General features: G+C 39.6%; 60 protein-coding genes (1 of these 60 running past the window's edge). 11 read left to right on the forward strand and 49 right to left on the reverse strand.

From position 1 onward, the window contains the following. Positions 1 to 280 precede the first annotated feature (280 nt). A complete protein-coding gene (locus IPF86_00865) occupies positions 281 to 1,180 on the reverse strand; it encodes a hypothetical protein (GenBank protein QQR50458.1) in 900 nt (299 codons plus the stop codon). Between the two features lie 150 nt (positions 1,181 to 1,330). Here IPF86_00865 and IPF86_00870 point away from each other — a divergent pair, with 150 nt between their 5' ends. The 5 genes from IPF86_00870 to IPF86_00890 all read left to right on the forward strand — a co-directional run bounded on the left by IPF86_00870 (position 1,331) and on the right by IPF86_00890 (position 6,437). Beyond that, complete coding sequence (locus tag IPF86_00870) at positions 1,331 to 3,487, forward strand: DNA translocase FtsK 4TM domain-containing protein (GenBank protein ID QQR50459.1); 2,157 nt, start codon at positions 1,331 to 1,333, stop codon at positions 3,485 to 3,487. Positions 3,488 to 3,495: 8 nt separating this feature from the next. After that, the gene (locus IPF86_00875; GenBank protein QQR50460.1) at positions 3,496 to 3,855 is read left to right on the forward strand and encodes a hypothetical protein; all 360 of its coding nucleotides are present in this window, start codon (positions 3,496 to 3,498) and stop codon (positions 3,853 to 3,855) included. 12 nt (positions 3,856 to 3,867) lie between these two features. Then, on the forward strand, positions 3,868 to 4,923 hold the full coding sequence (recA, locus tag IPF86_00880; protein QQR50461.1) for a recombinase RecA: 1,056 nt from the start codon (positions 3,868 to 3,870) through the stop codon (positions 4,921 to 4,923). 18 nt (positions 4,924 to 4,941) lie between these two features. Next, the gene (locus IPF86_00885) at positions 4,942 to 5,640 is read left to right on the forward strand and encodes a hypothetical protein (protein ID QQR50462.1); all 699 of its coding nucleotides are present in this window, start codon (positions 4,942 to 4,944) and stop codon (positions 5,638 to 5,640) included. Between the two features lie 218 nt (positions 5,641 to 5,858). Further along, entirely contained in the window at positions 5,859 to 6,437 is a 579-nt protein-coding gene (locus IPF86_00890; GenBank protein ID QQR50463.1) for a hypothetical protein, read from the forward strand. A gap of 50 nt (positions 6,438 to 6,487) precedes the next feature. Here the strand turns inward: IPF86_00890 and IPF86_00895 are convergent, their stop codons facing one another. The 7 genes from IPF86_00895 to IPF86_00925 all read right to left on the reverse strand — a co-directional run bounded on the left by IPF86_00895 (position 6,488) and on the right by IPF86_00925 (position 12,339). Then, positions 6,488 to 8,245 carry an ABC transporter ATP-binding protein gene (locus IPF86_00895; GenBank protein QQR50464.1) on the reverse strand — a complete coding sequence of 586 codons (1,758 nt, stop codon included), beginning with the start codon at positions 8,243 to 8,245 and terminating at the stop codon, positions 6,488 to 6,490. A 435-nt stretch (positions 8,246 to 8,680) separates the two neighbouring features. Continuing rightward, positions 8,681 to 8,881: a 30S ribosomal protein S18 gene (locus IPF86_00900; protein QQR50465.1), complete on the reverse strand. Its 201-nt coding sequence runs from the start codon at positions 8,879 to 8,881 to the stop codon at positions 8,681 to 8,683. 30 nt (positions 8,882 to 8,911) lie between these two features. Next, entirely contained in the window at positions 8,912 to 9,358 is a 447-nt protein-coding gene (locus IPF86_00905; protein QQR50466.1) for a single-stranded DNA-binding protein, read from the reverse strand. Between the two features lie 168 nt (positions 9,359 to 9,526). After that, complete coding sequence (locus IPF86_00910; protein ID QQR50467.1) at positions 9,527 to 10,012, reverse strand: 30S ribosomal protein S6; 486 nt, start codon at positions 10,010 to 10,012, stop codon at positions 9,527 to 9,529. A 111-nt stretch (positions 10,013 to 10,123) separates the two neighbouring features. Continuing rightward, positions 10,124 to 10,933: a TatD family hydrolase gene (locus IPF86_00915; protein QQR50468.1), complete on the reverse strand. Its 810-nt coding sequence runs from the start codon at positions 10,931 to 10,933 to the stop codon at positions 10,124 to 10,126. A 59-nt stretch (positions 10,934 to 10,992) separates the two neighbouring features. Beyond that, positions 10,993 to 11,934, reverse strand: coding sequence for a hypothetical protein (locus tag IPF86_00920; protein QQR50469.1), 942 nt, complete (start codon positions 11,932 to 11,934; stop codon positions 10,993 to 10,995). Between the two features lie 81 nt (positions 11,935 to 12,015). Next, complete coding sequence (locus IPF86_00925; GenBank protein QQR50470.1) at positions 12,016 to 12,339, reverse strand: hypothetical protein; 324 nt, start codon at positions 12,337 to 12,339, stop codon at positions 12,016 to 12,018. Positions 12,340 to 12,447: 108 nt separating this feature from the next. Here IPF86_00925 and IPF86_00930 point away from each other — a divergent pair, with 108 nt between their 5' ends. Continuing rightward, positions 12,448 to 12,918 (forward strand): hypothetical protein, encoded by a 471-nt coding sequence (locus IPF86_00930; GenBank protein QQR50471.1) that lies wholly within the window; start codon positions 12,448 to 12,450, stop codon positions 12,916 to 12,918. Between the two features lie 47 nt (positions 12,919 to 12,965). On the opposite strand, the gene IPF86_00935 is transcribed toward IPF86_00930, so the two are convergent. The 8 genes from IPF86_00935 to IPF86_00970 all read right to left on the reverse strand — a co-directional run bounded on the left by IPF86_00935 (position 12,966) and on the right by IPF86_00970 (position 21,818). Further along, positions 12,966 to 14,402, reverse strand: coding sequence for a methionine--tRNA ligase (locus tag IPF86_00935; protein ID QQR50472.1), 1,437 nt, complete (start codon positions 14,400 to 14,402; stop codon positions 12,966 to 12,968). Between the two features lie 125 nt (positions 14,403 to 14,527). Further along, positions 14,528 to 15,592, reverse strand: a complete 1,065-nt coding sequence (locus IPF86_00940) for an AI-2E family transporter (GenBank protein QQR50473.1) — start codon at positions 15,590 to 15,592, stop codon at positions 14,528 to 14,530. A gap of 36 nt (positions 15,593 to 15,628) precedes the next feature. Further along, positions 15,629 to 16,897, reverse strand: coding sequence for an insulinase family protein (locus IPF86_00945; GenBank protein QQR50474.1), 1,269 nt, complete (start codon positions 16,895 to 16,897; stop codon positions 15,629 to 15,631). A gap of 11 nt (positions 16,898 to 16,908) precedes the next feature. Beyond that, a complete protein-coding gene (locus tag IPF86_00950; protein ID QQR50475.1) occupies positions 16,909 to 17,223 on the reverse strand; it encodes a hypothetical protein in 315 nt (104 codons plus the stop codon). After that, positions 17,224 to 18,525 (reverse strand): glycine--tRNA ligase, encoded by a 1,302-nt coding sequence (locus tag IPF86_00955; protein QQR50476.1) that lies wholly within the window; start codon positions 18,523 to 18,525, stop codon positions 17,224 to 17,226. A 42-nt stretch (positions 18,526 to 18,567) separates the two neighbouring features. After that, entirely contained in the window at positions 18,568 to 20,493 is a 1,926-nt protein-coding gene (locus IPF86_00960; GenBank protein QQR50477.1) for a hypothetical protein, read from the reverse strand. Positions 20,494 to 20,516: 23 nt separating this feature from the next. Then, positions 20,517 to 21,095 (reverse strand): DNA repair protein RecO, encoded by a 579-nt coding sequence (recO, locus tag IPF86_00965; GenBank protein ID QQR50478.1) that lies wholly within the window; start codon positions 21,093 to 21,095, stop codon positions 20,517 to 20,519. Positions 21,096 to 21,101: 6 nt separating this feature from the next. Further along, entirely contained in the window at positions 21,102 to 21,818 is a 717-nt protein-coding gene (locus tag IPF86_00970; GenBank protein QQR50479.1) for an alpha/beta fold hydrolase, read from the reverse strand. A gap of 109 nt (positions 21,819 to 21,927) precedes the next feature. Here IPF86_00970 and IPF86_00975 point away from each other — a divergent pair, with 109 nt between their 5' ends. After that, positions 21,928 to 22,302: a hypothetical protein gene (locus tag IPF86_00975; GenBank protein QQR50480.1), complete on the forward strand. Its 375-nt coding sequence runs from the start codon at positions 21,928 to 21,930 to the stop codon at positions 22,300 to 22,302. A 40-nt stretch (positions 22,303 to 22,342) separates the two neighbouring features. On the opposite strand, the gene IPF86_00980 is transcribed toward IPF86_00975, so the two are convergent. From IPF86_00980 to IPF86_00995, 4 genes are all read right to left on the reverse strand, one after another. Further along, positions 22,343 to 22,660 carry an ASCH domain-containing protein gene (locus IPF86_00980; GenBank protein ID QQR50481.1) on the reverse strand — a complete coding sequence of 106 codons (318 nt, stop codon included), beginning with the start codon at positions 22,658 to 22,660 and terminating at the stop codon, positions 22,343 to 22,345. Between the two features lie 54 nt (positions 22,661 to 22,714). Next, on the reverse strand, positions 22,715 to 23,473 hold the full coding sequence (locus IPF86_00985; GenBank protein QQR50482.1) for an endonuclease/exonuclease/phosphatase family protein: 759 nt from the start codon (positions 23,471 to 23,473) through the stop codon (positions 22,715 to 22,717). After that, positions 23,473 to 26,955: a class I tRNA ligase family protein gene (locus IPF86_00990; GenBank protein ID QQR50483.1), complete on the reverse strand. Its 3,483-nt coding sequence runs from the start codon at positions 26,953 to 26,955 to the stop codon at positions 23,473 to 23,475. The genes IPF86_00985 and IPF86_00990 overlap by 1 nt, the downstream gene beginning before the upstream one ends. A 510-nt stretch (positions 26,956 to 27,465) precedes the next feature. After that, on the reverse strand, positions 27,466 to 27,984 hold the full coding sequence (locus IPF86_00995; protein QQR50484.1) for a hypothetical protein: 519 nt from the start codon (positions 27,982 to 27,984) through the stop codon (positions 27,466 to 27,468). 330 nt (positions 27,985 to 28,314) lie between these two features. Here IPF86_00995 and IPF86_01000 point away from each other — a divergent pair, with 330 nt between their 5' ends. Continuing rightward, complete coding sequence (locus IPF86_01000; protein ID QQR50485.1) at positions 28,315 to 28,845, forward strand: PH domain-containing protein; 531 nt, start codon at positions 28,315 to 28,317, stop codon at positions 28,843 to 28,845. Here the strand turns inward: IPF86_01000 and IPF86_01005 are convergent, their stop codons facing one another. The 6 genes from IPF86_01005 to dut form a co-directional block, all read right to left on the reverse strand. Continuing rightward, positions 28,846 to 29,265, reverse strand: coding sequence for a hypothetical protein (locus IPF86_01005; GenBank protein QQR50486.1), 420 nt, complete (start codon positions 29,263 to 29,265; stop codon positions 28,846 to 28,848). It lies immediately after the preceding gene. A gap of 56 nt (positions 29,266 to 29,321) precedes the next feature. Beyond that, the gene (locus tag IPF86_01010) at positions 29,322 to 29,846 is read right to left on the reverse strand and encodes a hypothetical protein (GenBank protein QQR50487.1); all 525 of its coding nucleotides are present in this window, start codon (positions 29,844 to 29,846) and stop codon (positions 29,322 to 29,324) included. Positions 29,847 to 29,920: 74 nt separating this feature from the next. Continuing rightward, on the reverse strand, positions 29,921 to 30,232 hold the full coding sequence (locus IPF86_01015) for a hypothetical protein (protein QQR50488.1): 312 nt from the start codon (positions 30,230 to 30,232) through the stop codon (positions 29,921 to 29,923). Between the two features lie 54 nt (positions 30,233 to 30,286). Beyond that, entirely contained in the window at positions 30,287 to 31,999 is a 1,713-nt protein-coding gene (gene argS, locus IPF86_01020) for an arginine--tRNA ligase (GenBank protein QQR50489.1), read from the reverse strand. Between the two features lie 59 nt (positions 32,000 to 32,058). Further along, positions 32,059 to 33,234, reverse strand: coding sequence for a serine hydroxymethyltransferase (locus IPF86_01025; GenBank protein QQR50490.1), 1,176 nt, complete (start codon positions 33,232 to 33,234; stop codon positions 32,059 to 32,061). Then, positions 33,235 to 33,654 (reverse strand): dUTP diphosphatase, encoded by a 420-nt coding sequence (dut, locus tag IPF86_01030; protein QQR50491.1) that lies wholly within the window; start codon positions 33,652 to 33,654, stop codon positions 33,235 to 33,237. An 83-nt stretch (positions 33,655 to 33,737) separates the two neighbouring features. Between dut and IPF86_01035 the strand changes: the two genes are divergently transcribed. Then, the gene (locus tag IPF86_01035; protein ID QQR50492.1) at positions 33,738 to 35,180 is read left to right on the forward strand and encodes an FAD-dependent thymidylate synthase; all 1,443 of its coding nucleotides are present in this window, start codon (positions 33,738 to 33,740) and stop codon (positions 35,178 to 35,180) included. Between the two features lie 46 nt (positions 35,181 to 35,226). Here IPF86_01035 and IPF86_01040 read toward each other — a convergent pair whose 3' ends face one another. From IPF86_01040 to IPF86_01120, 17 genes are all read right to left on the reverse strand, one after another. Further along, positions 35,227 to 35,778, reverse strand: a complete 552-nt coding sequence (locus IPF86_01040) for a DUF1599 domain-containing protein (protein ID QQR50493.1) — start codon at positions 35,776 to 35,778, stop codon at positions 35,227 to 35,229. A gap of 82 nt (positions 35,779 to 35,860) precedes the next feature. Continuing rightward, positions 35,861 to 36,991 carry a 2'-deoxycytidine 5'-triphosphate deaminase gene (locus IPF86_01045; protein QQR50494.1) on the reverse strand — a complete coding sequence of 377 codons (1,131 nt, stop codon included), beginning with the start codon at positions 36,989 to 36,991 and terminating at the stop codon, positions 35,861 to 35,863. Between the two features lie 86 nt (positions 36,992 to 37,077). Then, positions 37,078 to 37,524: a hypothetical protein gene (locus IPF86_01050; GenBank protein ID QQR50495.1), complete on the reverse strand. Its 447-nt coding sequence runs from the start codon at positions 37,522 to 37,524 to the stop codon at positions 37,078 to 37,080. A gap of 110 nt (positions 37,525 to 37,634) precedes the next feature. Continuing rightward, positions 37,635 to 38,582 carry a hypothetical protein gene (locus IPF86_01055; protein ID QQR50496.1) on the reverse strand — a complete coding sequence of 316 codons (948 nt, stop codon included), beginning with the start codon at positions 38,580 to 38,582 and terminating at the stop codon, positions 37,635 to 37,637. A gap of 193 nt (positions 38,583 to 38,775) precedes the next feature. Continuing rightward, a complete protein-coding gene (gene rplK / locus IPF86_01060) occupies positions 38,776 to 39,201 on the reverse strand; it encodes a 50S ribosomal protein L11 (protein ID QQR50497.1) in 426 nt (141 codons plus the stop codon). Positions 39,202 to 39,247: 46 nt separating this feature from the next. Beyond that, positions 39,248 to 39,796 (reverse strand): transcription termination/antitermination protein NusG, encoded by a 549-nt coding sequence (nusG, locus tag IPF86_01065; GenBank protein ID QQR50498.1) that lies wholly within the window; start codon positions 39,794 to 39,796, stop codon positions 39,248 to 39,250. 4 nt (positions 39,797 to 39,800) lie between these two features. After that, positions 39,801 to 39,983, reverse strand: a complete 183-nt coding sequence (secE, locus tag IPF86_01070) for a preprotein translocase subunit SecE (GenBank protein ID QQR50499.1) — start codon at positions 39,981 to 39,983, stop codon at positions 39,801 to 39,803. A 113-nt stretch (positions 39,984 to 40,096) separates the two neighbouring features. Continuing rightward, positions 40,097 to 40,885, reverse strand: coding sequence for an SIMPL domain-containing protein (locus IPF86_01075; protein QQR50500.1), 789 nt, complete (start codon positions 40,883 to 40,885; stop codon positions 40,097 to 40,099). Positions 40,886 to 40,939: 54 nt separating this feature from the next. Beyond that, positions 40,940 to 41,350: a two pore domain potassium channel family protein gene (locus IPF86_01080; protein ID QQR50694.1), complete on the reverse strand. Its 411-nt coding sequence runs from the start codon at positions 41,348 to 41,350 to the stop codon at positions 40,940 to 40,942. A gap of 28 nt (positions 41,351 to 41,378) precedes the next feature. After that, positions 41,379 to 41,834 carry an FKBP-type peptidyl-prolyl cis-trans isomerase gene (locus tag IPF86_01085; GenBank protein QQR50695.1) on the reverse strand — a complete coding sequence of 152 codons (456 nt, stop codon included), beginning with the start codon at positions 41,832 to 41,834 and terminating at the stop codon, positions 41,379 to 41,381. Positions 41,835 to 42,059: 225 nt separating this feature from the next. Beyond that, positions 42,060 to 42,326: a hypothetical protein gene (locus tag IPF86_01090; protein QQR50501.1), complete on the reverse strand. Its 267-nt coding sequence runs from the start codon at positions 42,324 to 42,326 to the stop codon at positions 42,060 to 42,062. 8 nt (positions 42,327 to 42,334) lie between these two features. Continuing rightward, positions 42,335 to 43,147: a hypothetical protein gene (locus IPF86_01095; GenBank protein QQR50502.1), complete on the reverse strand. Its 813-nt coding sequence runs from the start codon at positions 43,145 to 43,147 to the stop codon at positions 42,335 to 42,337. A gap of 78 nt (positions 43,148 to 43,225) precedes the next feature. Beyond that, positions 43,226 to 43,996 carry a M23 family metallopeptidase gene (locus tag IPF86_01100; GenBank protein ID QQR50503.1) on the reverse strand — a complete coding sequence of 257 codons (771 nt, stop codon included), beginning with the start codon at positions 43,994 to 43,996 and terminating at the stop codon, positions 43,226 to 43,228. Positions 43,997 to 44,063: 67 nt separating this feature from the next. Then, complete coding sequence (locus IPF86_01105) at positions 44,064 to 44,741, reverse strand: ABC transporter ATP-binding protein (GenBank protein QQR50504.1); 678 nt, start codon at positions 44,739 to 44,741, stop codon at positions 44,064 to 44,066. Positions 44,742 to 44,745: 4 nt separating this feature from the next. Then, positions 44,746 to 46,026: an ABC transporter permease gene (locus IPF86_01110; protein QQR50505.1), complete on the reverse strand. Its 1,281-nt coding sequence runs from the start codon at positions 46,024 to 46,026 to the stop codon at positions 44,746 to 44,748. Between the two features lie 84 nt (positions 46,027 to 46,110). Beyond that, entirely contained in the window at positions 46,111 to 48,747 is a 2,637-nt protein-coding gene (locus IPF86_01115; GenBank protein QQR50506.1) for an HAD-IC family P-type ATPase, read from the reverse strand. A 104-nt stretch (positions 48,748 to 48,851) separates the two neighbouring features. Next, positions 48,852 to 50,579, reverse strand: coding sequence for a hypothetical protein (locus tag IPF86_01120; protein QQR50507.1), 1,728 nt, complete (start codon positions 50,577 to 50,579; stop codon positions 48,852 to 48,854). Between the two features lie 150 nt (positions 50,580 to 50,729). Here IPF86_01120 and IPF86_01125 point away from each other — a divergent pair, with 150 nt between their 5' ends. After that, a complete protein-coding gene (locus tag IPF86_01125) occupies positions 50,730 to 52,292 on the forward strand; it encodes a T9SS type A sorting domain-containing protein (protein QQR50508.1) in 1,563 nt (520 codons plus the stop codon). Positions 52,293 to 52,370: 78 nt separating this feature from the next. On the opposite strand, the gene IPF86_01130 is transcribed toward IPF86_01125, so the two are convergent. Beyond that, a complete protein-coding gene (locus tag IPF86_01130; GenBank protein ID QQR50509.1) occupies positions 52,371 to 53,408 on the reverse strand; it encodes a hypothetical protein in 1,038 nt (345 codons plus the stop codon). A 143-nt stretch (positions 53,409 to 53,551) separates the two neighbouring features. On the opposite strand from IPF86_01130, the gene IPF86_01135 reads away from it, so the two are divergent. Further along, positions 53,552 to 53,743, forward strand: a complete 192-nt coding sequence (locus IPF86_01135) for a DUF1328 domain-containing protein (protein ID QQR50510.1) — start codon at positions 53,552 to 53,554, stop codon at positions 53,741 to 53,743. A gap of 50 nt (positions 53,744 to 53,793) precedes the next feature. Here IPF86_01135 and IPF86_01140 read toward each other — a convergent pair whose 3' ends face one another. The 5 genes from IPF86_01140 to IPF86_01160 all read right to left on the reverse strand — a co-directional run. After that, positions 53,794 to 55,536, reverse strand: a complete 1,743-nt coding sequence (locus IPF86_01140) for an ABC transporter ATP-binding protein (GenBank protein QQR50511.1) — start codon at positions 55,534 to 55,536, stop codon at positions 53,794 to 53,796. Next, complete coding sequence (locus IPF86_01145) at positions 55,533 to 56,033, reverse strand: hypothetical protein (GenBank protein QQR50512.1); 501 nt, start codon at positions 56,031 to 56,033, stop codon at positions 55,533 to 55,535. The genes IPF86_01140 and IPF86_01145 overlap by 4 nt, the downstream gene beginning before the upstream one ends. A gap of 158 nt (positions 56,034 to 56,191) precedes the next feature. After that, positions 56,192 to 56,968: a hypothetical protein gene (locus tag IPF86_01150; GenBank protein QQR50513.1), complete on the reverse strand. Its 777-nt coding sequence runs from the start codon at positions 56,966 to 56,968 to the stop codon at positions 56,192 to 56,194. Between the two features lie 38 nt (positions 56,969 to 57,006). Then, a complete protein-coding gene (locus tag IPF86_01155; GenBank protein ID QQR50514.1) occupies positions 57,007 to 57,252 on the reverse strand; it encodes a PspC domain-containing protein in 246 nt (81 codons plus the stop codon). 70 nt (positions 57,253 to 57,322) lie between these two features. Further along, on the reverse strand, positions 57,323 to 57,671 hold the 3' portion of the coding sequence (locus IPF86_01160; GenBank protein QQR50515.1) for a fibronectin type III domain-containing protein. It continues 2,129 nt past the right edge of the window; only the last 349 of its 2,478 coding nucleotides appear in the window; its start codon lies off the right edge, out of view; the stop codon is at positions 57,323 to 57,325.

Consider the following 57,671-nt stretch of genomic DNA (forward strand, 5'->3'; position numbering starts at 1 on the left):
TTATTTTCAAAGATCGTCCCATCTAGATTAAGCGCATATATCGTAGCCTATCCGCTCTAATAAATGCGCTTGTGCAGTATAGCATAATTAAAAAAATATGCTATGTGCATGCACGTATTATATGGCTTGCAATAACTATCGCAAATTATAATGTGGATAACCTCTCTACTAAGCATTTATGCTTAGTTTTATGAAAAAGAATATCCTCGTGCAGTAATTGCAATACAAAGCAATTACACAATATATGACGATATATAAACAATATTCTTACAATGTAACTTTACTTCAAAGAGTATTTTGACCAACGTTTTTCACCTATTTTCTTAAGGACACCTTCTTTAACAAGAGACATCAATTCACGTTGCAATGTCTTTTCGCTACAATTTTTTATAACTTGTGCAATGTCCTTTATCATAATTTCTGGCTTGTCTTTTAGAAGAGCAAAAATATTGTTACGCCTATCATTTTTCAAAGCTAATTCGATTTTTTTTGATTGGCCTTTTAATTGCTCTTTTTCAATAAGACCTTGTGATTTTTGCTGAGGGTTTATTTGATGTCCTTTATTAAAGGACAGATACTTTTTCAATAACTCTTCATGTCCTTTATCATTTTGTAGACTTACTGTAGGTGAAGAAGCATTAGATTTTTGGTCTTGCAAGCTATCGGAATGCATAGCATCCCATTGCAACATATCAGCCGGAACTGTAAATTTTTCAAGCGACTGGGAACGAAACAGTGTTGTTGTGTATTTTCCTTCCCTATTTTCTCTAGTTAAAGCATCAAAAGAAGTTGATAATAACGTAAGCTCTTTCATTAAAATACTGCCATTCATTTCCCCAATACTACCAACGGTATGGCCTAATTCTATTAACCCAAGTAGGTGGCAAAGATCATTTTCAATTTCTTCAAGGACTATGCTTGTTTTTACGCCCGTTAACATGTCAATGCTTGATACTTTTTTTAATAGATTTAGACACTCTGTCCTTAATGAATGCTTTAAGTAATCAGTGTCATTTATGCACTCAGTAACCATATATAGTGCCGTAGATATTTTTAATGTCCTTTTAAACAAAGAATTACTCGTAGATTTATTGTGAAATAAACCAATTTTCATATTAGAATTTTCTTGGTGTCCATTAAAGACTTTACCATCAGTTGTACTCTCTTTTTTGTGTTCCATGTCTTTTATAAGATTAACTGTCCATTACTATGAAAAATCAAGATTTCGTATGTCCATTATATCAAAGACATTGGTCTTGTAAAGCTACAGTAATTAACCGTATATTAACAAGGGGTAAAAATCTATACCGTATGGTAAAATAATGCTTACATGGCAAAAAAAAATACTAAGAAAGAGACAAGCACAAAGAAAACCAAAGATGACACAAGAGGTACTACTTCTACTGCACTCAAGCAAGAAACAAGATATGGTGTCTATGCGATTATTGCTTTTGCGGGAGCTGTTTTCTTTTTACTATCACTTTTCCACATAGCTGGCGTAGCAGGAAATTTTATCTATACAATACTATTTTTACTTTTAGGAGTCGGGTACTACCTATTGCCTATTGTGTGTGCAATCTTAGGATTTTCTTTTTTGCAAACTAACAGACCTAATATTGCACTTACCCATACGATTGGTGTTACACTTTTTTTTATTTCACTGCTTGGAATGATCCACGTGTTAAGCAGTAACCCAGAAGCTGGTGGCTATATTGGTAACATAGTCTCCTGGCCTTTTCTAAAACTTTTTGATACGTATGTAAGCATCCTGTTTTTGAGTGCAGTTTTAATTATTTCACTATTTGTACTTTTTGATACTCGCCCAAATATTGCACACCTAAGAGACAAATTTCGATCATTTCGAAATACTGACGAAGATGAGGAAAATATTGTTAGCTACGGCACAGAGGCACCAGTCGCTATAGTTCCAGAAGTAATCAAACCAGAAGAAATCACTGGAAGTGCCCCAGAAGTCATACCCCAACGAGAAGAAGAATTAAATCTAGGAGAAAAACTAACGAAACCAAGGACTGACCTTACCTATGTACCACCACCGCTTTCATTACTTGAGAAAGATCAGGGCAAACCAAATGTTGGCGACATTAAAGCAAATGCAAATATTATTCAAAGAACACTGGCGAACTTTGGCATCATTGTTGAAATGGATGAAATTACGATAGGACCAACAGTTACTCGCTACGCGCTCAAACCAGCCCAAGGTGTTAAACTTTCACGAATTGCTGGATTACAAAACGATTTAGCGCTGGCACTAGCAGCTCATCCGATCCGTATGGAACTCCCTATTCCTGGTAAGTCACTCGTCGGTATTGAGATTCCAAATAAAACAAAAGCAACTATTAGTCTTGGCTCATTGCTCGGAGATACACAATTCACCAATGCACAAAAGCCTCTCTTTATTGCACTTGGACGAAATGTTGCTGGACGTGCTATGTATATCAATCTTGCCAAAGCACCACATGCACTTATCGCCGGCACAACAGGCTCAGGTAAATCTGTTACTATTCATGCACTCATCAACTCACTGCTCTATCGCAACAGCCCTGAAGATTTAAAATTTATCATGGTTGACCCAAAACGTGTTGAGCTCACTCTGTACAATAAAATTCCCCATCTCTTGACGCCAGTCATCACCGAAGCCAAGAAATGCATCCTTGCGCTTAAGTGGGCCGCAAAAGAAATGGATAGGCGCTATGACATATTACAAAGCCACTCTGTACGCGATATTGAGTCATACCATGCCAATATTTATAGTAAAAAAAGCGCCGGAGGTACTGAAGATCGTATGCCATATATTGTTGTCATAATCGATGAGCTGGCAGATATTATGCAGTCATACCCCCGAGAGCTCGAGGCTGCGATCGTCCGTCTCGCACAGATGTCACGCGCTGTCGGTATCCACTTAGTTCTCTCGACCCAGCGTCCTGAAGTCAATATTATTACGGGACTTATCAAGGCTAACGTACCGACACGTATCGCTCTTCGAGTGCCTACACAAATCGATTCGCGCACGATATTAGATAGCGGTGGCGCAGAAAAACTCTTAGGTGCTGGTGACATGCTCTTCTCCGGCGGTGAAGGACAGCCGGAACGTCTACAATCAGCATTTATTTCAGAAAACGAAGTGAAAAAAATCGTAAAGTATTTAAGCGACGCATACAAAGATGAAGTCACCGAAGATATTGCACTTTCTGGACCTATCGCTGAAAGCAATAGTATATTCTCAGCAACATTAGATGACGAAGCTAACGAAGAAGATGAACTCTATGAGGAAGCACGACAGATTGTTATTGAATCAGGCAAAGCATCAACATCGTATCTTCAACGGAAATTAGGCGTCGGCTATTCGCGAGCAGCCAAACTGATCGACATGCTTGAGGAGCACAGTGTTGTCGGAGCTGCAAATGGTGCTAAACCGCGAGAAGTATTAGAGAAAAATGTAACGGTGGAGAAACAAGAATACGTATGAGAATGAATATGAAGCAAAAAATTAGTTGGGGCGCTGGAGCGCTTTTTGGCATTATCATTCTCTCATATGCTGTATGGCAATTTCACGACATTATCTTTGGTATCCATCTTAAGATACATGGGGTTACAGATGGAGCAGTATATGACGGCAATAGACTTACCATAAGTGGAACTGCGACAAAAGCAAGAGAAGTTACGTTAAATGGTAGAGGACTCGGTATTAGTAAAGATGGCTCATTTGCAGATGAATTGCTGCTTACCTCTGGGTATTCTATAATTACTATTAAGGTAACTGACCGGTTCAAAAAAGAAGAAGTACGATCCTACCGTGTATTTTATAAACCTCAACCTGTCTCGTTTACTAGCTAATAAATAAATTATATGGCATTTAAAAAAACAGCTCCAAAAGCGTTAAAAGAAATAGGCGCAGAAATCGACGACACAATAAAATCAATCCAAACAAAATTTGGTGAAGGTGCCATTATGAAACTTGGTGATGCACCTAAGGTGGACATCAGCGTAATCCCAACAGGTTCGATCGGACTCGATATGGCACTCGGTATCGGCGGTGTCCCCCGTGGCCGAATCATAGAAATATTTGGACCTGAATCTTCCGGCAAGACAACCCTTGCTCTTCATATTGTTGCAGAAGCCCAAAAGAAAGGCGGTGTCTGCGCGTATATCGACGCAGAACATGCCATGGATCCAAGCTATGCTAAAAATCTTGGCGTTAATATTAATGATCTCCTTATCTCACAACCAGACACGGGTGAACAAGGATTAGAAATCACAGAATCTCTCGTGAGATCAGGAAAAATTGATGTCATTGTTATCGACTCAGTGGCAGCTCTCACGCCAAAAGATGAAATCGAAGGCGATATGGGTCAACAGCATGTGGGAAAACAAGCACGACTAATGTCACAAGCACTTCGAAAACTTACTGCTATTGTTGCCAGGTCAAAAACACTCGTTATTTTTATCAATCAAATCCGTATGCAAATCGGTGTGATGTTCGGCAATCCTGAAACAACTCCAGGCGGCAAAGCCCTCAAATTCTATACCTCAGTTCGTCTCGACATTCGCCGTATTGCACAAATCAAGAAAGGCGAAGAGGTCGTCGGTGGCCGTACACGAGTCAAAGTCGTTAAGAACAAAGTCGCTGCCCCATTTAAACAAACTGAGTTCGATATCATTTACGGAGAAGGTATTTCTCGCGAAGGCGAAATTATGGCTCTCGGAGAGAAGCTCGGCATCATAACCAAGTCTTCTGGTGGCTCATATGAATATAAACCAAAGGAAGGCGAAAATGTTAAACTCGGCCGCGGCTACGATGCAACAAGAACATTTCTCAAGGAAAACAGTAAACTTACGAATGAAATCTTGAAGCAAGTGAAGGCTCGCTTTGGTGAAATTCAAATCTCAAGTGCAGGCGAATAATTTCTACAGTGACTTGTAATGAATGAAAATGCACAACCAAAAAAAGAAGTTCGCTCCTCTTATGCTCGTAATCGTGCAGATACTGCACATATTCCTTATGAGAAAATAATAAGACCAAGCGAGCAATTCCCAAGTACTCACGAATATGACGATTCTTCACGCAAAGGACGAATTACAAAAAGTATTGATAGTGAGAGCGAAGAAGAGGAGGAAATAAAGAAGCCTATTCCCCGCAATACATACACAGAATTAGAAAATATTGCTGATTCTAATGACTGGGAAGCATTTGGAGAAACAGATACGGAGCCAGATACTGCAGACAAAGATGAGGAGCAAATTGAAGACAAAAAATTTTTGGATGCCCAAGAAATACATAAACAAAAGCTGAATGATGCTTTCTATACACTCATACAAAAATATGATGAATACGATGGCTGGCAATGGGATGAGGAAGATACAGAAAAAGCATTAGAGGATACAGGACTCAAAGACAAGGTTACTGATGGAGAATCAAAAGCAGAAATGATTACAACGCAATTAATCAGTGGGGATTTCCAAGGTATGCGAAAAACCATACTAACAGAAATTAAAAAATTTGCACAAGATAAAACAAAACCTTTAAAATTTGTACGCAGAGAAATAAGAAAAGAAAAAAACAAGCGATCATTTAAGAGAAAGCCTAAAAGTAAAGAGGTTGAACGAAGAAAGATTGTCTAAGATTCATACAGATTTCTCAATCAATATATAGCTTGCAAAATAAGGCTTCCTGGGCTAAAATCTCCCTGTTACTAAAAACTAACCACTATCTATGGCATTACTTGAATACAACGACCCCGGTACGCAACTTGTTCATCGAATGCATTCACAAGTTCATACGGGGCGAGATATGGTTATATAGACAGTATCTTTATTTATTCACTAATCAAAGGCAACCTATGGCACTTTTGGAATACAACGAAATACGCGAGCGCAAGATCATCATCTACAATAATGAGCCGTGTGAAGTCCTGGAATCCCATGTCGCACGCACTCAACAGCGCAAACCCCAAAACCAAGTCAAACTTAAAAGCTTAGTAAATGGCCGAACCTTTACTGAAACATTCAGAAGTGCTGATACTGCCGATGAAGCCGAACTTGAAAAGCGTGACGTTAAATTTCTCTACATGAACCGCGGTGAGTTTTGGTTCGCAGATCCATCGGATCCAAAGAATCGCTTCATGCTCGATGAGAAATTGATCGCCGAATCAGCAAAGTTTCTCAAGCCAAATGAAAATGTTACTGCACTCGTTTGGGACAATGATGGTGACGAGGTGATCATCCGTGTTGCGCTTCCTATCAAGATGACTTTTACCGTCAAAGACGCTCCCCCGTCAATCAAAGGCAATACTGCCCAAGGTGGCACCAAACTCGTCACACTTGAAAACGGCACCATGATCGACGTTCCCCTTTTTGTTAGTGCCGGGGATAAAATTATCGTCAATACTGACAGCGGTGAATACGTTGAACGCGGGTAAGTAAATTAAACATAAGAAAACCGTTTCGATATATCGAAACGGTTTTTGATTTACATTTGATTATGAAGAGAAAACTGCTTGTCCCAAAGAGATCGATATATGCCACCCTTTTCAAGTAACTGATCATGTGTACCACGTTCAAAAACAGATCCATCTTTAAGCACAATAATCTCATCAAGTTTTGCAATAGTCGTCAAACGATGAGCTATTACAATCATGGTTTTACCTTTCATATCACGCAAGATTGCCTGAATTGAGCTTTCTGTCTCAGCATCAAGTGCTGATGTTGGCTCATCAAGAATCACAATTGGCGCGTTTTTGAGAAATGCTGCAGCAATTGCAAGACATTGTCGTTGCCCACCAGAAAGTATAATACCTCGTTCTCCAACTTTGGTTTCATACCCATGTTCTAAAGAATCCATAATGAAATCATGGCATGAAGCTTTTTTTGCTGCTTCGATCACATCCTCTTTAGTTGCATGCGAATCACCTAGACGAATAATATCCATGACTGACCAGAATGGAAATTGTGGATCTTGCGGTACGAAACTTATCGCTTTGCGTAGTGTTTTTCTTGAAAAAGACTGAATATTCACCCCTCCGATAAAAATGCCTCCTGTTTTTTGTTCAAGATTAAATTGTTTTAATAATAATCTTGTAAGTGTCGTTTTACCAGCACCCCGAACTCCAACAATGCCATAACGTTTACCTGCTTCAAAATCCATCGAAAAATTTTGTAAAACAATTTTGTCTTTCTTTGGATACGAAAAGGTTACATCTGAAAATGCTATGTCGGTTGTGACTATCTGCTCATTACCACTTTCTATATCTTCTTCATCTTCCTCATCGAGAATCATTGCCATTTCGTGCGCATCAGCAATAAAGTGCCTAATACGCGTGACACTTTTGCCAAAGTTCCACATATACATTGCAACGTTTCCAATATACGACTGAATCATCACAACAGTACCAATACTTATTTCCTTTGCTAGTGATTTTTGTATCACCATATACATTACGACTGATTCTAAAATAAGAATTAGTGATGCCTGGATAGAAGACTGCGTGTTATCACGTAACCATGCTCGTAACCGATGACCATATTCATCACTTGTCGTCTGAGTGAACGAATTATATTCGCGTTCCTCACGTGCATACGTATGAATCGTGTGAATACTGCCAAGAATGTCACTCATGTGGCCAGTAGTAAACGAATCTGCATTTGATGAACGTAAATCATACGGTGTACGGAGGTGGCCTAAATACCATGCACTGATTCCATAGATAACTACCCAAATGCTCAATATTACGCCAATTATTGGCAATGTCATAAAGATTACAATGAATACACCAACAAGCATTATCCCCACACGGTATATAGTAAAAACAAACTCGTCATAGACATTCTCTGATGTGCCTGCAAATCGTTTAACTTTTGCTACTAATGAACCCGAGAATGAATTGAAGAAGAAATTTGTATTCCGCCATATCAAATGCTGCAATGCGTAATCCTTGAGGTACTTAATAATTTTTGTCTGAGATTTGACGACAGTGTAATCACCTATCCGACCAGAAACCCATCCAACGAGACTCAGAACTACTATTAAACCAAATAACCAGACCGATGCTTTTGCATCATTTGTTGTTAACATATCGAAGATACTTTTCCATATTGCTGGTTTATATACCGTGTCAATAAAAGTACCAACGCCATAACATACAAATGTAATAATGATCAACTTTCGTTGTGCATGAAATGCATGCTTCCAATGGCGCCAAACAGGAGCAAAGAGTTTTTTCTTTTCCATTATTTTTATTTTTTTAATGAACTGATTATTTAGATTAAGAACAACACACCTCGCGCAAGGCGAGATGTTTCAAATGTTCAAGCTAGAGGCTTAAACCCTTATAACATCCTGCCTTGCGGGCAGTAGAAGTGAAGTAAAGACAGATACGTTGGATCGAGATCCGCATGGAATAGACGCCCACATATATGTGCGCTTCGTGTTCGTATTCATTTGTGTATCTGTTTTATTCATAACAAAATCATAGTATCACGTTTTATGTAATAGTCAATAACACCTGTGGAAAACAAAAAACTCCTTTGCTAGGAGTTTTTTGTTGATTGTTATACGAGAACCAAAGCAGAAGTAATTTTTCATTGTCTGGCCTGCATAGCAAGGAGAACCGAGGACCATGAAAATTATTTCTGCTCTGGTATTTACTATTTGGATAAAAAAGTTTTATTTTGCTATATACGGTAGCAAACCCATAAATCGTGCTCGTTTGATTGCCATAGCAAGTGAACGCTGGTTCTTGGCTGTCATACCAGTTTTCTTGGCAGAGAGCATGCGAGCATTTGGATTCAAGAATTTCTTGAGGACTTCTATATCTTTATAATCAATATGCTTGATATTGTTTGCTGAAAAATAATCTTGTTTCATGTTTTAATATATCTGGTTAATTTCCTAATGTTAGAATGGTATATCTTCGGCATTGATGTCGTCAGCTGGATATTCAATCGTATCGACGTCACTTTCGTCTTTAGCTGGTTTGTCATTTCGCGGCGTATCACTTGCACCTCCGGGCGCACCTGAAGCTCTCGGACCAAACTGAAAGTTTTCAACGACGATTTCTGTGCGATACTTTTTCTCGCCGTCTTTTTCCCAACTCCTTGTTTGCAATCGCCCATCAATATAGAGACTGCTTCCCTTTTTACAATACTGAGCTATGAGCTCCGCTGGCTTGGCAAATGCGACTGCATTGTGAAATTCTGTTGCTTCTTGCTTGGCACCATTTTGATCCTTCCACGAACGATTTGTTGCCAAACTAAAACTAGTGACTTTGACACCTGATGGGAGTGACTTGAGTTCAGGATCTCGGGTGAGATTCCCGATTATCATTACTTTATTGAGATACATGGCTGTTGTATAAGGAGCGGAGCGACTATATACATCGCCACCCCGTACCAAATTTTTGATTACTTATAAATTTTCGACATAAAGAAAAGTATTACATTCTTTCCACTAGATTCATCATAGAACAAAATTTGGTTCTGGGGTAGTGGTTACTAAACAGTAAGAATAAGACTACTCTTTTACCATTGCTTCAATCTGTGCATCAACTTCTTCTTTGTTTAGCTCTACCTTTGGTTCATCCTCACTGCCACTTCGCTTTTTACCTATATCGCGATTTACAGGACGCTTTGAGACGAGAGTGTTCTCACGGACGGTCTTGATCAAGAGGTAACGAATAATCTCTTCATTTCGCATAAGGATTGCATTTAATTCTGCAATCTTTTCTGGCTCGAGTTCAAACTTAATCCAGCCAAAGTACGCACTGGTAAACTTTTCTTTCTTGTTGGTAATGACTCGCTCCATACGATACGCGAGCTCTATGTATCGTGCGAAATCTTCAGAGATAAAGACACCACCACGATCATTCACGAGATCTTTGAGACCTGTTATTTTACCTGCGATTTGCTCTTCAGGTATAGTTGGCACGAAAAGGTATGAGAGTTCATAGACCTTTTTACCTTCACCTGCCTGTACGACTTTTTGTTCTGTTTCTTCCATAAATAAAACGCGCATATGCGCGGTCCAATAGTAATAAAGCCTTCTTGTCATGGACCGAAGCGATATAGCGTCAGAGCCATATCGAACAAGAAGTAGCTACATATTACCAAATTATGCCTCTATGTCAAACTGTTTCTTAATGTTTGAAATTAGTGCAGTGCGAACCAGTTCTACATCCATTTCTTTTAATTCTGCTATTTTCTTGTATACCTCCTCTACCATCCAAGGCTCGCATTCTTTGCCGCGGTATGGCACCGGCGCAGCAAACGGCGCATCAGTTTCGCACATGATTGATTCGAGCGGTAGAAACTTGATTAACTCGTCATAATCTCGAGAAAACGTGATCGGCCCATCGAAAGACATAGTAAATCCAAGATCAATGATTTTCTTTGCAATCTCAATATTGCCGACAAAGAAATGAAAATTAGCCTTGATACCTCTAAAATCTTTCAATATTTCTAAGACATCTACATAGGCATCTTGGCTACCTTTTGATGGTCTCGCATGTATCATGAGTGGTTTACTTGTCTCAATCGCAAGTTCGATATGCTGTTTAAATAGCGCTTTCTGTTTTTCTTTTATACTATTCACTATTTCCTGCTCACTATTTACTAGTCTAAAGTAATCAAGTCCACATTCACCGATCGCAACCACAGATGATTGCTTAGCAAGTTCTCTATATGCACCTATATCAAAAACCTCTTTGTCGTTATCTGTTGGATGAAGACCTACTGTTGCACCCAGGACTACATCTGGATAAGCAAGCGTAAGTTCGATAGTACGCTTTGATGTTTCTTTATCAACACCGATAACAATAGTCCCGACACCTTTTTCACGCATACGAGCAATAACCTCTTCCCTTTTTTCCCATAGTGGCGAGAGATTAAGGTGGGAGTGAATATCGATGTATTTAATTTCCATGTACCTACTATACTAATTTTTTGTAAAAGAAAAACCCCAATATGTGGGGTTTATATTTATCATACGACTTTTGCTCTTTGAGACTTTATAGAGAAGAGCGACTTGATTCCATATAGCGCAAGACCGAAGGCGCTTGCATATATTGGAATCACAATAAGAACCTTTAGGTCTTCAGTAAAACCCGCAATACATATTACAAAACATGCGATTTGAATAAACAGCATCATAATTATTCTTGGTTTTCCTTTATGAATTATGGCTATCTTTCCTAAAATAAAGCGATAACGTATGAGCATATTACCAATACTTACAAGTACCGATATACTCACTAGTGTCATTCCAAGAAGACTTTTGGGAACACTTTCTGTAACATAACTTTGTACAGTAAAAAATGTACTTCGGCCTATGATGTAGAATATTAACACCCCAATAATCAATATAGTTGAGAAAGTTACAATAGAATTGTATATACCTTTAATTCTTTCCGGCTCATAACGTGCAAACACAAAAATGATAAGCAAGATAATTATACAGACCAATTGACCAGAAACTCCAAACGCAGGGAAAAATGTTTTTGAATAAGGTACATCTTTTGCAATAACCAGTGTTTTAGAATTTTGATCATACGTAACCGTATTGGCATGTTTTGTTCTTTCATACATGAGCCAAGGTGCTTTTTTGTTTTCCTGTGTACGATACAAATATTCGTACGCATACGGTATACCAGGCTGCTTGTATGCAGCAAGATAGAAGGAATTTTCAATCGATGCATCTGGATTTGGAATGACATCTGCTTCATTAACGAATGAGCGATGAACAAAGCATTTCTTCTCCAATGAATCACAAGTTAGGCTATCCAATTTTACTTGGGTTATAAAAGCCAATTTTTTGCCAAAATTTTCAACCTCAATACTGCTTGTATTAGAAGTTCGTAGTGTTTCCTGGCTAAATCCAGTTAAAGTAGCAACAGCCAAAATGACAAGGAGCAAGAAATTTTTCATCTGAGTTAAGTTTTATTTGATTTTACAATATCATATATTTATATAAAGTCAATTAAAAAAGAAAAAGCTCAATATGAGCTTTTATAATTTCTTTTGATGCATATACCCATACTGCAGTCGTCTTACATTGTGTCTGCTGAGATGCATATTCGTTTGTACGCTGCAATTTTTAGGATGTACCCTTCTGTGCCTTGCTTGATACAAGATAACTTTTTCAGGAGTAAAAAACTCTTGTATCTTTATTTGCATAATCGGCAATTCCCTTTTAGCAACTTCCTGGTGATTAATATCTTTGCATTCAAGCACAATAATTTGTGCTGTTTCCAGTTGAGCATATACAAGTTCATATGACGTGTGACCTATTACACCAAAATCAACATGGGCAATAATTCCTACTTCTTTCATTAAAAGATTTTTTTATATTATACATATTTTTTTTAAAAAAGCAATATCAGTATAAAAGAAAGCTTGGATTGGTGCAATTTATGTAGTACATTGTTATAAAAATAACCCATGAAATTTGAATACAAAGGTTCTTTATACACACTTATTATTACTGAATGCAAAGAGCAACTCAATCAAAAGTGCAGTAAAGAAATCATCATCCGAAAAAAGGATTCCGGGTTTAGATTTGATACATTTATGCTTCATCAAGTCATGAATACAGTAGTTTCCCTACTCTATCCACACACATTTCAAGAACCTGGAACCGAAACAGTAGTTAGTTTGTCTTTACTTAACAAACCTGTCATTGAAAAGAATCCAGTGACCAACAAAGAAATTCATCGTGAACTTGTTGGCATAAATGATGTAATCTACGGTTACATCAAAGACTCTCATTGCATCTGTTCAGGTGATACCAACAATTTTCAGAGCTTTGATATACGTATTGAATTTTTTGTCAGAGGCGGCAAAATTGCAGCAGGCAGAATGCAAGTCTACCGATCAAATGATAAATTTGTTCCCTACTTCAATAAAAAGTAAAGCGCTCTATAAAATAGAGCGCTTTAAATTTTACTAATTTAAAATAGTTACTCTTTCCTCAAGAAAAGCGGCTCTGGCATGGCAAATGCTTTGATTGTTTCCTTAATTTTTTTACTTGTCTCAGGCATCATTGGATGTAGCATTTCCGCTATAGCATACAGTCGAAGTACTAAATCTTTTATAATTTCAATTGCAGCATCTTTATCAGTTTTTACTAATTTAAATGGCTCTTTGCTTTGAATGATCTGGTCAAGCTCACTGACATGCCGGAATGTTATATCCATTGCTTCTTTAATATCAAATCGCTCCATAGCATGTATCCAATTTTCTGGCATAAATTCCTTAGGAATTGCAGGTGTTTTCTCGAGGTGTGTCGTTGCCATTTTCATAATACGACTCGTGAGATTGCCTATACCATTTGCAAGTTTAGCATTGTAGGCATCGCGAAATCGCTCAATCGTAAACGGACTATCCTCAAACGAACTTACTTCTGACAACAAGAAAAATCTAAGCGCTTCCGTACCATACTCTTCTGCAATAGTTTTCGGATCAACAACATTACCGAGAGACTTGGACATTTTTACTCCACCTTCTGCCGTGATAAAACCATTCACTACTATCTGGTCGGAATTCGGTAGCTCTGCGGCCATAAGCATGGCTTGCCACATGACAGATTGGAATCGTGTATTATCTTTACCGCAGTATTGGGTTGGTGTGCCATCTACCCAATATTTGGTAAATGTTTCAGTGTCATTGGGCCAACCAACCGTCGCAATATAATTGACCAGTGCATCAAACCAAACATACATGACTTGTTCTGGATCGCCCGGTACTGGTATCCCCCACTCCATCTTTGATTTGAGGCGTGAAATAGAGAAATCGCGAAGCCCTCCTTTTATAAATGCTTTCATTTCATTGAAACGAAATTCCGGAATAACAAAATTTGGCTTTTTTTCATAGAACGCTAGGAGTTTGTCACCAAATGCTGAAAACTTAAAGAAATAATTCTCTTCATTAATAAGCTCAAGCTCGAGATGCGGATGTATTGGACACTTACCTTCTACTAATTCAGAATCTGTCTTTTCTTCTTCACAGCCGACACAGTATTTTGTCTCGTAGCTTTTTTTATATATATAGCCATTATCCTTGACTCGCTTCCAAAATTCCTCGGCAGCTATAACATGTTTTGGTTCAGTTGTACGGATAAAATGCACCGATTCAGTAAGGCCAAGTACTTTGACCGATGCATAAAATTTCTCAACATTGTCATCGACGAATGCTTGGACTGCTTTGCCTTCCGCCTCTGCTTTTTTAAATATTTTTGACCCATGCTCATCAGTACCCGAATTGAAAAAGACATCATGCCCCATGAGCATTTTGTACCGAGCAATTGCATCTGCGCGGATAAATTCAAGCGCATGGCCCATATGGAGCTCCGCATTTACATACGGTAGCGTTGTCGTGATATAAAATGGCTTACTCATGATAAATATAGGAAATTCTTAAGTAGGAATAGTAAATAGTATCACATCTCGCCCCGTAGCGAGCCGAGCGCGCACCTAGTGCGAGGCTCTGGTTCGGGGTAGTGATATAGAAAGGCTTTAACATATTAAATTCCTGCTTTACGTTTCTCTATATCATTGAAGTATTCAAGCAAACATACAGCCACAGGTACAGCTAAAATAATTCCCCAAAATCCTGCAAGTTTGGCACCGATCAAAAGCGAGATAATAACAACAAGCGGCGAGACGCCAGTCACCTTTTTTACAATGAGCGGTGAGAGCAAGTAGCCTTCGAATTGTTGGACAATCACATAGAAAAGCATCACCACAAAAGCAACTGATACTCCTCCGTCCAAATACGCAAAGACTATACCAGGTACCGCTGCGAGCACTACTCCAAATGGGATAAGCTCAAATATTGCAGCAACGATGCCTAGGAGAAATGCATACTTGACCCCAATAAGTGCAAGTCCGAGGTACACCAACACACCTACGATCAAACCGAGCAATAGCTGCCCTTGGACCCACAGGCCAATTTTGCGCTCAGTGCGCTGCCAGAGATCTATGACATATGCTTCGTGTTTGTCTGGAATAATAATCCGTAGAAAATTTTCTACCCCACGCTCTTGGATCGATAAGTAAAATGAGACGACGACAAGTATGATCAGATTTAAAAGACCACCAAAAAGCGCAGAGGCAGTATTCACAAATCCTCCCGCAAGGCCACCAACAAATAACTGCGCTCGAGTGATCAAATCATCAAGAGATAGATTTTGTGATATACCGGTCACAACCGCTTTGGCATCACTAACAGTTGTTGTGTCCAGATTGTTTAAGATACTCCCGCTCGGTATGTGTTTGGAAATAAGCACAATAAAATTCGATACTTCTGCAGAAAATATCGGCAAAAATGCATAGAACAAGCCTATAAAAACTAGGAAGGTCACTAGGTAGAGCAAGATCACCGCAAACATTCTTTGAATGCCGTATTTTTTAAGCTTGCGAACCCCCGATTCTACAAATGAGGCGACAACAATCGAGGTCAGAAGCACCAAGACGATATCTTTGATATAGAAAAGCATCAAAACAAACAGGACAAAGACCACTGTCTGTAAAATAGTTTTTTGGCTGATATGTATGGTCATTTCTGATTTTCCATTTCCTTCTTGCATAGTCGTATCATACCGCTAAAGTTAGTATCCAACAACTTAGAAGCGAAGTTCTTGCTTATACGGAGAAGAGTCCGTATACGGACCAACAATAGCCAGATTAAGATGCGAAGAACTAAAGATATTTGTGGCTACTTTTTGTATGTCGCGTACCGTAACTTTTGCGAACTTTTTAGCAACCATATCAGCGCTTAAAAGCGGACGATGCATAACTTCTTGCCCGCCATACCACTGCGCAATCGCATCTGATGTTTCGAGCCCAAGCTTGATCGTGCCGATCAGATAGTCTTTCACTTTTTTAAGTTCTACATGAGCTACTGGTTCGGATTGTAATTTTCTACACTCTGCCAATACTACTTGCATAACTTCTACAACACGATTTTTATCAATGCCTGCAGCTATTTCAAAAAATCCATGGTCGCTATGAGTTTCATTATTTGCTCGCACGTAATAAGCGACTCCCATATCTTCTCTAAGCTTCTGGAAAAGCCGAGAGCTCATACTACCTCCCAAGAGTGTCGAGAGAATGACGAGTGTTGGTATATCTTTATGAGCAATCGGATATGTCCGAACCCCGAGAACAACATGTGCTTGGTCAGTTTTTTTGTATTTAATTGCTAGCGATGGCTTTGTTTGACTGTCAGATACTTTCTTCTTGCCTGTTTTCTTACCTCCAGGTATCGTCTTAAATTGTGATTTGATTTGATTAAGCGCTTCCACATGTGAAATATTCCCTGCCACGACGATCGTTGTAGCAGATGCAACATAGTGAGCATCTTTGTAATTAATAAAATCTTCCCTCTTGAAACTTTTAACATTTTCTTTGGTACCAGCCACACTCCAACCTGCCGGCTGATCACCATAAAGGAGGCTCGTAAATACTTGCTGCACATCACGCGCTGGCATGTCTTCGTACATATTGATTTCTTCGACGATAACACCTTTCTCTTTCTCAATTTCTTTTTCTGGGAACGTCGAATTTTGGTAAATATCTGAAACGACATCGAGCAATTTTGGGAAATACCGCGCTTCGCCTTTGGCATAGTACCCCGTGTACTCTTCTGTTGTAAATGCATTATAGTCAGCACCAAGTCCATCGAGCTCATGTGCAATATGGAGTGCTGTCGGGCGCTTCACAGTCCCCTTGAAACACATATGCTCCAAGAAATGTGAGATACCGTTTAATTTCTTAGTTTCGTATTTCGACCCTGCCTCAACAAGGACCAATACCGTGACGGTTGGATTGTCTTTCATGGGTACAGTTATAATCCGCATACCGTTTTTTAAAACTGTTCGTTTGTGTTTCATGGTGAAAATTACTATTGCCTAAATGATTGTATACACTGACTCAGTTCCAATGTCTGTGTCCAACCACAAACACCAGTAATCTGTCGTTCGCAACGAGAATTTGTACTGTTATAACATTGATATTCAGGTAATGCTTCACATGTTGAAAATCCACCACCCATCTCTGGATCATAACAAGTAATGCCATTACATCCCCCGAGGACACAACCACCATGATTATCAGCAGGAAATGGAAGATTGTTTTTTAGTGGTGTTGTTTGAAAAAGTATTGCTGTTGTAATAAGAACTATAGCAATAATCAAAGTGACAAGAATTTCTTTACTCATTTATGTAGTGAGTTTTTCTTTTAAAAATATAGGAAGTTCTTGCTGCTTTATTCTCTCCTGTTTGCCTGTATCTCGGTCACGAACTGTTACTGTGTCGTCAATAAGCGTATCAAAGTCAATGACAATGCACCACGGAGTACCGATTTCGTCTTGCCGTCGGTAGCGCTTACCAATATTGCCATTATCATCCCACATGACACGTCCAAATTCAGCCTTGAGGTTACCGTAGACAATCCTCGCTTTCTCGACAAGTTCAGGTTTATTTTTTAAAAGTGGCGAAACTGCACAGATAACTGGGGCAATACTTGGCTTGAATTTAAGAAATGCACGAACTTCTTCATTTTGATCATCCTCTGCGTAGGCACTTTGAAGTAATGCAAGTATTGTTCGATCCACACCAAACGATGGCTCAATAACATGCGGAGTTATTTTCTCACCTGCTTCTTCGTCAATATATTCTAGTTTGTGATTTTTGAGATCGAAATCTGTTCGATACGCTAATCCATATAATTCTTTTTTGCCGAATGGATAGTCAAATTCAAAATCAATCGTTCGTGATGAATAGTGTGCCCTATCCCCATCTGCAACTTCGAGTTCGTGGACTTTGCTCATATCGAGACCGACAGACTCCATCCATTCAAGCATTTCGTCTTTCAAATATTCAAAATATTTTTCCCAATCAGAAGGCCGCACGAAGTATTCGATTTCCATCTGCTCAAATTCGCGCACACGGAAAATGAAGTCACGTGGTGTAATTTCGTTTCTAAATGCCTTGCCAATCTGTGCAATACCAAATGGAAGCTTTGGATGAAAAGAATCGACGATATTTTTAAAGTTGACGAATATACCTTGCGCTGTTTCTGGACGAAGATAGACTTTTGCAGAAGAATCTTCGACTGCACCTATCTGAGTTGCAAACATCATGTTGAATTGCCTTGCTTCACCAACGGGCGAATTGCATACATCACAACTTCCAGTTTTTTGTAGTTGATCTGATCGAAATCGACGCTTACACTTCGTGCATTCGACCAGTGGGTCCGTAAACGTATCGACGTGCCCGCTCGCCTGCCAGACTTCCGGACGCATAAGTATTGCTGCATCGACGCCATACATATCTTCACGGTTATCGACAAATTTTTTCCACCAACTATTTTTTATATTATTTTTGAGTGCTACTCCAAGTGGCCCATAATCATACGTTCCAGCAAGCCCACCATATATTTCTGACCCAGGATATATAAACCCACGACGCTTGGCGAGTGATACGATTTTCTCCATTAGATTTTCTTTTTCTTCTTTCATATTTTTATTCTGTTTACTATTTACCGTTTACTCTTCACTAATTTATTGCACTACCCGCTCCATACCAGAAGTGAAACTTGTATCGTTATAGAGTGATGTGGTAAGTGCTGCCCAAGTGCTTCGTACGATTGTATTCGTATAGGCATCTGTTCCTGTGAGTACTGTCTGGAGCAAAATTTGCGGAATACTACCAACCTGCGTCGTTGAAGGAGTAATGCCGATCTGAAACGATGCTTCTCGAAGTGGCAAACTAATACCAGTTCCCTTGGTAACATTACCTAATTTCCAAGTCACCATACGAGTCGTTTCATTGTAGGTAACGACTTCCTTTGCAGGTGAGGTCGGTCCAACAAATCTAGCATACGTAGGCAGTGTTGCAACTGCCTCAGCGCCTGTTATGTCATTGACTGAATTTGTTACTGACCACGTTACGGTATAGAGCGTCTCATGATCGGCTTGTGGTGGCATTGGACCAGTGTTGGTAAATGGTCCTTGGAAATGAAGTGCTTTACCGGCAATTTGTAGATCTGAAGCGAAGATAAGCGTCTTTGATTCGGTATTCGTCACGTCTGAAACCACGCCACCGAGGGAGGGTTCTTTGCCTTTGATACCGACAGTAACCAGGATTTGCGGATTTGAAATATATGAACCGGAAGCATAGAGCGGCAACGGCTTAAATGAGAACGATACAGAGCCTTGCTCACCTGGATCAATAGAAGCAAAGACACCACTTCTCGTCTTATCCCAAATAATTTTACTATTGAGCGAATCATAGAAACCGGTCGATGTTTTGACAGTACTTTTATCATATGCATTACCGGTTAGTGTTGCCGTCATTTCAACATCAGTTAGTCTGGTTTCTAAATTATTTTCCCAAATAATTTCTATATCTACTTCTTGATTGCCGTTTAAAATATTGGTTGTACTATCTGCACCATTGACGAGAATAGATGTCGAGAGAAATGGGCGCTTGATAATAATCGTTCCGAGAAGTGATGTATATGTTACTGCAAGTGTCGTCCGATCTGTTGCACTTGCTTCGCCAGAATACACCCTGAAGGCTCGCTCTTCGCCATCTTGACCTTGGAGACTGCCAGTAATTTTTATTTCTTTTGTCATGCCTTTACCCATGTCGCCAAGCTCCCACATATTGTCTCCAATAGCTGCGAGAGGTTCTGAAGTATTGACAATAAATCCCGAAGGATACTCCATCCGCACGAGCATATTTGGTATTGGTTTTTCAGCATTGGAGAGCACCTTGATCGTCATCGTAAAGAGTTGGTTTGAAGTAACTTGTTTTGGAACATCAAGTGACAGAGCAATCGGCGAGGAATTAATCGTGACCGAATAGACAGTGTCTTTGATGAAAATAGCATTTGAACCTGCGACTCGATACTCAAGCGATGCTTTAACTGTCTTTTGTGTACCTTGTTCACCATAGAGAATGACTTTGACACTTTGTGATGAGGTTTTGCCTGGACCTACAGTACCGAGCGTCAAACGAGGCAATCTCACCTGTTCTCCCTCGCTACCCTCCACGCTTCCTTTGGGATACGAAACCAAAAGATCAGCAAGCTCTAGTGGAACACTGTTCTTATTCGTTACTTCTATCTCAAGCGTAAGCTCATCGCCACCACCTGTAAACGAGCTTCCTAAAATGTGCACATCAATATTGTCATTTGATACGGTATTGTTGCCCCGAATAAATGTGTAACCAGCATAAAGACCGGAGAGCACAAAAACACCTACTGAAAAAAAGAAAATAAATTTAAACATAGATGATGAAGGTTTGACTGACATAGTTTCTGGTGTAATTGCCGGTTCTTCTTTTTTCTCCCAAATTTTTGAAATCCCATAGTCACGAGGATGCAAAGTGCCACGCTTGCGTTTGCGGAGTAGACTTTCATCTTTGCTATAGAGCCGCCGATTAAGCTCTTCGATTTGATTCGGCGCTTCATTACCGTCCATATCGATAAGTATAGCAGATGGATTTAGAGATTGCTCTCCTTGAGTGCCCTATTAATTTCAAATAGTATTGTTTTCTTTTCCAATTTTTTGTAAATTTCACTTCCTGGATCTATCGGTGCTTCCAAATAGTCAGCAAAGGTATCAGTCCGACCAATATATCCTAAGTTGTGGAGAATTCTAAGTACGAGTACAAGTTCAATAGTTTCATAGTTTTCTTGTATATGATCATGAGCAAGATGTGTGACAGTTGCAACCAGGTCATCAAAAATTTCAGGGATTGGCTCTTCGCCTACGCATAACCGCTCGAGAAGCTTGGCAACACTTGCGATAATTTTTAGGCTTTGAGGATTGAGGCGCAATCCATATGACTGTATCGCCACCCCTGATGTTACACGCCAAATATCTTTACCTTGAACCAGATCAACTGTCGCATGTGAGAAATCTTGGAGGCCGAAACGAAGTTTGGATTTTCCGAGTCGTATCCCTTGTGCGTGCGCATAGACTAGCCCAAGTTCGCGGGTATAGAGTGAAAGCATTTTATTAGCCTCGCCAACATTACGGCTACCTAAAACAAAAGCTTCTGTATGATAAATGTGATGCATAAAGATTTAATATTTCTTTATCCAATCATATGTTTCCTCAAATAATTTCTTTTCTGCTTCATGGGAATTAAAATTATGATCTGCAGAAGTCATTGTAACAGTTGCTTTTGGCGTATTGGCTTTAACAAAATATTTTTTGGCATCTTTCCCATTACCGGTTCCAATAAATTTTATAGGAATATGTATTTTTTTTACTAGCTCTCCACAGTCAGGAAAATTAAATAACTCACCAATGAATTTCTTGCCAATCCTAATCTTCATTCCCCAATCGATGTAGTATTCTTTACCACTTTTATATTTCATGAAAAATTTTCTTTCTTCTTGACTCACAACATACGATGCATCCCAAAATACTAGTGCTGTTGCAAATGATGTATTTGAAAAAAGCAATGATGTCCCGCCAAAACTGTGGCCAATGACATAGATTTTTTTGTATTGCTTGTGAAAATAGTTCAAGATTGTGGTTATATCGCCACCATGCTGACTGAGTGACGTTTCTTCGAAATGCCTTGCATTTTTACCACCGTTATAAAAATCAAAACGAAATGTATCATAGCCTTTCGCTGAGAAAAATTTTGCTCCATTAAAATGGATATGCTCATTACGATTACCGGTAAAGCCATGACAGAAGATGACTAATTTGCTTGAGGCCTTTTTGTTTTTAACGAGATCACCGTAGATGAAATACCCATCCGAGGTTTTAATTTTGAGTTCTTTTTGCATACAAAGACTATATCATACAAGCTTAATGGTAATTACATTAATTAGCTTTCCGAAACGATATACATTGACATATTACTATATTTATGTATAATAAAGAAAATGAAAAATCATGGATTTACACACTTTTTCAGCTGGTGAAGTAATATTCTCAATTTTTACCATTACATTTGCGATATACGGCTTTATTTGTTTTTTGAGAAAAATATTTCCGTCGCGTACTTCTACTTTAGATGCCGTGGACACATATGAACCGGTAAATACTGATATTGCAGACTACATGAAAAAATCTGGATTTGATTTGGCGTACGACGGCGATTGGGATGATTATTTCCTCAAAGGTTCTCGGCTCATTATTGAAGATGGAGATAAAATAATCATTAACGGCAAAGTCGAATACCAAGGGGAGTGGAATGATTACAAAGTCACCAAGGACGCATTAATGATCGCACGAGATGGAGGCCTCTTCCTAAAAACGCTTCCTTAGAGGATATAGTGGCATCACCGCACATATATTGTGCGGTTTTTTATTGCTTTATTTTAAATGCAATCATTTTAACCATTGAATTATTATTTATATCTGCATAAAATCTCCGTAAATCAGTAAACATTTCTTCTTTAGAAGTATACTTACCTTCCATATCGGCCTTCGTTACATCCGTAATATTTTTATCCACAACACTTGTTATTATCGCCTGAGCAAATATTTCACCTGTTGCAGATTCAATCAAAGCGACCTTATCATCAACCTTTAGATCTTTTGTACTGTTGATCCGCCATGTAGAATTTTTCTTCCCTTCAAGAATCCAATTCTTTTTGATTGTCGTAAAACCAAGAGCTTTCATATTGCCCGTAATTTTTCTTGCAATGGACTTATTGATTTCAAATCAGTCATATAATTATATTAAATCAAATTCAAGATAAAGAGGATTATGATCAGAAACTACGTCTGCCAATACTTTGAAATCTTTAATAATTATTTCAGGAGAGCAAAATATGTAATCAGCAAACTTAAGTGTTTTTTTATAGAGTTCTGTGCGGGTTGAAATTATATTATATTCTTTTATAAGATTTTTTAGACCTATGTGTTCAAGCATTTGTATACTTTGGGTGTTCGGCAAAAGATTAAAATCACCTACTATGATCTGAGGACCATCAAAAGATTCTACTAAATCAACTAGTATCTTTGATTGATTAAGTCTTTTTTCACTATCACTCTTTCCTTTCGGTCGATGAGTGAGATGTGTATTCATTATTCTTAGTCTGCTGCCTTTCACTAGTAAATCAAACCATTGCAATTTCCTATCATGATCTCTATTTTCTATATCATTAGATTCTTCCCAATTTCCTTTGGCAATAAGAATATCTCCTTTTTCTAAAATTTCAATTTTTTTATTTATATACGTTGCAATACCATAACGCTCCTCTAGTACATCACAAAATTCATAATTATGATTTTCTAGAGAATTTCTAATTTGCTCAAAAAGATCATATTTTACTTCCCGACCTGAAACCTGAACAAATGCTTGAGAATTTTGGTTCTGCTTATAAATTTCTTGAAAACAAAAGATATCTATCTCATTTTTTCTACTTTCGATAAAGTTCTTTAGTTCAGGCCAGACTCTTCCACCCCATGCATTAAGTGTAATAAGTTTCATCACTCTATGTTAATCGAAATAATAATTTCTCCAATACTTACTTCTTGTCCATTATTATCTGCAAACATGACTTCGCCTGCTAATACAGTCTTTTTGAAATCATTCATAAACGGCGTCACGAGTGATTCCGCCTCTGGAGAAATAGTAAGTATAATGACATCACTTGGTGTAAGACCAGCTTGTTTGCGCAAATCTTGTACTGCTCGGACAAATTCACGATACTCTCCTTCAAGTTTTAACTCCGGCGTAATGCGCTCATCGAAAACAATCACTGGACCTTTCTCAACTGCTTTGACATTAAGCTCATCTTTGATAAGTTCTTTGTATTCATCCGCAAGATCTTCGGTGACGAAGAAGAACGCGAGCGGCTGGCGCACGGGAATATTGGCTTTCTTTCTAAGTGCATTGCCAACCGTGCACAAATCCCGAACTATACCCATATTTTGCAAAATTACGGGATTAGGTTCTCCAGCTTTTTCTGGCCAATTAGAAAGATGTACACTTTCTACGTCTGCCTCATGTCGTAATCGTTGCCATATATCTTCCGAAGCAAATGGTGCAAATGGCGCCATCACTTGAGCGAGAGTTTTTAATACTGTATATAATGTTTGCTTCGCATCAACATCACCATCTTTGATGCGATCCCTCGAACGACGCAAATACCATGTAGATAGGTCTCCAATAAAGTCTCGAATTGCCCGTACAGGCTCTAGTGCTTTGTATACATCCATCTTTTCTGTCGTAAGTCCCACAACTTCATCAAGCCGAGCCAGTATCCATGCATCCAAAACATTTTTAGTCTGTTCACTATTTACTGTTCGCTGTTCACTTTCTGTATCTCTATACAATTCATAGAATGATAAAATATTGTACAGGAGCCCAAATACTTGCCGTTGGAGTTCCCCCACTGTTCGCTCATCGAAATTCTTGGATTCACCCGGCTGGTTGACTGAGTACATCCAAAGTCTCAGCGTATCCACACCGTATTTGTTAATCACAGTCCAAGGATCCACAACGTTCCCGATTGATTTCGACATTTTCTTGCCGTCTTTATCGAGAATATGCCCGAGACAAATAACATTCTTGTATGCGGTGCCTCGATCCATAAGTACACCTACAGCGAGGAGTGTATAGAACCAACCGCGTGTCTGATCAATAGCTTCTGAAATAAAATCAGCTGGATAACCTGGACCTTCGACGAAGTCTTTATTCTCAAATGGATAATGATCCTGCGCGAATGGCATAGCACCTGAATCAAACCAGACATCCATGACTTCTTTTACCCGGCGGAATTCCTTGCCCTCGTGTTCCAGTACGATTTCATCGATAAATGGCCGATGTGGATCAAGTTCATAATTTTCATTGTGAGGAAGTGGTACAAACGGCAAGTCCCTCACCTCAGCATTGTCAAAACGTTTAAATTCTTGGACAAACACGTGAGAATTTGCCGGCTGGTATTCTTTATTTGTAGGAATAAATAACCCCGCATTCACAAAGAGTGCCCATGCTGGACCACCGTGCGTCACAATTAAAATATTTTTGTTTGTATAGGTTTTCTCTAAGTCATACAGTACCTTACCTGTACGTCTACCGACATCCTGGAGAGATTCACCACCCGGAATTTTTTCATCAAACCAGCTCTTTCCCTTTTGTAAAATATACTGGTGATATTCATCCCAGTTTTTGCCATCGAAATCTCCGCCGTCAATTTCGTGCAATTCATCGATATAAATAACCTGATTATTTGAAAGGCCGAGCTTTTCACGTAATATTTCTGCGGTTTCTTTCGTACGGATAAATGGCGAAGAAACAATGAGATCGATCCTTTTGTCTACTAAGCCTTGAGCCGTGGTTGCAACTTGCTTTTTACCTTCTACTGTTAAGTGATCATTTTCTTGATTTTTGAAGCTAATCACACCTTCAATATTACCTTCTGTGCCACCATGACGCATGACAAAATATTGGTTTCCGGATTTCTTTGTATACTTTTTTAATGTTTCATACGAATCAACTACGAGACTCTCTCCATCGTCCGCAATCCAGATAGGCAGTGGTGTTCCCCAGTAACGCTCACGAGAAATCGCCCAATCTTTCACTTCACGGATCCACTCACCAAAGCGTCCTTCTTTAGTATGATCCGGCTCCCAATTAATCTTTTTATTTTCAGCAACCAGCGTATCTCGCAATTCTGACATGCGAATATACCAAGAATCGCGAGCATAGTAGATAAGCGCTGTTTTACATCGCCAACAATGCGGATATGAGTGGGTATATTTTTCTTTCTTAAAAAGTAATCCTCGGTGTGCCAAATCTTTGATAACATCGACGGCCGTCTCTTCATCTTTCACAAATTTACCCTCAAGAAAATCCGTACCTTTGATAAAATGCCCCGCTTCATCGACAAGGTGGAATTTTGGTAGTCCTACTTTCGTACCAAGCTCGAAGTCTTCTTGCCCGTACATAACTGCCGTATGCACAATACCCGTACCATCGGTCGTCGTCACAAAATCTGCAGGATACACTTTGTAGGCATTTACTATTTTTTCATCACCAGCATCAAGATTTTGAAGATATGGGTAGAGAGGTTCATATTGCATGCCAACCATTTCGCTACCCGTATGCTCTGCAACAATTTCATATGGCTCGGCAATAACAGATAGACGTTCTTTTGCTAATACCAATATTTCATCTCCGACTTTTGCTTCTACATAGACCACATCTTTACCTACCGCCAAACCAACGTTGCCTGGCAATGTCCACGGAGTCGTTGTCCATGCTAGAAAATACCCATTCTCTGTTCCGACAATTTTAAACTTTGCGGTGACTGAAAGATCTGTATCATCTTGATACCCTTGGGCAAGCTCGTGCGACGAAAGTGCTGTCCCACAGCGAGGACACCATGGTACGACTTTGTAATCTTTATAGAGCAAGCCTTTGTCATTTACTTTCGAAACAATATTCCAAATTGATTCAATAAAATCACTCTTGTAGGTGATGTACGGATTCTTGTGATCTACCCAATACCCGGATCGATCAGTAAATCGTTCCCATTCATCGATATACTTCCACACACTTTCACGGCATTTATCATTGAATGCGGCAATACCGTACGATTCGATTTCTTTTTTGGATTTAAGTCCCAATTCTTTTTCGACTTGGAGCTCAACAGGCAATCCATGCGTATCCCAGCCACCTTTCCTGCGCACATGGAATCCCCGCATTGTTTTGTACCGTGGAAATGCATCTTTGAAACACCGAGGTTCTAGATGGTGAATACCAGGCTTGCCATTGGCTGTCGGCGGACCATCATAGAAAACAAACTCACCTTTTGGAGAATCTTTATCGAGCGATTTTTGGAAAATAGTATTATCTTTCCAAAACTGCAAAACAGCTTCTTCCCTGCCCGCCGTAGCAGATTTTTCTGCACTGGAGGGACGAAGCGCTGCATCTGATTTATCCCCTTGTTCATTATCCTCTAACATATTGACATTTTGTTAAAACTAATATAAAATATAAAAAATAATTAGAAATGGAAAACCAAATAATTATTCTACTTTGGAGCATAATATGTATTTGTTACACAGGTATAGGATACCTTGTAACTCTTAAACTTATTATTTCTTCAAATCGCACTCCCGATCGCTTTACCAGATTCATAACAATTTTCCTATGGCCTTTTATGGGGCTACTAGCAATTGTTGCCCCAAAATCTAAGTAGAAAAACTCGTCCACGAATCACGAAAAAAAAATCATGATTCAAGGACGAGTTTCTTTTTTATACAAGAAATCGTGGTACCACCTTAATTACTTCTCCTTTACCGCTATAACGGGCTTACCCGTCAGGTTCTACAGCCGTTCGGCTTTCTTCCTGAAGCTGTCCACCTAACGGAGGACTAAGGAATGATATGTCCTTAGTAGCTTGTAACTTCATCATAAGATACTTCAAATAAAAAGCAAGAAAAAAACAAAACCCCGATAATTGGGGTTTAACTTTAGAAAATATAGTTGTAATACTTCGAGGATTCATTCCTTAAATTCTCATACATTTTTGCACATTTGGGATCATTTCTGATCAGAGTGTATGCATACGTAGTTGGCTTGATATCGCTTATGCCAATGAACATGCCATCAATCTTGTTTTTCGTGCTCGAGTACATATTGTGTTGACCGATCAAAATTAGGAGATCACTCCAGCGTGGATCTAGTTCGGGTTTCGAGTTTATATGTTGACTATCCACAAAGAAGATTTTCTCGCATAAATCTTCAATTTGCTCCTCTTTTCTATGGCGGATGCGAGATCTGCCAATCCTGTGATATATACATATCGCCAGGAGTACGGGCAAAACTATGACCATAGTACCGATGGTTAGCGGGGTGTTGATAAAAATAACTAAAATATACAATTCCAGGATAGCCAGAGGAGAGACAATGAAAATTAATCCAACCAAATCTTTCTTCTCTGACCATGTCATAGGAAGAGAAGGGTATGTAAGAACGATTCGCGTTTCCATAAGCTTTATTTTCTTGCTTTATACCATATGCAAAACAAAATGTCTATAAATTCTTGAAAACCTATCCAAGGCAGTATGCTACAATATTTCCATGGATCTCTCATCATTCGGACATACCATCCTTCTTACTATCACTAATATTCACAATTTAACTATTGGCTTTTGGATTCTAGTTGCCTTAGTTGTCTTTATTTCTTTTATTTTGATCTCCAATTTCCGCTCATACGGTGAGAATTATTTAATTGGATTTTTATTCTATACGTTCTACGGTTTTGGAGTATTTACCTTGCTTACTAATATTTACGGACAGCTCCAAATCATCGCTTCATTATGACCTTACACCCAGGTGAAACTAAAATAGCAGTCTATCGCAGACACTGGTTCTATTTTGTCACTGAGACACTCCTCTTTGGATTGCTTGCTGTTTTCCCTCTTGTTGCAGGCACCATACTGCCGACCTATATACCATTTCAAATTCCCTCATATGTGTCAATTTTATTTCATTTTCTCTATACGCTCTGGCTTTTATTTGTTTGGATAACCTTTTTTATTTCCTACACCAATTATATTCTCGACCTTTGGATTCTGACTTCAGAGAGACTCGTCAATGTCGAGCAAATCGGCATATTCTCACGTGAGGTTTCAACTCTACAGATTGAGAAAGTTCAAGACATCACCGTTACAAGAAGTGGACTACTCGATGAGCTCTTAGGCACTGGCAGCCTTCTCGTCGAAAGCGCTGGTGCTGATAAAAAGTTTTTCATGTCGAAAATTGCTAATGCAGAACGCGTCAAAGAGCATATTCTCAAAATCGTCGAGGCAAAAACTCATGAAGTGAAGACCGTGCGAATCGAAAAGTAATTACGCCGCTTTTTGTCGCCTTCCTTCTTCTCTTGCTTTCTTTTTTGCTAACTCTTCTCGCAGAAACCTGGGCATATCTTCCTCTTTCATTGTAAATATATTTTGTGCTTCGAAATCTGCAGTTGTTTTACAGTTCTCACAAAGCGAGACACCTGCCTTACCCCCAAAAGCAATATAAACGTCACGTGTTTTGGGATCAATACCAACAACTGGGCCATATTCTCGCATGGGCCAGCCTTGCTGCACATAGTCACCAGGCTTAAATGCAATACCTCCAAATGACTCGGGATTAGTATCAAGCCAGATTTTATCTTGATTCCAATTACTCACAACAAACTCCTTGAGATGTGGGTTGTTTGGATGTTCCTGTAAAGGCTCCCCGATATATTTGTTTTTCTCAGGAAAGTCATTTTCTATCATAGGTGGATTGTAGCGCTTTCGTATAAAAAGAAAAGCCCAGAATGTCTGGGCTTTTATTAGGTGAGATACGTATAGCAATCCCAATCGCCATTTTCTTTTACTTTAGAAATAATCTGCGCACAATGTGGATCGTGCTCTATCAGTGAACAGTGGTAACCCTTGGGTTTCTCAGCATGCTTGGCAAAGACAACAAGAATACCATTAATTTTCGCCTTATCTCCCACGAGCTGGTTGTATGAACCAATGAGAAATAGCAACTGTTCCCACTCTGGATGTCTTTCCGGTTTAGTTTTAACAGGATGATTGTTCATTAAAAATATTTGATCTTTCAATGCGTCAATCCGGCCCCTCTTTGTGCGTGCTTCATTAGCAATAAGGGAATTTTGAAGCGAAATTTTTGCAAGTACGCAAAGCGGAAACAATGCAATAATTCCTACAATGCCGCGAACGTCATTAAATTGAAAAAGTACTTTTAGATCAAAAGCAGCAATCAGCAATGAAACCACCATAAGTACAGAGTACATGCATTCACGAGATGTCATTGGAAGCTGATCATCATGTGCAACAAGTTGATTTTCCATAAAATGAATTTTTATTATTGTACCATATAATTTTTCACCTGTCGATGCAAAAGAAAAACCCACCATTATGGGGGTTATTTTCTGTAAATAAATGCTTTAATACTGAGGTGTTTTAGTGCTTCACTGGGCCACTTTTTATAAATGAGTCCACATAACTCATCTACATTTTTCGATTTTGATTCATATAACACGTTACTCTCGTCAGTTAATATCTTTTCATATTTATCAAGGAATTTATTCAGTTCTTTATTGGCCTCTTCAAATGAGCCTGCTTGGGTCACTTTCCATCGAGCCAATTCATAATCACTTTTTTCCTTGGTAGATTTTTTAATTTGCAAAATGAACATTACAAAGCCAGAAAAAACTGAATGTATTTTTTGCGTCATATTTTTCTTTTTACTATAGCATATATGACTACATTTGTCTAGCAATACTAAAGACTACATTTTTTCTGGGACTTGTATGCCCAAGAGCCCTAGCCCATTTTTCATGACTATTGTAAAAGATTTTGTTAGAGCGATTTTGTATGGTGAATATTCATCAGTAGTATCGACAATCGGTGTTTCTGCATAAAAGCTATTAAACGCACTCGCAAGCTCTATCAGATACGTCGCTATGTGGTGTGGCGCATAACTCTCCCCTGCACGTACAACAATTTCAGGAAAACGATAGAGCAAGTGTTCGAGTAAACTAACTTGGCTTGGTGCTTGGCCTGCATCGATTGCAATCCCCTCTGCTTCAGCTTTCCGCAAAACTGACTTGGCGCGCGTCGCACTGTATTGAAGATAGGGTCCTGAATCACCCTCAAAAGAAATCGACTTGTCGAAATCATAGACTATATCGCCACCAATAGCCGAACGCAGAATCGCATATTTGATTGCCGCAACCGCCACTTGCGTGACGACTTCCTCGCGCTCAAATGCAGTAAATGCCCGCCCCTGAACACGCTCAAGGATCACCTGCATTGCTTCATTGAGTAACGACTCACCGGTAACCACATTACCTTTACGTGAGGCCATTTTGCCTGATACGAGGCGCATCATGCCGTTGGTGATATGCATCGTTCTATCTGCCCACAATGGCTCAATTTGGCGCATAGCCTCTTTGACCACTTTCATATATTCACCTTGCTCAACAGCTGTCGTAACAATAGAGAGATCAGGGTTTTCATACGCAAATTTCTGCTTAGTCAAACCAAGCTCTTTGGTCTCATAGGTTGGTAGCCCTTGAGAGTTCACGAATACGCGTGTGTGAAGCGCTGGGTTATATTTCTCACCGTGAAAGACAACTGCTCCATCACTTTTCTCAAAAATTCCTTTCTCGAGATATTCATTCACTATCGCAAGACCGATCGGCGCCATCTCACTTTCAAAAAAAGAATAATCAAACTTTGTTCCGAGTATTGTGTAGAGTGATTCAAATGCAGCAAGTGTTACACCTCTGCCCCAGTCATAAAGCTCGTTGATTTTGTCTTCACTTCGATCGTAGATTTTTTTATTAATCGCATCTATTTCTTTTTTAGCTTCAACATCATTTTCGTATGCATCGTTACCTTTGGCATAGCATTCGCCGATATAGAGTGCTTGCGCCGATATAGCTTCGAGTTCAGCTGGCGTAGGATTTTTCATGAGACCATATATCGCTTTCGCTACGTGTGGTCCGACGTCACCTTGGTAGTTGGCACGGATTACTTTGGCACCGTGGTATTCGACAATTCGTGAAATGGATTCACCAATCGCATTCGTCATTAAATGTCCAATATGAAATGGCTTAAATGGGTTCGGTTGCGTATACTCAACCATGACTTTTTTCCCAGAAAGTATTTCGTTTTTACCATAGTTTTCATGTGCCTTGAGTATTGCCGCAACTTCATTTGTAAAAAATTCTCTACTCAAGTAGAAATTAATAAATCCAGGACCTGCAATTTCGATTTTCTCGATTTCTGGCAGTTTAGTTTTCTCAAGTTCAGTAAGTATAAGCTTGGCAACGTCTTGTGGAGATTTGCCGAGTGGTTTTGCAAGTGCGAGTGCAACATTGGTCGAGTAGTCACCATGAGCAAAATCCCCGGGGTGGTCGAGTTTTATCTCTGATTCGCCAAGGTCAAGAGCTGTGAGGGCGGATTGTATAAAGGTTTTAATAGTGTCAGCAACCATAATGCACAGTCTAGCATATAAAAACCCCTTTGTTATAGGAGTTTTTATTACATTTTATTTTATTTTTGTCGTAATACTTTATCGATCTTCCTCGCTATAGTTAGCATATCTTTTTCTTTTTTGCCTCTAGTTGTCTCAGCTGGAGTACCGAGTCGTATGCCTGAAGGATCCATCACACCACGAGGATCTTGAGGAATGGTATTCATGTTCACAATAATACCTGCACGTTCGAGGCGATTACTAGCGTCTTTACCTGAAACCCCCTCACCATTCATCCACGTATCCATGAGAATAAGATGTGAATCTGTTCCTCCTGAAATTATCCGCCAGCCGAGTTTTTGAAGTTCTTTAGCAAGTGCAGCCGCATTTTTAACAACTTGCTTGGCATACTTTTTATATTCAGGTGTCATGGCTTCTTTGAGTGCAACTGCAACACCTGCAATATTATTCTCATGCGGACCACCCTGAAGACCTGGGATAATAACCTTATCGATTTTCTTATCAAATTCTCGCGCATCGCGCTTTACGAATATCATCGCCGAGCGCGGTCCACGAAGCGTCTTGTGTGTCGTCGTTGTGACAATATCTGCATATGGAAATGGTGATGGATATACCCGACCTGCTACGAGTCCTGCAAAGTGGGACATGTCGACCATAAGAAGTGCATCTGAAGCATCAGCAATCTCACGGAATTTCTTGAAATCAACGATTCGCGGATATGCAGTAAAACCCGCAACGATAATATTTGGCTTTTCTGCGATAGCGATTTTCTTCAGTTCTCCGTAATTCAATAATTCAGTTTTCGGATCTACTTCATACGGCACCTGCTTCCAGAATTTACCTGTCATTGAGACACTCTGTCCGTGGGTCAAATGTCCACCGGAGGAGAGCTTCATACCCATGATCTTGCCACCTGGTGGTACAAGTGCAGCATAGACAGCAAAGTTTGCTGGTGATCCAGAAAGCGGTTGTACATTCACATGCCATTTTTCTGGTGTAAGTCCAAAAAGTTTGAGTGCTCGTTCGATCGTCAAACTTTCAACTTGGTCAATAATACTATTGCCGCCATAGTAGCGTCGTCCTGGATACCCTTCAGCATACTTATTGGTAAGCTCTGAACCCAATGCTTCGAGCACATCTTTGGAGACATAGTTTTCTGAGGCAATCAAATTAATCACGCTTTTTTGGCGCTTTTTCTCCGCATCGATTAATTTTTTGATTTGAATGTCTTTCATTTATTTTCCAGTGCTCCCAAACCTGCCTTCACCTCGAACAGATTCAGAGAGTGCATCAGCTTCTTCCAATGTTGCAATCGTAACAGGGAAAAGTATAAGCTGAGCTATTTTATCTCCTATCTCTACGGTATATGCTTCCTTGCCTACATTCATAAGCTGGACGTTGTATTCGCCTCGATATCCAGCATCATACACTCCACCCATGGTGTGGAGACCTTTCTTGGCCATACCGCTTTTATCTTTAACGATGGCAGCATACCCTTCTGGAAACTCTAATGCAAATCCAACAAAAAATATGTGCTGATCGCCTGGTAATAAAGTCATTGATTCCCGAGAATACATATCAAGACCAACATCTCCAGGATGACTATAGCTTGGTAACTTAGTATCCGAATATAGTTTTTTTATTTTTAATAACATAGCTTAATCTTAACAAAAAAGTTGAAATAGTAAGATTTGACAAGTTATTTTTTAAAGTGTAAGGTGAAGACAAATTTAAAAACATGAATAACGAAACAAGTGACAATTCTTTTGTTGTAAATCTTGAAGCAAACGCACTTCACCGAAAAAATGCAATCGAGTTTGCAATAAAACACATTTCAACTGATAAACGGATTATAGTTGTTGATGGTCTTGATCCTCAAGACAATGCAATGATTCAGGCAGTTTTATCTCGTGACCCAAAAAGTGTTCTCCCTCATCTAGAGAAACTCAAAAAGGAAGGTTCTGGAAAAATTATGGGACTCTTTTATGTAGGTTATGGCCATGGATCAATAGGTCAATGCGGACATACAACAATCTTCTTTGAAAATGTCTCAATGCTGGTTGCGAAAGCTGTGCAAGATTCAATAATGTATATTGGGCAAGAATCAAGTACTCGTTATCTAAATATGTCATTGCAGGCAACAAAAAATCCCGCCGGAACAATCTTCGGAGAAAATCTGCAAAAAGAAAGCATGGATTTCTATGAACAAATTCTTGCTGATCTTATTCCAGAGCTTACTGCACGTTTCCCAATGCCTGAACATAACGAAACTGATGTAGACAAAATACAGAGAAAAGTAACAGACTACAAAAAGAGTATCAAAGCAAAAGCATTTGATATTGCGCGAGGTTTCTTGCCAGCTGGAGTAACTACATATGTTAGTTGGCATACTAGCCTTCAAAATGCTAAGAAGCAATTGGATTACTTAACGCAACATCCTGTGGCTGAAGTATCTGTACTTGCAACACAAGCTATGCAAGCAATGAAAGAAGTGTACCCAGAAAGTTTTGGACACAAAGAACATCCAGAACAAACTGTCTATCTTGCTCATCTTGCTGGGAAATATGCTTATTGGGATTTAAAATATGATTCATTTTCTATTTTAAAGAATACGCTGAGCCCACATGAATTATGTCAATATGAAGAATTAATGACGAAACGACCTGAGTACGCCGAATTACCTTCTTTCTTAAATGAATGCGGACAAATTCGTGCAACATTCCCACTTGATTTTGGATCATTCCGGGATATGCAGCGGCATAGACCATGGGTAAATAAAATGCCTTTGCTGCATACTGATTTCGGATTTTTTGAATGGTATTTGGAACAGCTACCACAAGTACTTCGTAATAGAGCCGAAAAACATTTGGAGAAATTCGAAGCAAATCTCCAGGAAATAAAACTATCCCGAGAAGAGCTACAGAATTACATACTTATGGGTTATACGGTGCAAACACAAACAACTGGCGGATTGCCACAATATGTGTATGTTTGCGAATTACGTACAAAGCAAACAGTACATCCAACTTTCAGAAAACCTGAACAACAAATGGCCACATACCTACAAGAGTGGTTTAAGGAAAACGTTGGATTTGATCTCCCATTATATGTAAACATGGATACGGATGAATTCAGTACGAAACGCGGAACACAGGATATTGTGAAGAAAGAAGTTATATAGAAAACACCCGGGATCAACTGATCCCGGGATTTTTATTTTTCTGTCTCTATTTGTTTTCTTCAATTAAAATAAGTGCGAAAAGTGCATAATTAGCTATATCCATATAATTTTGGTCGATCCCTTCTGAGCTACCCGACCCATTAGATTCCATTTGTCGAATACGGATAATCTTTACCAAAATTTCGTCTGTTATACTCGGTATTCTCATCTGTCGCCACGCTTCACCATAATCATGATTTTTCTTTTGCATTAATTCGAGGATTGCTTGGCGATATTTTTTAAATGAAGCTAGTATCTTTTCCTTACTAACTGACTCAGGAATGATTGTGTTACCAATTTCAAGCTGCATTAAACTACAGATAGCATAATTAAGAATACCTTGAAATTCATCTTTGATCGAATTCCCTTTTCCTTCAACCAATTGCTCTTTCTGTATTTGCAATGACCGGATTCGATTGGCTTTAATAAACAATTTATCAGTTAAAGATGAAGGCCGGTACCAAAGAAATGATGCATTATAGTCACCTAATTTTGATTCAAAAATACTTTGAGCAAGGTCAAATTGTTCCTTGTACTGAGCATCCGTATTAGTTTTCATAAAAACAGTTTCACTAACATTATCTTGTTCAATGCAAAAAGTCAAAACCCGACCTTTTGGTCGGGTTTTACTCTAAAAAAGTTTAGAGTATGAATTGTTTTGCGAGTCTGGCACCAATCTGCTTTGCATATGTTCCGCTTGTTTGAGCATATAATTGGCTTGGAATATCCGCCATTTGCTCAAATTGCAATGATACAATTGGTTGTCCGTGATATAAACAGGTTTTCTCATAGACTCTAACTTCCAAAGTCATAGTATTACCCAATGTTTGATCATCAAAGCAATATCCAAATCCAGGATCAAAAAAACCAGCATAATGAGTTCTAAACTCCCCAAATCGTTCATCGATTGCTTTTACTTCTGCGGCAAATCCAGGCGGAATCGAAATACGCTCAGGTGTGGAAAGGATGTAGAATTTATCTGGGTCAAGTTCAATATATTTTGCTTTTTTAATTGGCTCAAAATATTTTTCCCATGACAAACAACTTATACCTCCCAAAGGAACTTCTGTTTTTGCTTTCTTTGCTTCATACCCAATAATATCTGTTTCATCATGACCCAAGCAATCAACCGAGAAAAGAATGTACCCATGATCTCCACCGCCTGTAAGAAAACCTCCATCAAGCACTGGTTCATCGTACTGATTTTTCAGCATGTGAAATTTAAACTGCAGTGACATAATCTCAAGCTCTGAGAGTCGAGTATCACTTGTCATTATACGCAACTGACTAGCTGAATCCTTGCCTGGTACATATGATATTGGAAATACTTGGGGTCGTAATAAATTCCAATGCTGACCAGACCACCCATGTGGAATTGAATCATATTGAGCAACACTATCTGCAAGTAATCTGGCATGAAGAAATGTTCTGCCGGTTGTAGACTTAGGATTTGCATATCCGTAAATCTGACTTGGAAAATTAAACATTTCTTCATGTAACACTAGATACTTTTCCCCTGGAATAAGCGTGCCACCTTTATGACGTACACCACCCATTTCATTTTTTATAAGCTTGTACACACTTTCTCCTGGCTTAGGAAATATTACTCTTTTGATTTTATAGCACTCTTCACTTAATACCAGATCAAGAGATGCTGGCCCAGGTGTTACTTTTGAATTTCGTATGAAATATGCTTCTTTCATTGCATTTATAGTCTGGTACGGCAAAGCTCCATGACCATCCTCAATAAGCCTTAATTCTTTTGTTTTCATAGAATTGATTTGCACTCACCCTACCAAAAAAAACACCTAATTACAAGAAATAGAAAAACGGCATCATGTATCATGATGCCGTTTACTTATTTCGTGAATCCTTCGGGGATAGGTACTTCTTTTTCTGCGAAATATTTCTCCCATATTTTATTCAATTCTTCAATTATGTGAGATACATTCGTGTAACTCACAAAAGTGTAGTTATGCCTCTTCCTCTTGTACGTCCGCACAAAGACACTGCGTTCACCGTAACCCGCCTCAGAAATCGCGAGGACATATTTCTGACTGGCAGCGTGCATCGTCAGCATCCCTACTTCATTTGACGGTACCGTCATAATTGAAACAACAATGTCAGCCTTTTCGATAAGGCCGAGTTTCACTTCAATAAACTTTTCATGGTCAAACATTTCAGGCATTGCGACAAATTCATATTTCTCTTGTTGCAAGATATATTCCTTTAACTCATTAATTTTATCCTGAAACCAGGGTTCAATTTTGCTGGTTGCATGAAGAAGAAGGATTTTTATTTTCATTTTTGAGACAATTTTGTTCGGGGACAGTATAGCACCTACAATTTTGAGTGCAAGAAACCCGAAGCCTTTGGCTTCGGGTTTCTTTGTAAACTATCCTTTCCTAAAAGGACTTAATTATACTGTTCAAGCACTTGCTCCTCAACATTTGAGATTTGTAGAATGCCACCAGAAATATCAGAGACTTTGACTCCACCTATCATTGCTGTTATGCCAATTTTGTAGGTCCCATTTTCAAGGGTTGTCGGAAGGACGACATTTTCAGATTTATCCATGATGGTACTTGAGACAACGGTGGTAATTTTACCAGTTTGTTGATTGCTCATTTGGATTGTTCCTGTACTAGTACCTGCGATATTACACGTACTCCATCCCACATAAAGACCAGCACCAGCAGACGCACTTAGGATTTGACCTGGATTTAATGAATTAATTTTGAGTTGGGGAACTGATGGCTGGCAACCAGTGGTAAAAGAGAGAATTTCTCCTTGCTTTATTGTTGAACCATACTTTGCATAGGCTTGGAAGTAATATGTTTTGTTGTTTTGAATCAATGCTGGTCCGATAAGAAATGCAGCAGTATTCATATTGCCTACTGCATAACCGGATGTTTTATGAGACAAGTTAGTTTGTGATGTTCCCCATTGAAACCATTGCTGAGAAGGCTTGGTGCCTGCATACGTGGCATTTAAGCTAGCCCAATCATATCCTACACCTGATACAGCCTTAGTAACTATAGTTCCAGCCTGACCAGTACTTCCTATCTCTCCTCCAGTTGTCTGACCAGATGTTGTTCCACTTGTACCAGATCCATTAGAAATAGTGCCTGCAGAACCAGAAGTTGTAGAGCCACCTGTTGTAGCGATACCACCCGCCCAGCCATCAAGTTCAGGATCACCTCCCTCAAGAATATCTTTTTTCCAATCATTATAGACCAAACCTTCCTGATTTGCCTGACGATCAGAAATATTGATAAATATAAAATATCCTGCGATTGCAATAATGACAATCAAGAGAAAAACTCTGACCGAACTGTATTGTGGATCTTTAAAAAAATTCATAATAAACATTGCTCACATATATTTATGTGAGTACTAAATTAATAAATAAATTTCGACGAGAAACATATCGTATGAATTGTAAGATATTTTGCATCCAGAGCACAATCATCGCTGTGGATAATAAAATTATGGCAAAAGTAAAAACTGCCTTTGGCAGTTTTTACTTTTGCAAATGAGTTGTTAAGCTCTATATTTATTTTACAATATCGATACCTGCTGACCGAGCTGAGCCTTCAACGATTTTCATCGCACCAGCGAGGTCTTTAGCATTCAAGTCCCTCATTTTCTTTTCAGCGATCTGCTTGACCTGCTCTTTGGTAATCTTGCCTACCTTTGAGGTATTTGGTTTGCCTGAGCCTTTCTCGATACCTGCTGCCTTCATGATAAGACCGGCCACAGGAGGTGTTTTGACGACAAAGTCATAACTGCGATCTTCATAGACGGTAATGTGAGCTGTCACAGTCTCCCCGGCAAATTCCTGAGTAACTGCATTAAATTTCTGCACAAAGTCTCCTATGTTAATACCCGCTTGGCCAAGTGTTGGGCCTAGAGGTGGTGCTGGAGTCGCTTTGGCGCCCATTGCTCGAACTTTTACTTTTTTGATGATTTTTTTAGCCATATAATTATTGCGGAATAAGAAGCATATCCGATTGCTCTACCTTACTCTAAATCTTCTTGACTTGCAAGAAATCAAGTTCAACTGGGGTTTCGCGACCGAACATTGAAACAAGGACTTTAATCTTACCTCGCTCATGGTCAATACCGTCAATTCTGCCTTCAAGCTCTTTAAACGGTCCATCATTGATACGAACGATTTCACCGACATCGAGATTGATGTTGTGTTTAGCAGTCTTGGCGCCTTCCATCTTGCCGAATAGTGCAGTAATCTCTTCTTGATTTAGTGGCACAGGATTAACACCCGCACCAACGAACCCAGTAACTCGAGGAGTATTTCTAACCACAAACCATGAGTCATCAGTCACGATCATGTCGACAAGTACATATCCTGGATAGACTTTTTCTTCAACTTCGACTCGTTTGCCGCCTTTGATCTTGATTTTCTTTTCTGTCGGCACTATAACCGCAAAAATCTTATCATGCATACCGAGTGATTCAATACGCTGCAATAAATTACGCATAACTGCGTTTTCATAGCCAGAATACGTATGTATTGCGTACCAATTGCGTGTCCCTAATGTTTCTTGTTTTGACATATAGTTAAAATGGAAGAATTGTTTCTAATCCTTTTGAGAACAAGAAGTCAAACAAACCTAAGAGGTACGCTAAAATACCAGAGATAATGAGGACAGCAATAGTTAAGAGAATTGCCTGTTGTCTGGTTGGCCAAATAACATGTTTGAGTTCTGCTTTTGTTTCTCGTAAATAGGTGATAATTTTCATATTTATTAAAAACCGCCCCGGAGGGCTTAATACATTCATAGTAGCAAGCAAGCCTTCTGAAGTCAACATGCACAAAAAAACCGCCCTTATGAGCGGTTTTTTTGAAATTGCGTTTATCGAATTTCGTAGGTAATCGTTACGCTTGAGGTTATTTTGTTCTCACCTGCTGGCAGCTGTGGTGCCTGAGATTCATTGGCAACACTATCCATAGTCATACCTCCTTTGGCATAGTACATAGGCATTGGATAATTGCCGGATTCACTAAAACCAACTACGCCGACAATTTTTACACCTAATTCTTTGGCAAGTTCGTCGGCTTTGGCTTTAGCGTCATTGATAGCATTAGTACGAGCTTCTGCCTGAAGAGCTGTATCATCATCAATAGTAAAATTTGGACCAATTATTTCTGTCATACCTGCTCTAACCAATGCTTCAATAACATCGCCTGCTTTGCCTGTATCACGAACCTTAACTTCGAGTGTCTCTCGGATTTCATAGCCTGTAATTTTTGGATTTGAAGGACACCCCCGATCATAGTAGCCATAGCATGTCTCATAGACTGGGTTGGCCATGTAACTTATAGTTTTAACATCAGTCGATAAAATGCCAAGCGCTTCCACTGCTGCTAAAGCTTTTTCTTCTCGTGCAGTTGCATTGCTTTGTGCGTCACTAATAGTATTTGCTTTTTCAATAACAGTAAAATCAATAGTTGCAATGTCAGGAATTGCAAATACTTCTCCAGTGCCAGAGACATTAATTGTTGTTCCTGCAACCCCGCCTACATAGTGATAAGCTTTGGCGGTATTAAGAAACTGCATAAAAAGAAACAATACCAGAGCAACAGCTCCAGCTGTAAGGATATAAAAAAGTACTTTTTGTTCTTCGTGTTTTATGGTAATCATATATTTTCTATGGCGTATGGAAGAATATTTTCTTACATACTGATTAAATAATAATTATACATGCACATTGCTAACACTATCAACGGGAGCCTTAGGCTTTGTGCTTTGAAAGAATTTCTTTGTTTCTGCGTATGGATCAACTCCAAGCAAAGTTTGCACTGCACCTTCCCGTTTCGCGTGACCAGAAAGAGCTACAATAAACCGAAGCATTGTCCCAATCCCTAAAAATACATAGATGATAGTAAATATTTTAGCAGCATCAGTACTTGGTACCAATTGCCCCCCGGCGCCGACAGTTGAAAGTGTGGTAACACTAAAATATAACGCATCCAAATATTTCCAATGCTCGACAAAATGGTAAAATATTGAGCCTGAAATTAAAAGTATAACTAAAAATGTCAGTAAGCTCCGAAGCTCTCGATCACGCAATACATCTCGCATCGTTCTCGTAAAGCGCACAATCATAAGAATAAAAGTTGCACTCATGACTGCCTTACTTAATCGCAAGCAATGTCACATCAAAAATAAGTGTAGCATTCGGAGGAATAGTCCCCGGAATACCTGACGGACCATAAGCTAAATTGCCTGGAATAACAAGCTTGCGCTCTTCACCAACTTTCATACCGGCAACACCCTCATCCCAACCTGCAATCACCTGATGCGCACCTAAAGGAAAATCAAACGCCCCTCCGTGATTGGCACTAGCGTCAAATATTGTTCCATCTTCGAGCATACCAACATATGAAACAGAGACAGTCTGGCCGCTTGCTGCTATAGCGCCAGTGCCTTCTTTTATAATGGTATATCTAAGACCACTTGCAGTTGTTGTTTCTTGCATATCTAAAGTATTTGATTGATTGGTAGTATCCTCAATTGAGGATGAACGCTTATGCATACCAATAGCAATCGCTAAAATAATAAGAATACCCATAATAGCACACGCACTCATAATTTGCTTTTTATTCATATGCTCTAGTATAACGTTGCAAATTGGTAAAAGAAAGTATGCTACACTAATTCCATCTTAGGTAAAGAGATACAAATCACTATGCTTACACAAAAAGATTTACTCACAGGTAAATCCAACAACTCATGCCAAAGAAGTCCTCAGTGATATTGAAACGCTTCGCTAATAATAAAAACCCTGCTTAGCAGGGTTTTTATTATTAGCGAACTATTGAATATTAGTATTTAATTCGTCAAAATTCGTCGCATCGAGATCTTCTGATATATCATTAAGCTCATCAGAATAGGTATCATTTCCAGACTGAATTGATGCTTCTTCCTGTATGACTGTTGGTGCTTCTACTTTTTCGCGTTGCATGAAGAAGTACACGCCGCCCGCGATAATAATAGCAATGACAAGTACAATCGCAAGCGATGAACCTTTTTTGTTTTCTGGCTCCATATTTGGCAAAGTGTTAGATGTGTTTGTATCCATATAAATAATTATTGTGTGCTAGTTGCTTGATCGAGAATAGTATTTGTTGTTGTATTGACAGGAATATCATTGGCCGTAGGTGAAATAGTCGTAGTATTTTTTACTTGCCCAGAAGTAGATCCTGAGACTCCTAAAACAGCTTTCATATTTTCAATAATCGCTGTCAGTGCTTTCTTGGCTGTAGTAATTTCTTGACGTAATGCTTCTGCTTTGCTTTTTAGGCTGCCATCAGCATTTGTATCTGTTGTTGCTGAAGCTTGAAGCGCCGCCAAATCTCTTTCTGCAAGATCTATAGCATTGTTAGCAGTTTCCAACATAGCTTCAAATGTACTAGTATCACGGCCGGTTGCTTGTACTTTGGCAATCCTACTTTCTATCCGAGTAGCAATCTCATGTAACATCACAATTGCATTTGTAAAGCGCTCTGTTACATTTTCTCGAACCTTAATTATCTCCCCTGCTTTTTCTTCGCCAAATTTTTGACTGAGCATATCTTTGCGCGCGGCGAGGCTTGATTTAAAAACTGCTGTATCACCTTCCATTTTTGTTACCCGTGATTGCATAAGCTTTTCTATCTCAGCCCTATTTCTAGGAACAGGCATGGTCTTGGCCTGACTATTAGATAGGGGCAACAGTTTTGTTTTTGGTACCACTGTGTCGGTATTAGTTCCAGTATTTGTATCCATCTCAGTATTCGTCGTACTGACACTTTGAGTTTCAAGCTTTGGTGGCATCATATTGTTACCCGGTAATCCAATCGCATGAGCACCATGGGCGGAAACCATAAAAACCATAACAAAAATAGCTATATATGTTTTCATTTTTATGAAATTAAATTATAAGAGGCACTATAAGATGTGGCTTACAGATACCAGTGTAAGTATAGCAAACAAAGCAAATTAGCTATCCACATCTTTAGAGTTTCGAGAAGGACTAGCGGCAAGGCCTTGCCAGACTTGTTCCCATTCTGCAAGTTCTTCACAATGTACTTTCCTATAGAGAGAGAACGCAAGGGGTGTTTCTATTTCAATACTTTTATTTTCTTTTGTTTTCATGCCAAAAAATAAGAGTGGATCAACAGCAACTATCACATCTTTCTTACGGAACTCCATCTGGATGTGCACATGAGAAATAGTGCCATGTATATTGCCTGTCTTTCCTACGCGCCCAAGCGCGCGAGTAGCTTCAATAGGCAAAAGCGGATACGTATGGAAACTTATTTCACGCAGAAACTTCTGACGACGATTAAACTTAACCGTAAATTTTGATAAATGCATATACAGACTATACAGAACAAAACCGTCTTCTGTTTTTATTTCTGGGTGTGATAACAATACATATTTGCCATTTGTTTCGTTAAATCCAGAATATTCAAAAATACCAGATGCTATTGGATAGACCAAGGTTCCAGTGCGGTTGGGAATATCAATGCCAATATGGAAATAATTCGACTTGTGTTTGATTGGATGATAGCGAAAACCAAAATAGCCGAAATGCTTATCAATCTCTCGACTGCCGCGTTTTATAGGAAATTGCAATCCATCTAGTCGTTTGACTATTTTGTATAATTTCTCCCAGAATTTTTTATCTTTGTCTGGAATATAGTGCTCAATTTTTGAAGCATAAACACCAGGGCGTTTTTGTATGTGCTTTCCAATTGGTGGCAACAAAATCACGATACTTAAAGTATACTCCAGGTTTTTTGGGTTACCAACCTGCTTTCAATAAGCTACTATCTTAACTATTTTTCTCGATAGCAACAACTTCCCCATCGCGGAGCGTAATAATCCGATTAGCCAAATGGGCATACTCATCTTCGTGGGTAACCATAATAATGGTCTGCCCTTCTTTGTGTAAATCTATAAAAGCATCAAGCACGGCTCGAGACGTTTCGCTGTCTAAGTTTGCAGTCGGCTCATCAGCAAAAATAATTTTTGGATTATGCGCAATCGCTCGCGCAATAGCGACTCGCTGCTGCTGACCTCCCGATAATTGTGACGGTAAACTGTGCAAGCGATTACCAAGACCAACTCGTTCAAGCGCCTGCTCGGAAGCAAGCATCGCTTCGGATGTTGCAGCACCTTGCATCAAAAGTGGTAAACTCACATTCTCAAGTGCAGTGAGCGAAGGTAATATTGCATAGTCTTGAAAGACATAGCCCAAATGTGCAAGACGAAATTCTGTTCGCTCATGACTTGAAAGATCATTAGTGGCAATACTGTCAATAAAAATTGTGCCACTTGTTGGATGATCTAATAGTCCTAACTGATACAAGAGTGTACTTTTCCCTGATCCAGATCGGCCGGTAATAGCAATAAATTCTCCAGTCTCGACCCGAATATCAATATTTCGAAGCGCAGTAACAGGACCTGCACCACTTTGAAATGTTTTAGTTAATTGTTTTGTTTCGATCATATAATTATCTGCCAAGTATGGCATCAAGTGTATTTTGTTTAATGACAATTCTCGCAGGGATGTAGCCGGCAATAATAGTTGCTACAAAAAGTATAATAGCTCGCACCAGTGTCCCGGATATTGTGGCTACTAAAATACCATCTGAAAATGGAAAATCAATCGGATGTGCTGCAATAAGAGGCTTAAGAAGAAGAAAGACAATGAGCACACCAAATCCGACACCTGCCATTGAATAGAAAAGTGACTGCATAACATACGAGAATTGTATTGCTTGCCCAGAAATACCAATACCTTTCAGTATGCCAATAAATCGTCTGCGGGTAATGGCATTGACGAAAATAACAATGAATATTGTAATCGATGCTACCGCAAGACCGATCGATCCAATAATATTTCCAATGAGTGCAAATGTGAGTTTTATATCTTTAAGAAATTTAGGCTGAGCTTCCTGCCAGGTTTGAATGCGGGCATTTTCTGCGACACCCGAAGCAACAAGCGCTGCCTTAAACTCATCGGCCATCTTTGGGTCTGCAAGCTTGATCACAATTTCATCAAGATTCAGATCGCTTCGTCCGATTAATTTCCTGATTTCTGTATCAAGCATAAAAATTCTCGAGTCAACCTCACCGACTTTGCCTTTGATAATACCCTTTACTATTACTTCACGAGAATTACCAGCAATATTGAGTCGCACCTTGGATCCGACTTCTACATTTTTGAGTGTTTGAAATCCAGGGGAATCAATCGGCGTATATTTAAAAAGTAAATCACCTCCTATTAAAATACTGTCAGTATCACCTGGCTCTAAGTATTCCCCCTCTACAACGAGCGAACCAAGCCCAGTAACTTTATCTTCGTTAACTGGATCAATACCGGCCACTAACCCACCAGCACTACTAATGATTTGATTTGGTTTGAGCGTCTCTTTGTAATTTGATTCAATTTTACCACCCTGCGTATAACGTCCAGTATAAGCCACAAAGCCGGGTATAGTTTTTATAATATTAATTATTTCAGAACTTTGATCGATATATGAGCGATCAGAAAAAGGTGAAATGATAATATCACTCGTATAGTGGATTTTATTTGCCTCTTCAGAACCTTGAATGAGTCCAACGAGAATACCCGAGACAACAATGAGATTCAGAAACGTAAGTGTCATCACAAAAATAATAAGTCCTGTCGTCCATTTGTTGGCATGGATAATGTCACGATAAGCCAAAAAAGCCCCAACCTTTAGGGATATTCTGGTTTTCGCTAATTTACTCATACTCGATTTCTGCATACAACGTACTATAGCAGAAAAAGCATGTATTCATACTAGAGAGATACTACTTACTGTTCTACACACCGTGATTGCACGAGCCACTCATGAAGATATTTTAATATGCTTATTTCTACTACTTGAATATTGAAACCATAATTTTGCAAGCTCAACAAGTGCCACATTGAGCACGAGCCACACGCCGACTACCCAGAGCCACGAGAGTGGTAGTGGTGCTATACCAAACACTTCGCGCATAAATGGTATGGTAATTGTCGCGATCAATATGAGAAATGCAATGAGAACACTCAAGTTGAGTTTTTTGTTTGAGAAAACATTGTACGAAAAAAGTGGGCGGTGCAGACTTCGAAATGAAAAGGCCACCACTAAAATATATGAAGAAAAACAAACAAAGAATATTGAGCGCGCGACCGGTACAGCAAGTCCGATCGATATAAGCCACCAATAAAGGAAGAAAAGGAGCACTGAAGTCATTACACCAATACCAAGGGAAATCACCTTGACCTCTTTTGTAAATAAATCTTTTGCAAATGAATGATGATTTTTTTCCTTATCAAGATCTTGATCAAACGCAAATGCGAGTGCTGGTAGACTACCTGTAAAAAGATTAACCCAAATAATCTGTAGCGCAGTAACAGGAAGCGCGATGCCCGCGACCAAGCTTCCACCGACCACAATGACCTCATCCAAAGAATTAGACATCAGGTACATAAACGTTTTACGTACATTCGCAAGAATCCGTCTTCCTTCATCGATTGCCATAGTAATGGTCTGGAAATTATCATCAAGTAACACCAGATCTGCTGCACTTTTTGCTACATCACTTCCAGACCCAAGTGATACTCCAATATCCATTGCTTTCAATGCTGGGGCATCGTTTACACCATCGCCTGTCATTGCCACCACCTCACCTAAATCCCTATAGAGCATACCCACCCGCAACTTGTCTTCTGGTGTCACGCGGGCAAAAATCTTGATGCGTGGAATAATTTCTTTCAATTCTTCGTCATTCATTGTATGAATGTCATTACCTGTAATTATTTCTGTATCCGTCACATGCCAACCAAGCGCTGTTGCTACCGCAAGCGCTGTACCTCGCAAGTCTCCCGTCATAATCACGACTCGCACACCTCGTGCCTCAATCGTGCGAATCGCTTCCGGCACCTCTTCGCGGATCGGATCATGGAAAGACAAGATACCTTTAAATTCAATGTTGGTTATTGCGTCCGGATGCATGCGCGACACTTCTTCGTGCCTGAGTGTACCGAGCGCGATCAAGCGCTCGCCGCGTGAGCTAGTCTCATGGATCCATGATTCAATACGCAAATATTCATCTTTCCCGATCGCTGCTCGTTTGAGCAACACATCGGGAGCTCCCATCACTATATACATGCGGTCATGCGAGGACACTGAAAATTTATTGGTCGAATTGAAAGGAATATGCAAAAGTGATTTTTTGGAAAGCATTGAGTCGATCGAAATGTGGTGCAGAAGGCACGCCTTTGCAATATTCACTTCAAACGGCCGTCCGATAAACTTCCATTCGCTCTCGGGTGATTGTGGATTTTCAACAACCACATCTATGTTGGAAAGTGCGAGTGTCAAAATACTTTTTTGTTCCGGAGAAAGATGCGCAAGATGTCCTGAAGTATGCGAGGGCAGAAGAAGAACCGAGACTGGATACACGCCGACAAGCTGCATGTCGGCTTTGGTAAGTGTGCCTGTCTTGTCTGTCATGATCATCGTCGTAGATCCAAGTGTCTCAGCTGCTGCGAGTTTCCGCACCACGCCCTTCCTCGCTGCAATACGCTCGGCGCCGACCGCAAGAATCACTGTAAGCGCTATCGGCAATGCTTCCGGAACAGCACCGACGGCAACAGCAAGCGAAAGTACGAGCATATTAAAAATTGGTTCACCTTTCAAAAGCCCCAGGACAAAAATAGCAACTACGATCAGAATCGTGATGCAAAAAATAAACCATGACAATTTCTTAATGCCAGTCTGTATCGGGGTGGGGGCGCGGTCAATCGAGCTGACGATCCCAGCTATCTTCCCGATTTCAGTATGTATGCCCGTATGCACAACGAGCGCAGTTGCAAAACCTTCCACAACAAGCGTCCCTGCGTGGACCATGTTGATGCGGTCCGCAACCAGCACCGCTTCGGCAATCTGATCAACCTTTTTTTCGATCGGGAGCGATTCACCAGTCAGTATGGCTTCATCGATACGCAGATTGTTTACAGAAATAAGCCGTGCATCTGCCGGTACTCTCGAACCATACGATAGTTTGATAATATCTCCAGGGACCAACATCATCGAGTCGATTTCTTGTTCGATTCCCTCACGCATAACTCGCGAACGATCCTTGATGTAGGTCGCAAGCTGATCGAGCGTGTGTTCAGCGTGATACTCGCGATAAAATCCAAGTCCCACATTTACCACAACCGCGCCGATGATGACACCCATGTTGACCCATTCACCGAGCACCCCGGTAAGTACTGCCGCTCCGACGAGTATAAAAATCAGCGGACTTGCAAACTGTTTTGCAAGCAATCGCGTCACGCTTGCACGTTCGCGTCTTTGAAAATCATTACTGCCATACTCTGCCACCCTCGTAGCTACCTCTACCTCTGTGAGGCCTTCAGGACGTGCTTCTAATTTCCGCAATAATTCATCAGCGGTTGCAAACCATGGCGCTGAAATTGATACTTTTTTATCCATACTTAGGGTAGTCTGTATTCTAAAGACTTCTCATTGGTAGTAATAATTACTATCTTACCTTATTTATGGTAAAAACTTTCAATAGTTCACTATTCAGAATTAATTTACTGGCAGTATTCCCAAAAATCTTTTTTATAATTCGTTGCGCTCGCGACACCTGTCCCTATATACCCTCTGCCACCAATACTAAAACCAGTAGCATTATTGCGAGCTATTCCCCCGAAGTCCGCTTTTTGTGTCCATGAATCAGCTATCGAATCATATTCCCAAAAATCTTTCTTGTAGCCACTTACTGCATTACCTGTCCCCACATATCCCTTGCTGCCAATAGTAAAACCCACTGCACCATCGCGTGCTACCCCACCAAAATCTGCTTTTTGAGTCCACGTGTTTAGAGTTGGATCATATTCCCAAAAATCATTCTTTTTACCCAACTCATCTTCTCCTGTTCCAAGGTATCCTTTTCCATTCAATGCAAAACCAACCGCCCTACTTCGAGCAGTCCCCGCGAAATCAGCTTTCTGCGTCCAGGTATCCGTGGTCGGATCATATTCCCAGAAAAAATTATTATTCGGGCTATTGATATTGTGCCCGGTGCCAATATATTCTTTAGAATTTAGTGAGGAGGCAACACTTTGATGCCAGCTAACAACATTAGCACTTGCCTTCTGTGTCCAAGTATTCAACGCAGGATCATACTGCCACATATCATCAAACGGACCGGTCGCCCAATTTATCCCTGTCCCCACATATCCCTTGCCGCCGATCGCAAAACCGACAGCTGCCATACGAGCAGTCCCCGCGAAGTCCACTTTTTGGGTCCAGGTGTTTGTGAGTTGATCATACTGCCAAAAATCTTTACGAAATTTATTTGTTCCGCCATTATATGCGTATCCCGTTCCCACATATCCTTTGTTGTCGATAGAAAATCCTACGGCTTCATGGCGCCCCATACCCCCAAAATCTGCTTTTTGCGTCCAGGTATTTGGCGTACACGCCGCGAGCGCCACGTTTACCGTCGTCTGTGCCGATGTCGTATTCGCGGTGCCGATTGCAGTCAACTTAAAGAGTGTTGTTTGCGTAAGCGGTCCCGTGACAATAGAACCTTCAGCTATTGGTGCAGCTGCCCCCACGCCCTGATCGATCGATCCTGTATTGCAGTTTACTGTCTTCCAATTGAGCACGGTCGTCTGTCCATAGGTTACGGTTTGCGGTGTTGCATTAAAAATAGAGATCGTGCATTGCGGTGGCGGCACAACCGTCACAATCTTGGTGGCTGATGTGGTGTTGATAGAGTTTGAGGCGGTCAGGATGAAAATGGTTGTTTGCGTAAGAGGGCCGGATGAAATAGTACCATCTACGGGAACATTGCCGGTCACAGGTGAGATAGAAACAGTCGTGCAGTTGGTGGTGTTCCACGTGAGAGTAGCAGTGGCGTTGTAAGGAATAGATGGCGGTAATGCAGTGAAAGAATTAATCATACACGGAGTAGGAATCCCAACCGTCACTTTAGCAGTCGCAGTGATAGTATTGGTGTCTCCGACGGCAGTAAGAAGATACACTTTTGTAGAAGTGAGCGGACCGGTACCAACTGATCCTGTAGGAAAAGGCGAGTTAATAAGAGTCGTAGAACCTTGCGTGATCGCATGGGACATGCAGCCTGTCGTGGACCAACTAAGAGTAGAGGATCCACCTGAAGCAACTGTAGCAGGCACAGCTTTAAACGAAATAATCGCACATGGAGCAAGGGTTTCATCATCCGCAGAAACCGTAAAAGGGTTGCTGTATGTAAAAGCTACAACTATAAGGACTCCCCAAAATATGTTTTTCATAAGCGCGTTATATCATATGCGTATTATTTGTCAAATACAGAGTAGTTGACTTATTTGATAATTTAAGGTACAACGTTACCAAGCTGTTACTCGCGCCTGGACCTTTCCTTGCGGATAAAGAGCAGTTTCTTAACAAAAAAATAACAAGAGATGAAAAAGATTACAACTTTTTTTCTTGCACTGACACTGTCGTGCATTGCAGTTTACTCACAATCACCACCTGTGATAGAAGAGGTTAAAAACATTGGAGGCAGCGCTAATGACTCTGCGTGCGGTTCAATTGTAACCCCGGATGGGGGCTACATTATCTTTGGCAGAACTGAGTCTGAAGATGGTGATGCTCCAAACAATTTCGGGAAATATGATGCCTATGCAATAAAATTTAATTCTGCCGGCACCAAAGTATGGGGAAACAATTTTGGTGGCAGCCAAAATGAAATTTTTAACAACGGTATTGCCCTTTCCGGCGGCGGATATGCATTTGTTGGTTATACATTTACTGCCAATGATAGCGATCAGGTAAAAGGTAAGCATGGAGGTGGGAGTACTAGCGACATCTGGTTTGTTAAAACAGATGCCCAGGGCAATCTTACTCAGCAGAAATGTGTAGGCGGATCTGGTAACGACATAGGTGTTGGCCTTACTGAATTAGCTAATGGAGGAATACTCATCTTCGGTAATACTTACTCAAACGATTTTGAGGTTTCCGAAAATTTTGGAGGATCTGATATGTGGCTAGTTGCCTTAGATGCAAATGCAGAAAAAGCCTGGGACTTAAGCTACGGAGGAAGTGGTGATGATGCAATTAATGATATTTACGTTTCAGGCACTCAAACCAGTATCGCTGGAAAAACAAACTCTCTGGACTTCGGTTATTATTACAGTACAGGAGGTAATGATGGAGTATTTTTGAAGATCCAAAATTCTAATGGCTTGCAATTAGGTCTGACAATTTTTGGAAGCACCTCAGATGATGAATTTATTTCTATCACTGCAGATGGAAGTACACTACTTCTTACCGGTACCACATCTGATGCAGGAACTGAAGACTTCTGGTCCGCACGCATAGACGATAATGGTAATCTTTACTGGCAAAATCTTCAGGGAGGTTCAGGAAGTGATCAACTAAATAGTGGCTGTTTCAAGGGACCTTTTGTGTTTACTGTAGGATCGACGAATTCCAACGATGGAGTATTTGTAAATAACCATGGTGGAACCGACGGATTTATCGACAAAAGAGTCTTACAGGAGTATGAACAGGGTGCACTTGAATGGCAAATGTTAGTCGGAGGAAGTGGTGATGATGCTATCGTATCAATTACCGATCTCGGTAGTGGAAGTTACCGTGTTGTTATGAATAGCAACTCTACTGACGGAGATCTTGCTGCTGGCAACCCAAAGGGCGGAAGTGATATTGTCATTGTAAGACTCGGAGGTGACTTTCCGACAAATGGGGATAACATCATTGATGAACAATCAATAAATGTTTATCCAAATCCTGTTGCAGATGTTGCCACTATTTCGTTCGGTAATATTGCACCGGAAGAATACGCAATAGTAAATATGCATGGACAGACTGTACTGTGTGGAAATTTGGTGCCTGGCACACAGAACATCATAGTTAACGGCAACGATTTGTCTACTGGTACTTATTTCCTTTACCTTTCTATTGGTGAAGAAATAATTACAAAAGAACTCGTAGTTCAAAAATAAAAAGAACAATGAGCCTTTCCAAAACATGGAAAGGCTTTTTTATTTTGACTTTTTATAATCCCTTAAAAATAGAGAAACTTACAAGACAGGCTCTTGTACTTGCTTCTTATACCAATGGTGCTCGATCGTATATTCGTCATAGCCATGGACGAATGTTGCGATAGCAGTACCGATAAGTATGAGGTGTGGCCAGACCGCTTCTCCAAAAAAGAGAAGTGACATCGTTAGGAACGAGAGGAAGAAGAGCGACGTGAATCGTATTTCAAATCCAATCATAAAGAAAAGACCAATCAGAAGTTCAAGTGCAAATGCACCGAAAACGAGAAACATCGGATCAAATGGAAAGTAGTTTGTTAGGTTATATTTAGCGACCGTATCAAGCGCAAGCGTGCCATGGAGAAACTTGGCGTAGCAAGAGGCAAACATAAGGGATACACCAAAGAGTATCCGCATAATCAGAAAGCTATACGGTCGTATATGAGCTGCCATTTGGGTCAACATAACTGACCAAGACGTAGGCTTTGAGTATATGCGATATGCACCGCCAAAAATAACAAGGACTGTTGCTTCACCTAAGTACGTAAAGTAGCTAACCATGTAGATTCCTTTTTTGGAAAACATATAAAGAAAAAGTAATCCAACGATAAAACTTCCAATTCGAGGAAAGAATCCAAAAAGTACTGAGACGCCCACAGCATAGACAATAAACTGAAATAAGAGTGTGTGGGCTGGGAAAAAGTAACTAAATGGTAATTCCAATCCAAAAATTGATCCATAATATGCACTTGCTATGAGCGCCAATCCGAAAGTTGCCTGTGCAATGTGACCTGCGTATGGTTTTATTTTGAACAGTAATGGATCAATCTTGCGTTCGAGCCATTTTGAGATTGAAAGAAAAAAGACAAGCGTAATACTAATGCAAACAACGAAGCCCCAAAAAAGAAACTCATACGTATGCCCTAAAACAACTTCTCTAAAATTAAGCGCTGGGGCTTGGAGGGCACTATTTACTTCCTCACTATTTAACACATAGACTTCATGTGCGCGAGCTATGTATGGCAATAGGATGGCACTAAGACCAGCTAGTAGGAAACCAAAACGTTTTGAGAGTTGCATAGAAAAAGTATATCAAGAAAAAGAACTTATTTGTAATTTTTATATGCTGCAATTTCACCTTTGTGGAAAGTATTGACGACACTTTGCTGCATACTATAATACATAGAGGCCGAATTTATTAAAGTATTGCTACTTATAATTATATGCTTAAATGGAGTGTTATTTTTCTCATCATTGCAATTATCGCGGGTTTACTAGGCTTTACGACAATCGCTGGAACCTCAATAGCAATTGCAAAAATTCTTTTCTTTGTATTTTTAGTTATATTTATTATTACCTTGCTTATTGGAGGAGCATTATTTAAAGGTATTAAAAATACAATTTCAAAGCAATAAAATTCCTAATTGTTGAAATAAAAACTCCCGTTCCGGGAGTTTTTATTATTTTATACGCGTTCTCCTATTTGCTGACGCCACATGGCAAAGTAGAGACCTTTTTTGTCTAACAGCTCATCATGATTTCCGACTTCGACTATGTTGCCTTTTTCTAATACATAGATACGGTCAGCATGCATAATGGTTGAGAGTCGGTGAGCAATAAGTACAGAAATTCTTTCATTGCCTACTGATACATCACGAATAGTTTTAGTAATTTCTTCTTCAGTAATTGAATCAAGTGATGATGTTGCCTCGTCAAAAATAAGAATAGTTGGTTTGCGTAATAATGCTCTGGCAACAGACAGGCGCTGTTTTTCGCCTCCTGAAACCTTTACCCCACCTTCACCAATAACGGTATCGAGCCCTGCCCCACCGCGCGCAAGCAAGTTCTGACATTGTGCAGAAGCAAGTGCACCTAGGCATTCATCGTCAGTTGCATACGGATTCACAAAGAGAAGATTTTCTCGTATCGTGCCAGCAAAAAGTTGAGTATCTTGTGTGACAAATCCAAACTGTCCTCGCAATACATTCATATCTAATGCATGCATCGGAATGTCATTAAAAGTTATCTCCCCTGATTTTGGTGTATATAATCCAACCAATAACTTAACTAAACTAGTTTTTCCTGAGCCTGAGGGACCGACGAAAGCAATCGTCTCCCCCTGAGTTACTTCAAATGTAATATTCTCAAGCGCTGCATTCCCTGCGCTTTTATATTTAAACGAAATATCTTTAAACGCAACGTGTGTAATATTTGGTATCTGAGTACTATTGTCAGGTTTTGGTTCAGACGGCGCGTGCATAATCTCTTCAAAGCGTTTAAGCGCAACCTGCGCCTCTCGATAGCTATTGATAACATTACCAAGCTCCTGGAGTGGCTGAAAAATAAAAAATGAGTATATATAGAGGGAGAAAAATTGGCCAAAGGTGACAATTTTGGCAAATACGAGATAGAGGAGGAATGCCAATATAAGGGTACGCATTAAATTAATAAGCGTTCCTTGTACAAATGAAATACTTCTAATGTAGCGGAGCTTCTTGAGCTCAAGCTTGAGTATTTTATCTGTTGTTGCATTCAGCCGATTTATTTCTTGAGTAACTAATCCCAAACTTTTCACAAGCTCAATATTTCGGAGTGACTCAGTCGTTGATCCAGCTAGTGCTGTTGTTTCAGCTAAAATAATTTTCTGAATCTTTTTCACTTTAGCTGTTAGGGCGTACGATAATCCACCAATAATAGGGATAGTGAGCGCATATACGACAGCGACGCCCCAATAAATTTTGGCAGCGTATATTGTGACAAAAATAAACCCGATAATCGAAACAAACAAGACATTAATGAAAGCATTTATAAATGTCTCACTTGAGGTTCTCACTTTCTGCAACGTACCGAGAGTCTCACCACTGCGCTGGTCTTCAAATACTTCGTATGGCAACGCAAGAGAATGTTCAATGCCATCATTGTAAATCTTTGCACCAGTTCGTTGGGTGACAGTATTTAAATAATAGTCTTGGAAATTTTTCGCGACCCGTGATACAAAGGCCGCACCAACAGCAAGTAACAAAAGATATGATACGCCTCTAAAAAACTCAACAAAAGTAAAAGAGTCAAACTTAGTAGCATAGTCATCTATAATATGGCGAAAAATGAGCGGATCTAGGAGCGAAAAAGTCTGATTAATTGTTGCCAATAGAATAACCCCAACACAGAGCCATGTATGCTGTTTTAAATACGAAACAAGAATCTTCATGCTGTAATTTGAGGAGCTGGTGCGTCCATACCTGCCCAAAGATTAATCGTGCCAATCGAAGCATCACTACTTGCTTTGATATACAAGAACAGCTGCATTTTATATGCTGTTATCATTTTTAACGCATCTAAAATAAAAAATCTTTTCTCTGCAGTCCTGCCCCAGAGTGAGAGTGCTTTTCCTAGTTCAGCATCATCAAATTTCTCATATAGCTCTTTCATTTCTATCTCTTGTTTGTCCATCATTACGGCAAAATTCTCTAGTGTTATTCCTTCTGACTCTGTGATATAGCCAGTAAAACCTTCAGCTCTCTCTTCGAGCACTGCTCGGAACACTCCTTTGCCCATTCTTGCTATGTACTGCATAAGCTCAAGTGTTGTTCTTTGTTTTTCTGTTGGCCTATGATCAAGCCCATCTGGTGATATTTTCTCTCCTAAATGTTTAATAATTCTTATTTCATTGCTAAACGATGACCAGATTTCTTCTTTTGTATACATGTGAATAAAATGATTAATAAGTCCCGCAAGTATAGCAAACTATGCTAAATAGAAAAACCACTCAAAATAAAAACTTAACTTGCCTTAAGTTGTTCATATTCAAAGCATACACACTTAAAACTTACACGGGCAATACATTGTCTGATAAAACATTTATTTTAGGCAAATAAACTCAGTAAAGTAGCGATCCATGCTTGCCATCCTGCTGGCTCATCACCATGATCAACTTGATCGCGCTCTTGTACTGACTGAAGATAATAATCAATCATAGAAGGATCTATTGTCATCCCTGGATACGGTTCTTGACTAGGAGGTACCCGATTAACAACTTTTTGCACTAATACCTTAAGTCTTATATCTGCAAGCCCATATTTTTGAAGCATAATCGTCTGTACCTCTGGATCACCAACTTTGAATACTTCATAGACTATTTTGTCGTAATTACCAAATTGACCGATAGTAGGATCAATGTACATAAATCTGTTGTCAAAGTAGATTTCAAGCCATGCATGATCAACCATATGTTGGTCTTTTTTACTTTCTGGATTCTGAAAAGCAAAGCTGAATCGCTCAACTATTTCATGTGTATTGCCGTGATAGGTAGCACCAATTGGAAGCTCATTATTAAAGAATTTTTGGTTAAGTATTTTTGCCAACGCATAACTTGAAGGGCCACAACCCCACGATGGAATATTATTTTCTTGAGATAAGGCTTTAACTGTTGCAATAAATTCAGGCGAAATATTATCGAGATATGCCCCTATTTCTTGAATTTTTTTATCATCATCATTTTTCCAAAAAATAATAGATTTATTATGAGTTGCAGTTGTATATATCTGCCAACCAAGTTGACCGAGAGTAAGCAAGAGTGTAAAACAAGCAATACAGAAAGTTGCCACAATCTTTCTGTTTATTTTTTTTGTTTGATTTTCCATACAGATCATTCAAAATCCAAATGTCGTATCTATAGTAACTAATTATCTTTCTTGCCTGCTGATTGCGTTGTTGTATGCACATGAATAACAGATTCATCGGGCGACGCGGGAATAATGAGGATTGAGATACCATATGCAATAAGTCCCGGGATGAGGCCTGTCACAAATGACAGAAAAAGAAATACTACTCGAATAAGTACTGGATCTATTTCAAAATACTCTCCTATACCACCACAAATACCACTTACTACTCGATTTGTCTCACTTCGATAAAGTCTTTTCATGTGGGTAGTATAGCAAGTAACAAGTTACCTGACCAAACAAAAAATGCCTTTGGGCATTTTTTGTTTGGTCTTATAATTTTGGACATGTTTCTTGAGTCCAAGTAGTGTAGAGTCCTTGTGTTATCTTGCCCCAAAGGCCATCAACTTTAGTTCCGAGAATTGTTTGAGCTGTCTTAATGCCACTAAGTGATTTTGGTCCAATAATACCATCAGTCACTAGTTCCGGAGTAGCTGCATCTAGTTGATTGACTGCCTTTTGTACCACCTTTGCATCTTCACCTTTGAGTCCAATTTTAACAAGTAAAACAGGAGTTCCAGCAACTTCACATCCAAGCGCAAAGTCACTAGGATCTATTTCATTATCATCGAGGGTACTTGTACAACCTGGATCACTCGGATAATCCATCTTGCCATCACTA

The sequence above is a fragment of the Candidatus Nomurabacteria bacterium genome (genome assembly GCA_016699085.1).
Taxonomy (GTDB): domain Bacteria; phylum Patescibacteriota; class Minisyncoccia; order Phycocordibacterales; family UBA9973; genus CAZLWF01.

Excerpts from the sequence above, each read along its gene's own strand:
- IPF86_00945 (QQR50474.1), bottom strand. The coding sequence starts at position 16,897 with ATGAAACACAAACGAACAGTTTTAAAAAACGGTATGCGGATTATAACT.
- IPF86_01135 (QQR50510.1), top strand. The coding sequence starts at position 53,552 with ATGCTTAAATGGAGTGTTATTTTTCTCATCATTGCAATTATCGCGGGT.
- IPF86_00905 (QQR50466.1), bottom strand. The coding sequence starts at position 9,358 with ATGTATCTCAATAAAGTAATGATAATCGGGAATCTCACCCGAGATCCT.
- IPF86_00885 (QQR50462.1), top strand. The coding sequence starts at position 4,942 with ATGAATGAAAATGCACAACCAAAAAAAGAAGTTCGCTCCTCTTATGCT.
- IPF86_00870 (QQR50459.1), top strand. The coding sequence starts at position 1,331 with ATGGCAAAAAAAAATACTAAGAAAGAGACAAGCACAAAGAAAACCAAA.
- IPF86_00980 (QQR50481.1), bottom strand. The coding sequence starts at position 22,660 with ATGAAAGCTCTTGGTTTTACGACAATCAAAAAGAATTGGATTCTTGAA.
- IPF86_01130 (QQR50509.1), bottom strand. The coding sequence starts at position 53,408 with ATGCAACTCTCAAAACGTTTTGGTTTCCTACTAGCTGGTCTTAGTGCC.
- IPF86_01140 (QQR50511.1), bottom strand. The coding sequence starts at position 55,536 with ATGAAGATTCTTGTTTCGTATTTAAAACAGCATACATGGCTCTGTGTT.
- IPF86_00960 (QQR50477.1), bottom strand. The coding sequence starts at position 20,493 with ATGGACGGTAATGAAGCGCCGAATCAAATCGAAGAGCTTAATCGGCGG.
- argS (QQR50489.1), bottom strand. The coding sequence starts at position 31,999 with ATGGTTGCTGACACTATTAAAACCTTTATACAATCCGCCCTCACAGCT.
- IPF86_01045 (QQR50494.1), bottom strand. The coding sequence starts at position 36,991 with ATGAAAACAAAAGAATTAAGGCTTATTGAGGATGGTCATGGAGCTTTG.
- IPF86_00970 (QQR50479.1), bottom strand. The coding sequence starts at position 21,818 with ATGCAAAAAGAACTCAAAATTAAAACCTCGGATGGGTATTTCATCTAC.
- IPF86_00925 (QQR50470.1), bottom strand. The coding sequence starts at position 12,339 with ATGAAAGAAGTAGGAATTATTGCCCATGTTGATTTTGGTGTAATAGGT.
- IPF86_00955 (QQR50476.1), bottom strand. The coding sequence starts at position 18,525 with ATGAAAGAAGAAAAAGAAAATCTAATGGAGAAAATCGTATCACTCGCC.
- nusG (QQR50498.1), bottom strand. The coding sequence starts at position 39,796 with ATGTCAAAACAAGAAACATTAGGGACACGCAATTGGTACGCAATACAT.
- IPF86_00995 (QQR50484.1), bottom strand. The coding sequence starts at position 27,984 with ATGGAAACGCGAATCGTTCTTACATACCCTTCTCTTCCTATGACATGG.
- IPF86_01050 (QQR50495.1), bottom strand. The coding sequence starts at position 37,524 with ATGAAAATAAAAATCCTTCTTCTTCATGCAACCAGCAAAATTGAACCC.
- IPF86_00940 (QQR50473.1), bottom strand. The coding sequence starts at position 15,592 with ATGCAAGAAGGAAATGGAAAATCAGAAATGACCATACATATCAGCCAA.
- IPF86_00895 (QQR50464.1), bottom strand. The coding sequence starts at position 8,245 with ATGGAAAAGAAAAAACTCTTTGCTCCTGTTTGGCGCCATTGGAAGCAT.
- recO (QQR50478.1), bottom strand. The coding sequence starts at position 21,095 with ATGCATCACATTTATCATACAGAAGCTTTTGTTTTAGGTAGCCGTAAT.
- IPF86_01085 (QQR50695.1), bottom strand. The coding sequence starts at position 41,834 with ATGAGTGCGTGTGCTATTATGGGTATTCTTATTATTTTAGCGATTGCT.
- IPF86_01005 (QQR50486.1), bottom strand. The coding sequence starts at position 29,265 with ATGATAGAAAATGACTTTCCTGAGAAAAACAAATATATCGGGGAGCCT.
- IPF86_01055 (QQR50496.1), bottom strand. The coding sequence starts at position 38,582 with ATGAATTTTTTTAAAGATCCACAATACAGTTCGGTCAGAGTTTTTCTC.
- IPF86_01110 (QQR50505.1), bottom strand. The coding sequence starts at position 46,026 with ATGCAGAAATCGAGTATGAGTAAATTAGCGAAAACCAGAATATCCCTA.
- IPF86_00990 (QQR50483.1), bottom strand. The coding sequence starts at position 26,955 with ATGTTAGAGGATAATGAACAAGGGGATAAATCAGATGCAGCGCTTCGT.
- IPF86_00935 (QQR50472.1), bottom strand. The coding sequence starts at position 14,402 with ATGAGTAAGCCATTTTATATCACGACAACGCTACCGTATGTAAATGCG.
- IPF86_01115 (QQR50506.1), bottom strand. The coding sequence starts at position 48,747 with ATGGATAAAAAAGTATCAATTTCAGCGCCATGGTTTGCAACCGCTGAT.
- IPF86_00875 (QQR50460.1), top strand. The coding sequence starts at position 3,496 with ATGAAGCAAAAAATTAGTTGGGGCGCTGGAGCGCTTTTTGGCATTATC.
- secE (QQR50499.1), bottom strand. The coding sequence starts at position 39,983 with ATGAAAATTATCACCTATTTACGAGAAACAAAAGCAGAACTCAAACAT.
- rplK (QQR50497.1), bottom strand. The coding sequence starts at position 39,201 with ATGGCTAAAAAAATCATCAAAAAAGTAAAAGTTCGAGCAATGGGCGCC.
- IPF86_00975 (QQR50480.1), top strand. The coding sequence starts at position 21,928 with ATGGATTTACACACTTTTTCAGCTGGTGAAGTAATATTCTCAATTTTT.
- IPF86_01155 (QQR50514.1), bottom strand. The coding sequence starts at position 57,252 with ATGAAAAGACTTTATCGAAGTGAGACAAATCGAGTAGTAAGTGGTATT.
- recA (QQR50461.1), top strand. The coding sequence starts at position 3,868 with ATGGCATTTAAAAAAACAGCTCCAAAAGCGTTAAAAGAAATAGGCGCA.
- IPF86_01040 (QQR50493.1), bottom strand. The coding sequence starts at position 35,778 with ATGAAAACTAATACGGATGCTCAGTACAAGGAACAATTTGACCTTGCT.
- dut (QQR50491.1), bottom strand. The coding sequence starts at position 33,654 with ATGTTATTAAAAATAAAAAAACTATATTCGGATACTAAGTTACCAAGC.
- IPF86_01120 (QQR50507.1), bottom strand. The coding sequence starts at position 50,579 with ATGAAAAACATATTTTGGGGAGTCCTTATAGTTGTAGCTTTTACATAC.
- IPF86_01000 (QQR50485.1), top strand. The coding sequence starts at position 28,315 with ATGACCTTACACCCAGGTGAAACTAAAATAGCAGTCTATCGCAGACAC.
- IPF86_01075 (QQR50500.1), bottom strand. The coding sequence starts at position 40,885 with ATGATTACCATAAAACACGAAGAACAAAAAGTACTTTTTTATATCCTT.
- IPF86_01095 (QQR50502.1), bottom strand. The coding sequence starts at position 43,147 with ATGAAAACATATATAGCTATTTTTGTTATGGTTTTTATGGTTTCCGCC.
- IPF86_00910 (QQR50467.1), bottom strand. The coding sequence starts at position 10,012 with ATGGAAGAAACAGAACAAAAAGTCGTACAGGCAGGTGAAGGTAAAAAG.
- IPF86_00865 (QQR50458.1), bottom strand. The coding sequence starts at position 1,180 with ATGGAACACAAAAAAGAGAGTACAACTGATGGTAAAGTCTTTAATGGA.
- IPF86_01025 (QQR50490.1), bottom strand. The coding sequence starts at position 33,234 with ATGAAAGACATTCAAATCAAAAAATTAATCGATGCGGAGAAAAAGCGC.
- IPF86_00920 (QQR50469.1), bottom strand. The coding sequence starts at position 11,934 with ATGAAAAATTTCTTGCTCCTTGTCATTTTGGCTGTTGCTACTTTAACT.
- IPF86_01105 (QQR50504.1), bottom strand. The coding sequence starts at position 44,741 with ATGATCGAAACAAAACAATTAACTAAAACATTTCAAAGTGGTGCAGGT.
- IPF86_00950 (QQR50475.1), bottom strand. The coding sequence starts at position 17,223 with ATGAGTAAAGAAATTCTTGTCACTTTGATTATTGCTATAGTTCTTATT.
- IPF86_00900 (QQR50465.1), bottom strand. The coding sequence starts at position 8,881 with ATGAAACAAGATTATTTTTCAGCAAACAATATCAAGCATATTGATTAT.
- IPF86_01080 (QQR50694.1), bottom strand. The coding sequence starts at position 41,350 with ATGATTGTGCGCTTTACGAGAACGATGCGAGATGTATTGCGTGATCGA.
- IPF86_00890 (QQR50463.1), top strand. The coding sequence starts at position 5,859 with ATGGCACTTTTGGAATACAACGAAATACGCGAGCGCAAGATCATCATC.
- IPF86_01035 (QQR50492.1), top strand. The coding sequence starts at position 33,738 with ATGAATAACGAAACAAGTGACAATTCTTTTGTTGTAAATCTTGAAGCA.
- IPF86_00985 (QQR50482.1), bottom strand. The coding sequence starts at position 23,473 with ATGAAACTTATTACACTTAATGCATGGGGTGGAAGAGTCTGGCCTGAA.
- IPF86_01145 (QQR50512.1), bottom strand. The coding sequence starts at position 56,033 with ATGTATACAAAAGAAGAAATCTGGTCATCGTTTAGCAATGAAATAAGA.
- IPF86_01010 (QQR50487.1), bottom strand. The coding sequence starts at position 29,846 with ATGGAAAATCAACTTGTTGCACATGATGATCAGCTTCCAATGACATCT.
- IPF86_01090 (QQR50501.1), bottom strand. The coding sequence starts at position 42,326 with ATGGATACAAACACATCTAACACTTTGCCAAATATGGAGCCAGAAAAC.
- IPF86_00930 (QQR50471.1), top strand. The coding sequence starts at position 12,448 with ATGAAATTTGAATACAAAGGTTCTTTATACACACTTATTATTACTGAA.
- IPF86_01150 (QQR50513.1), bottom strand. The coding sequence starts at position 56,968 with ATGGAAAATCAAACAAAAAAAATAAACAGAAAGATTGTGGCAACTTTC.
- IPF86_01125 (QQR50508.1), top strand. The coding sequence starts at position 50,730 with ATGAAAAAGATTACAACTTTTTTTCTTGCACTGACACTGTCGTGCATT.
- IPF86_00915 (QQR50468.1), bottom strand. The coding sequence starts at position 10,933 with ATGGAAATTAAATACATCGATATTCACTCCCACCTTAATCTCTCGCCA.
- IPF86_01015 (QQR50488.1), bottom strand. The coding sequence starts at position 30,232 with ATGACGCAAAAAATACATTCAGTTTTTTCTGGCTTTGTAATGTTCATT.